Source organism: Brevibacterium casei CIP 102111, assembly GCF_900169275.1.
Lineage (GTDB): Bacteria > Actinomycetota > Actinomycetes > Actinomycetales > Brevibacteriaceae > Brevibacterium > Brevibacterium casei.
On record NZ_FXZC01000007.1, the window covers coordinates 114064 to 171734 of the forward strand.

At 65.7% G+C, this 57671-nt stretch carries 55 protein-coding genes (2 of these 55 only partly in view); 43 read left to right on the forward strand and 12 right to left on the reverse strand.

The features are described from left to right. A protein-coding gene (locus BC102111_RS15175) for a class I SAM-dependent methyltransferase (RefSeq protein WP_101624766.1) crosses the window boundary here: on the reverse strand, positions 1-494 show its 5' portion. Its footprint begins 124 nt before the window's first position; 494 of the gene's 618 nt are visible here — the first part of the coding sequence; it begins with the start codon at positions 492-494; its stop codon lies beyond the left edge, outside the window. A gap of 89 nt (positions 495-583) precedes the next feature. Between BC102111_RS15175 and hflX the strand changes: the two genes are divergently transcribed. Genes hflX through BC102111_RS15190 form a run of 3 tightly spaced genes read left to right on the forward strand, consistent with a single transcriptional unit; the run spans position 584 to position 4315 of the window. Continuing rightward, positions 584-2059, forward strand: coding sequence for a GTPase HflX (hflX, locus tag BC102111_RS15180; protein WP_063250556.1), 1476 nt, complete (start codon positions 584-586; stop codon positions 2057-2059). Beyond that, positions 2056-4041, forward strand: coding sequence for an ATP-dependent DNA helicase (locus BC102111_RS15185; protein WP_101624767.1), 1986 nt, complete (start codon positions 2056-2058; stop codon positions 4039-4041). The genes hflX and BC102111_RS15185 overlap by 4 nt, the downstream gene beginning before the upstream one ends. Before the next feature lie 31 nt (positions 4042-4072). After that, complete coding sequence (locus BC102111_RS15190) at positions 4073-4315, forward strand: hypothetical protein (RefSeq protein ID WP_101624768.1); 243 nt, start codon at positions 4073-4075, stop codon at positions 4313-4315. Positions 4316-4680: 365 nt separating this feature from the next. Here the strand turns inward: BC102111_RS15190 and lexA are convergent, their stop codons facing one another. Then, positions 4681-5436 carry a transcriptional repressor LexA gene (lexA, locus tag BC102111_RS15195; RefSeq protein WP_009378532.1) on the reverse strand — a complete coding sequence of 252 codons (756 nt, stop codon included), beginning with the start codon at positions 5434-5436 and terminating at the stop codon, positions 4681-4683. Between the two features lie 242 nt (positions 5437-5678). Between lexA and BC102111_RS15200 the strand changes: the two genes are divergently transcribed. The 9 genes from BC102111_RS15200 to BC102111_RS15240 all read left to right on the forward strand — a co-directional run bounded on the left by BC102111_RS15200 (position 5679) and on the right by BC102111_RS15240 (position 13765). Beyond that, positions 5679-6002: a LysM peptidoglycan-binding domain-containing protein gene (locus BC102111_RS15200; RefSeq protein WP_063250553.1), complete on the forward strand. Its 324-nt coding sequence runs from the start codon at positions 5679-5681 to the stop codon at positions 6000-6002. Positions 6003-6011: 9 nt separating this feature from the next. Next, positions 6012-7145 carry a histidinol-phosphate transaminase gene (locus tag BC102111_RS15205; protein WP_063250552.1) on the forward strand — a complete coding sequence of 378 codons (1134 nt, stop codon included), beginning with the start codon at positions 6012-6014 and terminating at the stop codon, positions 7143-7145. 107 nt (positions 7146-7252) lie between these two features. After that, positions 7253-7849 (forward strand): imidazoleglycerol-phosphate dehydratase HisB, encoded by a 597-nt coding sequence (hisB, locus tag BC102111_RS15210; RefSeq protein WP_101624769.1) that lies wholly within the window; start codon positions 7253-7255, stop codon positions 7847-7849. Next, positions 7846-8448, forward strand: coding sequence for a hypothetical protein (locus tag BC102111_RS15215; protein WP_063250550.1), 603 nt, complete (start codon positions 7846-7848; stop codon positions 8446-8448). The genes hisB and BC102111_RS15215 overlap by 4 nt, the downstream gene beginning before the upstream one ends. Next, on the forward strand, positions 8445-9098 hold the full coding sequence (hisH, locus tag BC102111_RS15220; protein ID WP_101624770.1) for an imidazole glycerol phosphate synthase subunit HisH: 654 nt from the start codon (positions 8445-8447) through the stop codon (positions 9096-9098). The genes BC102111_RS15215 and hisH overlap by 4 nt, the downstream gene beginning before the upstream one ends. Before the next feature lie 86 nt (positions 9099-9184). Further along, positions 9185-9913: a bifunctional 1-(5-phosphoribosyl)-5-((5-phosphoribosylamino)methylideneamino)imidazole-4-carboxamide isomerase/phosphoribosylanthranilate isomerase PriA gene (gene priA, locus BC102111_RS15225; protein ID WP_063250548.1), complete on the forward strand. Its 729-nt coding sequence runs from the start codon at positions 9185-9187 to the stop codon at positions 9911-9913. Between the two features lie 5 nt (positions 9914-9918). Continuing rightward, positions 9919-10665 carry an SseB family protein gene (locus tag BC102111_RS15230; protein ID WP_101624771.1) on the forward strand — a complete coding sequence of 249 codons (747 nt, stop codon included), beginning with the start codon at positions 9919-9921 and terminating at the stop codon, positions 10663-10665. An 89-nt stretch (positions 10666-10754) separates the two neighbouring features. Continuing rightward, complete coding sequence (locus BC102111_RS15235) at positions 10755-12101, forward strand: amidohydrolase (protein WP_101624772.1); 1347 nt, start codon at positions 10755-10757, stop codon at positions 12099-12101. 20 nt (positions 12102-12121) lie between these two features. Continuing rightward, a complete protein-coding gene (locus tag BC102111_RS15240) occupies positions 12122-13765 on the forward strand; it encodes an AbgT family transporter (RefSeq protein ID WP_095376502.1) in 1644 nt (547 codons plus the stop codon). A gap of 145 nt (positions 13766-13910) precedes the next feature. Here the strand turns inward: BC102111_RS15240 and BC102111_RS15245 are convergent, their stop codons facing one another. Then, positions 13911-14954 carry a Rossmann-fold NAD(P)-binding domain-containing protein gene (locus BC102111_RS15245; protein WP_101624773.1) on the reverse strand — a complete coding sequence of 348 codons (1044 nt, stop codon included), beginning with the start codon at positions 14952-14954 and terminating at the stop codon, positions 13911-13913. Between the two features lie 144 nt (positions 14955-15098). Here BC102111_RS15245 and BC102111_RS17840 point away from each other — a divergent pair, with 144 nt between their 5' ends. Then, positions 15099-15872 carry a TetR/AcrR family transcriptional regulator gene (locus tag BC102111_RS17840; protein ID WP_180960662.1) on the forward strand — a complete coding sequence of 258 codons (774 nt, stop codon included), beginning with the start codon at positions 15099-15101 and terminating at the stop codon, positions 15870-15872. 107 nt (positions 15873-15979) lie between these two features. Here BC102111_RS17840 and BC102111_RS15260 read toward each other — a convergent pair whose 3' ends face one another. Then, the gene (locus tag BC102111_RS15260; RefSeq protein WP_009378551.1) at positions 15980-16351 is read right to left on the reverse strand and encodes a DUF1844 domain-containing protein; all 372 of its coding nucleotides are present in this window, start codon (positions 16349-16351) and stop codon (positions 15980-15982) included. Between the two features lie 245 nt (positions 16352-16596). Here BC102111_RS15260 and infC point away from each other — a divergent pair, with 245 nt between their 5' ends. From infC to BC102111_RS15285, 5 genes are all read left to right on the forward strand, one after another. Continuing rightward, complete coding sequence (infC, locus tag BC102111_RS15265; RefSeq protein ID WP_223289969.1) at positions 16597-17304, forward strand: translation initiation factor IF-3; 708 nt, start codon at positions 16597-16599, stop codon at positions 17302-17304. Positions 17305-17401: 97 nt separating this feature from the next. Next, a complete protein-coding gene (rpmI, locus tag BC102111_RS15270; RefSeq protein ID WP_063250542.1) occupies positions 17402-17608 on the forward strand; it encodes a 50S ribosomal protein L35 in 207 nt (68 codons plus the stop codon). A 125-nt stretch (positions 17609-17733) separates the two neighbouring features. Further along, positions 17734-18123, forward strand: coding sequence for a 50S ribosomal protein L20 (rplT, locus tag BC102111_RS15275; protein ID WP_009378556.1), 390 nt, complete (start codon positions 17734-17736; stop codon positions 18121-18123). Between the two features lie 202 nt (positions 18124-18325). Continuing rightward, positions 18326-19147, forward strand: a complete 822-nt coding sequence (locus BC102111_RS15280) for a TrmH family RNA methyltransferase (RefSeq protein ID WP_095376504.1) — start codon at positions 18326-18328, stop codon at positions 19145-19147. Positions 19148-19433: 286 nt separating this feature from the next. After that, positions 19434-20093, forward strand: coding sequence for a pentapeptide repeat-containing protein (locus tag BC102111_RS15285; protein ID WP_095376505.1), 660 nt, complete (start codon positions 19434-19436; stop codon positions 20091-20093). Positions 20094-20162: 69 nt separating this feature from the next. Here BC102111_RS15285 and BC102111_RS15290 read toward each other — a convergent pair whose 3' ends face one another. Continuing rightward, a complete protein-coding gene (locus BC102111_RS15290) occupies positions 20163-21812 on the reverse strand; it encodes an acetolactate synthase large subunit (RefSeq protein ID WP_101624774.1) in 1650 nt (549 codons plus the stop codon). A gap of 241 nt (positions 21813-22053) precedes the next feature. Between BC102111_RS15290 and pheS the strand changes: the two genes are divergently transcribed. From pheS to pabB, 4 genes are all read left to right on the forward strand, one after another. After that, positions 22054-23097: a phenylalanine--tRNA ligase subunit alpha gene (gene pheS / locus BC102111_RS15295; protein WP_101624775.1), complete on the forward strand. Its 1044-nt coding sequence runs from the start codon at positions 22054-22056 to the stop codon at positions 23095-23097. 3 nt (positions 23098-23100) lie between these two features. Then, positions 23101-25677 (forward strand): phenylalanine--tRNA ligase subunit beta, encoded by a 2577-nt coding sequence (gene pheT, locus BC102111_RS15300; RefSeq protein WP_095376508.1) that lies wholly within the window; start codon positions 23101-23103, stop codon positions 25675-25677. A 79-nt stretch (positions 25678-25756) separates the two neighbouring features. Beyond that, complete coding sequence (locus BC102111_RS15305) at positions 25757-26638, forward strand: SDR family NAD(P)-dependent oxidoreductase (protein WP_095376509.1); 882 nt, start codon at positions 25757-25759, stop codon at positions 26636-26638. A 1-nt stretch (position 26639) separates the two neighbouring features. Then, the gene (gene pabB, locus BC102111_RS15310; RefSeq protein WP_095376510.1) at positions 26640-28895 is read left to right on the forward strand and encodes an aminodeoxychorismate synthase component I; all 2256 of its coding nucleotides are present in this window, start codon (positions 26640-26642) and stop codon (positions 28893-28895) included. A 398-nt stretch (positions 28896-29293) separates the two neighbouring features. On the opposite strand, the gene BC102111_RS15315 is transcribed toward pabB, so the two are convergent. Beyond that, on the reverse strand, positions 29294-30853 hold the full coding sequence (locus tag BC102111_RS15315; protein ID WP_095376511.1) for a sodium:solute symporter family protein: 1560 nt from the start codon (positions 30851-30853) through the stop codon (positions 29294-29296). Between the two features lie 202 nt (positions 30854-31055). Then, positions 31056-31799 (reverse strand): aspartate/glutamate racemase family protein, encoded by a 744-nt coding sequence (locus BC102111_RS15320; protein ID WP_306460275.1) that lies wholly within the window; start codon positions 31797-31799, stop codon positions 31056-31058. A 118-nt stretch (positions 31800-31917) separates the two neighbouring features. Between BC102111_RS15320 and BC102111_RS15325 the strand changes: the two genes are divergently transcribed. Together BC102111_RS15325 and BC102111_RS15330 are read left to right on the forward strand one after the other, a co-directional pair. After that, positions 31918-32877, forward strand: coding sequence for a LysR family transcriptional regulator (locus BC102111_RS15325; protein ID WP_095376512.1), 960 nt, complete (start codon positions 31918-31920; stop codon positions 32875-32877). Between the two features lie 92 nt (positions 32878-32969). After that, positions 32970-34985, forward strand: coding sequence for an ABC1 kinase family protein (locus tag BC102111_RS15330; protein ID WP_095376513.1), 2016 nt, complete (start codon positions 32970-32972; stop codon positions 34983-34985). 50 nt (positions 34986-35035) lie between these two features. Here BC102111_RS15330 and BC102111_RS15335 read toward each other — a convergent pair whose 3' ends face one another. Next, entirely contained in the window at positions 35036-35884 is an 849-nt protein-coding gene (locus BC102111_RS15335) for a MurR/RpiR family transcriptional regulator (protein WP_141236358.1), read from the reverse strand. A 251-nt stretch (positions 35885-36135) separates the two neighbouring features. Between BC102111_RS15335 and BC102111_RS15340 the strand changes: the two genes are divergently transcribed. The 9 genes from BC102111_RS15340 to BC102111_RS15375 all read left to right on the forward strand — a co-directional run bounded on the left by BC102111_RS15340 (position 36136) and on the right by BC102111_RS15375 (position 43737). Beyond that, positions 36136-36270 (forward strand): ABC transporter ATP-binding protein, encoded by a 135-nt coding sequence (locus BC102111_RS15340; RefSeq protein ID WP_095376515.1) that lies wholly within the window; start codon positions 36136-36138, stop codon positions 36268-36270. A gap of 59 nt (positions 36271-36329) precedes the next feature. After that, positions 36330-37847, forward strand: coding sequence for a S10 family peptidase (locus BC102111_RS15345; protein WP_095376516.1), 1518 nt, complete (start codon positions 36330-36332; stop codon positions 37845-37847). A gap of 81 nt (positions 37848-37928) precedes the next feature. Continuing rightward, positions 37929-39641, forward strand: coding sequence for a DUF885 domain-containing protein (locus BC102111_RS15350; protein ID WP_095376517.1), 1713 nt, complete (start codon positions 37929-37931; stop codon positions 39639-39641). A gap of 86 nt (positions 39642-39727) precedes the next feature. Then, the gene (locus BC102111_RS15355; RefSeq protein WP_232252597.1) at positions 39728-40342 is read left to right on the forward strand and encodes a hypothetical protein; all 615 of its coding nucleotides are present in this window, start codon (positions 39728-39730) and stop codon (positions 40340-40342) included. A gap of 142 nt (positions 40343-40484) precedes the next feature. Beyond that, positions 40485-41003, forward strand: coding sequence for an MFS transporter (locus tag BC102111_RS15360; RefSeq protein ID WP_232252596.1), 519 nt, complete (start codon positions 40485-40487; stop codon positions 41001-41003). A gap of 10 nt (positions 41004-41013) precedes the next feature. Then, positions 41014-41202 (forward strand): helix-turn-helix domain-containing protein, encoded by a 189-nt coding sequence (locus BC102111_RS18235; protein ID WP_368731288.1) that lies wholly within the window; start codon positions 41014-41016, stop codon positions 41200-41202. Further along, positions 41199-41366, forward strand: a complete 168-nt coding sequence (locus BC102111_RS17895; RefSeq protein ID WP_217987211.1) for a hypothetical protein — start codon at positions 41199-41201, stop codon at positions 41364-41366. The genes BC102111_RS18235 and BC102111_RS17895 overlap by 4 nt, the downstream gene beginning before the upstream one ends. Positions 41367-41374: 8 nt before the next feature. Then, entirely contained in the window at positions 41375-41851 is a 477-nt protein-coding gene (locus tag BC102111_RS17615) for an MFS transporter (protein WP_232252816.1), read from the forward strand. Between the two features lie 122 nt (positions 41852-41973). Continuing rightward, a complete protein-coding gene (locus tag BC102111_RS15375) occupies positions 41974-43737 on the forward strand; it encodes a GmrSD restriction endonuclease domain-containing protein (protein WP_095376912.1) in 1764 nt (587 codons plus the stop codon). 97 nt (positions 43738-43834) lie between these two features. On the opposite strand, the gene BC102111_RS15380 is transcribed toward BC102111_RS15375, so the two are convergent. The 3 genes from BC102111_RS15380 to BC102111_RS15390 form a co-directional block, all read right to left on the reverse strand. Then, on the reverse strand, positions 43835-45451 hold the full coding sequence (locus BC102111_RS15380) for a DNA/RNA helicase domain-containing protein (protein WP_232252595.1): 1617 nt from the start codon (positions 45449-45451) through the stop codon (positions 43835-43837). Between the two features lie 88 nt (positions 45452-45539). Further along, on the reverse strand, positions 45540-45857 hold the full coding sequence (locus tag BC102111_RS15385; protein ID WP_095376885.1) for a nucleotide pyrophosphohydrolase: 318 nt from the start codon (positions 45855-45857) through the stop codon (positions 45540-45542). 159 nt (positions 45858-46016) lie between these two features. Next, complete coding sequence (locus BC102111_RS15390) at positions 46017-46991, reverse strand: quinone oxidoreductase family protein (protein ID WP_095376886.1); 975 nt, start codon at positions 46989-46991, stop codon at positions 46017-46019. A gap of 44 nt (positions 46992-47035) precedes the next feature. Between BC102111_RS15390 and argC the strand changes: the two genes are divergently transcribed. The 10 genes from argC (at position 47036) to BC102111_RS15440 (ending at position 57264) form a co-directional block, all read left to right on the forward strand. Continuing rightward, on the forward strand, positions 47036-48145 hold the full coding sequence (gene argC, locus BC102111_RS15395; protein ID WP_095376887.1) for an N-acetyl-gamma-glutamyl-phosphate reductase: 1110 nt from the start codon (positions 47036-47038) through the stop codon (positions 48143-48145). Next, positions 48142-49317, forward strand: coding sequence for a bifunctional glutamate N-acetyltransferase/amino-acid acetyltransferase ArgJ (argJ, locus tag BC102111_RS15400; RefSeq protein ID WP_101624777.1), 1176 nt, complete (start codon positions 48142-48144; stop codon positions 49315-49317). Before argC ends, argJ begins: the two co-directional genes overlap by 4 nt. Next, entirely contained in the window at positions 49314-50321 is a 1008-nt protein-coding gene (argB, locus tag BC102111_RS15405; protein ID WP_101624778.1) for an acetylglutamate kinase, read from the forward strand. The genes argJ and argB overlap by 4 nt, the downstream gene beginning before the upstream one ends. Beyond that, positions 50314-51516, forward strand: coding sequence for an acetylornithine transaminase (locus tag BC102111_RS15410; RefSeq protein ID WP_101624779.1), 1203 nt, complete (start codon positions 50314-50316; stop codon positions 51514-51516). The genes argB and BC102111_RS15410 overlap by 8 nt, the downstream gene beginning before the upstream one ends. A gap of 7 nt (positions 51517-51523) precedes the next feature. After that, a complete protein-coding gene (argF, locus tag BC102111_RS15415; protein WP_101624780.1) occupies positions 51524-52447 on the forward strand; it encodes an ornithine carbamoyltransferase in 924 nt (307 codons plus the stop codon). Continuing rightward, positions 52444-52977 (forward strand): arginine repressor, encoded by a 534-nt coding sequence (locus BC102111_RS15420; RefSeq protein ID WP_063250028.1) that lies wholly within the window; start codon positions 52444-52446, stop codon positions 52975-52977. Before argF ends, BC102111_RS15420 begins: the two co-directional genes overlap by 4 nt. A 241-nt stretch (positions 52978-53218) precedes the next feature. Beyond that, entirely contained in the window at positions 53219-54640 is a 1422-nt protein-coding gene (argH, locus tag BC102111_RS15425) for an argininosuccinate lyase (protein WP_101624781.1), read from the forward strand. A gap of 129 nt (positions 54641-54769) precedes the next feature. Further along, positions 54770-56056 (forward strand): tyrosine--tRNA ligase, encoded by a 1287-nt coding sequence (gene tyrS, locus BC102111_RS15430; protein ID WP_101624782.1) that lies wholly within the window; start codon positions 54770-54772, stop codon positions 56054-56056. A 34-nt stretch (positions 56057-56090) separates the two neighbouring features. Continuing rightward, a complete protein-coding gene (locus BC102111_RS15435; protein WP_101624783.1) occupies positions 56091-56720 on the forward strand; it encodes a hypothetical protein in 630 nt (209 codons plus the stop codon). 142 nt (positions 56721-56862) lie between these two features. Continuing rightward, positions 56863-57264, forward strand: coding sequence for a YccF domain-containing protein (locus tag BC102111_RS15440; protein WP_009381140.1), 402 nt, complete (start codon positions 56863-56865; stop codon positions 57262-57264). A 13-nt stretch (positions 57265-57277) separates the two neighbouring features. Here the strand turns inward: BC102111_RS15440 and BC102111_RS15445 are convergent, their stop codons facing one another. Next, positions 57278-57671, reverse strand: the 3' portion of a protein-coding gene (locus tag BC102111_RS15445; RefSeq protein ID WP_101624784.1) for a formate/nitrite transporter family protein. It continues 455 nt past the right edge of the window; the window shows 394 of its 849 coding nt (coding positions 456-849); its start codon lies off the right edge, out of view; its stop codon occupies positions 57278-57280.

Genomic DNA, 57671 nt, shown 5'->3' on the forward strand with positions numbered 1-57671 from the left:
GACACGACGAGGTCGGCGCGCCCGCCCGGGGCCAGGCGCGGCAGCCACGTCTCGAGGAGCTCATGGAGGACGTCCTTGCCGACGCGGATCGGCGGATTCGAGCGGATCGCGGAGAACTGGACGTCCGCGGGAACCTCGTCGGCGGTGACGGTGCGGACCGAATCGAGGCCGAGCCTGGCCGCGTTCGCCGCGGTCGACTCGAGCGATCGGGAGTTGATGTCGAGGGCCCACACCCGGACGTCCACCTCGGCGTCGGAGGCCTGGAACGCGGAATGGAGGGCGATGGGACCCCAGCCGCACCCGAGATCGAGGAGGTCGCCGGGTTCGGGATCGGGAAGATGCTTGAGCAGCACCGCCGTGCCGGGGTCGAGACGGGTGGGGGAGAAGGTCCCGCTCATCGTCTCCAGGGCCACAGTGCGACCGGCGAGATCGAGGGTGATCTCGCGGCGTTTGGCCTGACTCGAGGGGCTCTCGGTGAAATAGTGCTCCGACACCGTCCCAGTCTAAACGGCTGTGGGAGAATAGATGGACGCACATGTGCGTTGTACTTCGTGTACAGCAGTTGCCACGAACAAAGGAATGAATGACGTCCACTGACAAAGAGCGTCGGGAAGCGATGCTCGACCGTGTCCTCGCCAGAGGTGCCCAGGCGCTGAGCCCGAAGGAAGCCGCCGCTGACGAGGAATCGCAGTTCGACCTCGCCGAGCGTGCCGCCCTGCGCCGCGTCGCGGGCCTCTCGACGGAACTCGAAGATGTCACCGAGGTCGAATACCGTCAGATCCGGCTTGAGCGCGTCGTCCTCGCCGGACTGTGGAACACGACCCTCGACGAAGCCGAGAACTCGATCCGCGAACTCGCCGCCCTCGCCGAGACCGCAGGCTCCGAAGTCCTCGACGCGATCGTCCAGCGCCGCGACAAGCCGGACCCGGGAACGTATCTGGGCCGCGGCAAGGCCGCCGAGCTCAAGGAGATCGTCGAAGCCGTCGGCGCCGACACCGTGATCATCGACTCCGAACTCGCGCCCAGCCAGCGGCGCGGACTCGAGGATGTCATCAAGGTCAAGGTCGTCGACCGCGTCGCGCTCATCCTCGACATCTTCGCCCAGCACGCGAAGTCCCGTGAGGGCAAGGCGCAGGTCGAACTCGCCCAGCTCGAATACCTCCTCCCGCGTCTGCGCGGTTGGGGTGAATCGCTGTCCCGGCAGGCCGGTGGCCGTGTCGCCGGCGGTGCCGGCATCGGCTCACGTGGTCCCGGTGAGACGAAGATCGAACTCGACCGGCGCCGCATCCGCACCCGGATGGCGAAGCTGCGCCGCCAGATCGCCGGCATGGCTCCCGCCCGGGACACGAAGCGGAAGAACCGCGCCCGCAACCATGTGCCCTCCGTGGCGATCGTCGGCTATACGAACGCCGGCAAATCGTCCCTGCTCAACCGGCTCACCGACGCCGAGGTGATGGTCCAGAACGCCCTGTTCGCGACCCTCGACCCGACGGTGCGACAGTCCCGGACCTCCGACGGCATCACGTTCACCTACACCGACACCGTCGGATTCGTCCGCAACCTGCCCCACCAGCTCGTCGAGGCGTTCCGATCGACGCTCGAAGAGGCCTCGGACTCCGATCTCCTCCTCCACGTCGTCGACGCCTCCCACCCGGACCCGCAGGGGCAGATCCGCGCGGTCCGCGAGGTCCTCGGGGACGTCGACACCGGTGACATCCCGGAACTCCTCGTCTTCAACAAGGTCGACCTCGCCGACGAGACCGTGGTCACGGCGCTGCGCGCCGAATACCCGGGCGCCCGGTTCGTCTCCGCAACGACGGGGGAGGGCATCGCCGACCTCGTCGAGACGATCGAGGAGAAGCTGCCGTCGCCGAACATCGAAGTCTCCGTGCTCATCCCCTACGAGCGCGGCGACCTCGTCTCGAAGATCTATGCGCTGGGCACCGTCGATCACGAAGAGCACGGTGAGGGCGGCACGGGCATGCACGCGAAGGTCCCGGCCGAGCTCGCCGCCGAACTCGAGGAGTTCCGCCGGCCTGACATGGTCATCGGCGAGTGAGCACGGTCGCCGACCTGCTCTCAGCGGCCGTCGGCGCCATCGGCGGGTCGACCCGTGAGGGTCAGACCGAGATGGCGCAGGCGGTCGCCTCGTCGCTCGACAAGGGCATCCACCTCCTCGTCCAGGCCGGCACCGGAACCGGCAAATCGCTCGCCTACCTCGTGCCCGCCGCAGAGTACGCGAGCCGCACCGGTGGGAAGGTCATCGTCTCCACGGCGACGCTCGCCCTGCAGACGCAGATCATCCACCGTGACCTCCCGCGCCTGTTCAAATCCGTGAAGAAGTCCCTCGACCCGCTGCCGAAGGCGGCCCTGCTCAAGGGGCGGCGGAACTATGTGTGCAAGCACAAACTCGCCGGCGGTTACCCCGACGAGGACGAGGGAATGCTCTTCGACCTCGGCGCCGATGCCGCCGCCGGACGGAAGCCCGCCGACCGGTCAGGCCTCGGCGAGGAGATCCAACGCATCCGCACGTGGGAGAAGACCACGGAGACCGGCGACCGGGACGACCTCATCCCCGGCGTCAGCGACAAAGCGTGGGCGCAGGTCTCCGTCAACGCCTTCGACTGCCTCGGCTCGAACTGTCCGCTCTTCACCGAATGCTTCGCCGAACAGGCCCGCAACGCCGCCGCCGAGGCGGACATCGTCGTCACCAACCACGCCCTGCTCGCGATCGACGCGTTCGGGGAGAACGCCGTCCTGCCCGAACACGACGTCATCATCATCGACGAGGCGCACGAGCTCAAGGACCGGGTGACCAATGCCCTGTCCGGCCAGATCAACACGGGCATGCTCTCGGCGGCCACCTCGGCGGTGCGCAAGCACACCACGGTCGAGGACGGGGTGACAGCGATGCTCGACACCGCCTCGGCGGCCTTCGAACGCGCCACCGCCGGGGTGAGCGAAGGGCTCATGCTCTCTTTGCCCGAACCCCTCGCCCTCGCGCTCACGCAGATCCGCGACTCCGCCCGGCAGATCATCAACGACATCGGCGGACGCAGCGAGGACGCCGACGCCGGCCGGCAGATGGCGAAGGCCCGGTGCCAGGAGATCTTCGAACTCGCCGAACGCTTCTGCGACCCCGGCAAGAACGACGTCGTGTGGCTGAGCCGCAGCACCTTCCGCGAGCGGGAGACGACGAACCTCGTCGTCGCGCCCCTGAGTGTGGCCGGAACGATGCGGCACGGGATCTTCGAAGAGTCAACCGTCGTCGCCACCTCGGCGACCCTGTCGCTCGGCGGGAACTTCGACGCCGTCGCCGCCTCGCTCGGTCTCGTCGGCCCCGACTCGCCGAGGTGGGACGGCCTCGACGTCGGATCGCCGTTCGACTACGGCCGGCAGGGCATCATCTACGTCGCCTCCCACCTGCCCAAACCCGGTCGCAGCGGGCTGAGTGAGGAAGCGCTGGCCGAACTCGAAGCCCTCGTCACGGCCTCGAAGGGCGGGGCGCTCGGACTCTTTTCGTCCCGTGCGGCTGCGAATGCCGCGGCCGAGCACCTGCGGGACCGGCTCGATCTGCCGATCCTCCTCCAGGGCGACGACGGTCTGCCGTCGCTCGTCTCCCGGTTCGCCGCCGACGACGAGGCGTGCCTGTTCGGGACGATGTCCCTCTGGCAGGGCGTCGACGTGCCGGGCCGGACGAACCGGCTCGTCATCATCGACCGGATCCCCTTCCCGCGCCCGGACGACCCTCTCATGCAGGCGCGGGCCCGGGACGCCGACCGGCGCGGGGTCAACGGGTTCATGGCGGTGAGCGCGACGCATGCGGCTCTGCGACTGGCGCAGGGCGCCGGGCGGCTCATCCGCTCGACGGGGGACAAGGGCGTCGTCGCGGTCCTCGACTCGCGTCTGCGCTCGGCCCGCTATGCCGGCTACCTCGTCAGTTCGATGCCGCAGATGTGGCCGACGACGGATCCGGCGGTCGTGCGCACAGCACTCGGGCGCCTGGCCGCGACGAAGGACGAGGACGCAGCGAAGGGGTGACGGCCCGCCGCCGGGTGGTAAAGTTCGCGCCATGGCCCGCAAGCGGAAGAAGAAGCCCTATCGGAAATACTGGCTGCCGTGCTTCCTTTCGGGTGTCGTCCTTCTCGCCGGAGGGGGAATCGGTTTGCTCATGGGTGCCACATATCTCAACGTCTGGCCGATCGTGCTTTTCGTTCTGGGCGGTCTCGCCATGGTGTTCACCCTGGTCGCATTGTTCCATGACGGGGAGTGGACGGAGGGCTATTCGACTGCCGACTCCATGACGGGCATATAGGGGCTGTTCGTGTCATCCCCGAGGCGGCCATTCATCCTTGCAGTGGCACAACCTCCCCTCGGCGGTAAAACCTCCGCGCAATTTCACACCCCGCACCCGGAGCGCCAAAACCTCCCGGTGCACGGGGATGATTAGTCGCTCGAGGTGGCGGTCGGCAGAGTGCGCGGCCTGCGGCGACACGCACGCCAGCCGTCACTCGCCGCTAGCGCCTTCCGAATCGACTTCGGCACACCAGCACCCACCACCGACACGCCCCAGATACGCCGAATGCCCACGACCACCAAGGGTCGTGGGCATTCGCGTTTCCGGTCAGCCGCCTCGGCGAGGGGTGAGCCCACCTGCAGAGGCCCGCGAGGAACCCAGCCTCAGAGTCGGCGGATGACGGCGACGACGAGGCCCATGATCTGGGCGTACGTACCGTCGATGGGGTCGTAGTCCTTGTTCTGCGGCAGCAGCCACTGGCGCCCGGCCTTGCGCTTGAGGGTCTTCACCGTCGCCTCGCCGTCGAGGAGGGCGGCGACGATCTGCCCGTTGTCCGCGGTGTGCTGCTTGCGCACGACGACCCAGTCGTCGTGGCAGATCGCGGCTTCGATCATCGAATCGCCGACGACCTTGAGGAGGAACATCTCACCGGAGCCGACGACCTGCGTGGGCAGGGAGAAGACGTCGTCGACCTCCTGCTCGGCGAGGATCGGACCACCGGCGGCGATGCGGCCGACGACGGGGACCTGGACTGTGTTGTTCGCGAGCTCCTCGTACTTCGCGCGCTCGGCCTCCTCCTCCTCGAAGGGATTGACGACCTCGATCGCCCGCGGGCGCTTGGGGTCGCGGCGGACGTAGCCGAGCCGCTCGAGCTGGGAGAGCTGATGGGCCACACTCGAGAGCGAGGCGAGACCCGCCGCCTCGCCGATCTCGCGCATGCTCGGCGGATAGCCGTTGGTGACGACGGCGCGCTCGATCGTCTCGAGGACGAGCCGCTGTCGGGGAGAGAGACGGAAGTCCCCGGCCCCGGTCGGACCATCAGGGATCTCGACCTCGTCCTCTTCGCTGCGGGCCGCGGCGATCTCGCTGGCAACGTCCTCGTTGCGCGGCCTGCCTCTGCCTCGTTTGCTCTGCACCATTGCTCTTTCCCCTTCGTTCTAATCCCGCCGTTTCCCACCGGTTGAACCGCCTCGAGAGACCTCGTGTCAGTGCCGCCTGGGATGGTTGTTCGAGATCGATCAACAACGCTGGTTCTCTCTCATTGTCTCATAAATGTTCGAGATGGACTGGACATTTGTTCGAATGATGTGTTGAATAGAACAGACGTTCTACCCATTGCGGGTGGAATCGTACGAAGAAAGAGGTAAATGCGATGTCTGTGATGAATCAGGAACTGCATCTGACCAACCGCGGCCGCCGTGCCGTGCGTCTGCTCCGCACCGCCGTGTGCGCCCTCGCGATCGTCGGCGGCACGCTCTTCTTCTCGACCCAGACGTTCACCGCCGAGGCGGTCGGCGGTGACGAGGTCATCGGCGTCGCCGCGGACTCCGTCGTCGTCGGTGAGGGCGAGTCGCTGTGGACGGTGGCCTCGAACCTCGGCCTCGACCGCGACACCCGCGACGTCGTCGCCGACATCGTCGAGCTCAACCACCTGTCCTCGCCCGTCGTCCACCCCGGCCAGAGCCTCGACGTCCCCCAGCGCTAAAATCGCTGTGTGGGAAACATCGAGTCTCTGCCAGTCCGCTCCGACCTCGTCGGGCGTGAGCCCTACGGCGCCCCGCACCTCGACGTGCCGGTCCAGCTCAACGTCAACGAGAACGCCTATCCGATTCCGGACGTCGTCGTCGAGGCGATGCGCACGGCCGTTGACACTCATCTGGCCGGACTCAACCGCTACCCGGACCGTGAGTTCACGGCACTGCGCGAGCACCTCGTCGACTATCTGACCGGTGTCAACGAGCGCGCGGGCACAGCCGTCGAGCTGCATCCTGAGATGATCTGGGCCGCCAACGGCTCGAATGAGGTCCTCTCCCACATCGTCCAGGCCTTCGGCGGTCCCGGACGCACCGCACTCGGCTTCACCCCGAGCTATTCGATGCACCCGCTCATCACGACGGGCACCGGTGCCGAATGGATCCATGCCGAGCGCGACGACGACTACGGACTCACCGCCGAGGCGGTCGCCGCCGAAGTCTCCCGCGTCGACCCGGACATCGTCTTCCTCTGCACCCCGAACAACCCGACGGGCACCTCGCTCGGCCTCGATGTCATCGAGGCCGCGTACGAGAACTGCTCGGGCATCGTCATCGTCGACGAGGCGTACGCCGAGTTCTCCCGCCCGGCGCTGCCTTCGGCGATGACCCTGCTGGCAGGCCGCCCTCGTCTCGTCGTCTCCCGGACGATGAGCAAGGCGTTCGCGTGCGCGGGTCTGCGGCTCGGCTACGCGATCGCCGCCCCCGAACTCATCGACACCCTCCGCCTCGTCCGCCTGCCCTACCACCTCTCCGACGTCACCCAGGTGCTCGCGTGCACCGCGCTCGAGCACGCCGATCTCCTCCTCGGCAACGTCGACCGGCTCATCGACTCCCGGAACGCGATCTCGGCCCGTCTGGCCGAACTCGGTTTCACCGTCCATCCGAGTGATTCGAACTTCGTCCTCTTCGGAGGCATCGCGAAACCGGCCGAACTGTGGCAGAAGCTGCTCGACCGGGGGATCCTCATCCGCGACATCGGCATCCCGCACCATGCCCGAGTCAATGCCGGGACAGAAGCTGAGACGACCGCGTTCCTCGCCGCGATGAACGATATCGTCGCTGACGATCCCTCCACCCTGCTCAGCGCCCACTGAGTCGCCGCTGGTCGCCCCGGTTCTCAGCCGGGCGGTGAGCCTGGGACAATGGGAAGCGCAGCATCCGCGCCGCACATGACGACGCGGCACACGACGAAAGGCTCACTATGAGGCAGGCCCAGCGCGAGCGGTCGACATCGGAATCGACCGTGTCCGTCGCCCTCGATCTCGACGGAACCGGCAAGGCGGACATCGCGACGACCGTGCCGTTCTTCGACCACATGCTCACGGCGCTCGCGAAGCACTCGCTCATCGACCTCGACGTCACTGCCAAGGGCGACACCGACATCGACGTCCACCACACCGTCGAGGACACCGCGATCGTCATCGGCCAGACCCTCGCCGAGGCGCTCGGGGACAAAGCCGGCATCCGCCGCTACGGTTCCGCGTTCGTTCCGCTCGACGAATCGCTGGCCCGCTGCGTCGTCGACATCTCCGGCCGCCCCTACTTCGTCCACGCGGGAGAACCCGAAGGGCAGCAGTACCACCTCATCGGCGGACACTTCACCGGGTCGATGACCTCGCACGCCCTCGAATCGATCGCACTGCACGCGGGGCTGACCGTCCACCTCGACCTCATCCGCGGCCGCGACCCCCACCACATCGTCGAAGCCCAGTTCAAAGCGTTCGCCCGGGCCCTGCGCGAAGCCGTCGAACCCGACGGCCGCACCACCGCGGTTCCGAGCACCAAGGGAGTCCTATGAGCACCACCGTCGTCGTCACTCCGTTCGGGGTTCCCGACCAGCTCGCCGCCGCCTGCGTGCTCTCGAACATCACCGGCACGATCGTGCCCGTCGGCGACTTCACCGGCATCGTCCTCGCCGACACCGGAGTCGCAGCCGGCAACGAGGCGGCCGCGGCGATCTCGAAGCTCGCCGGCAAGCATGAGGTCCTCCTCCTCGTCCGCAGCGACGAGCAGATCGACGCCGGCCACTACCGCAATGGCGCCCGCGAATCCGATGTGCCGGCCGGGCTCGCCCTGCGCAACCTTCCCGACGTCGTCGAACAGCTCCTGCTCGAGACGACGACGGCCGACCAGGTCGAAGGCAACATCCCCACCTCGTCGATGTCGAAGCTCCAGGCGAGTGCCGCGACGATGACACCGGGCCGGGCCGCCCTGGCGCGGACAGCGCTGCTGTGGATCATCGTCGCCGTCCTCGCCGGCATCGTCCTCGCCTTCGGCGTGAGCTTCGGGCTCAGCGGCAACGGTGTGGCGTGGGGCGTCGCCGTTCTCGGAGTCGTCGTCCTCGGATTCGCCCTCTGGCGGATCTCCCGGGTCCTGTCCGGAGGCCGGTCACGATGACGACGATCGCCGTTCTCGACTACGGAGCAGGCAACGTCCGCTCTGCCGTCCGCGCAGCTGAGGCCGCCGGCGCCGAGGTGAGACTGACTGCCGACCACGCTGACATCGAGGCCGCCGACGGGCTCCTCGTTCCCGGCGTCGGCGCGTTCTCCGCCGTCATGGCCGGGCTCGAAGGGGTCGATGCGCTCGACCTCATCAGAGCCCGCCACGAGGAGGGACGGCCGCTGCTCGGCATCTGCGTCGGCCTCCAGGTGTTCTTCTCGCAGGGTCGTGAACACGGTGTCGAGACGGCGGGCATCGGTCTGTGGCCCGGCGAGGTCACCGCGCTCGATGCTCCCGTCGTCCCGCACATGGGATGGTCGGACATCACCGCAGCCGAAGGGTCGCGGATGTTCTCTGGCATCGAGGACGAGAAGTTCTACTTCGTCCACTCGTACGCGGCGACCGATCACCCCGCGGGAACGCTTGTGACGACCGCCCGCCACGGTTCGGAGTTCATCGCCGCCGTCGAGGACGGGACCACGTGGGCAGCGCAGTTCCACCCGGAGAAATCCGCTCAGGCGGGTGCCGCCCTGCTGCGCAACTGGATCGCCTCGTTCCCCGACGAGGACCGCGTCTCTGACGGAGGCCGCTCACCTGACAGCCGCTAGCAGCCGTCAGGCCCCAGCGCCCCTCGAGCCGATCCCCGCACCCGTCGACCCCGTCGCAGCGCATGCGCGACAGAAGAAAGGCCACCATGACTGACAAGCTCGTCCTCCTTCCCGCCGTCGACGTCGCCGACGGCAAGGCCGTCCGCCTCGTCCAGGGCGAAGCCGGCACCGAGACCGACTACGGATCGCCCATCGACGCCGCCCACGACTTCGAGGAGCGCGGAGCCGAGTGGATCCACCTCGTCGACCTCGACGCCGCGTTCGGACGCGGATCGAACTCCGACCTCCTCAACCAGGTCGTCAAGGCCGTCGACATCAAGGTCGAGATCTCCGGGGGAATCCGCGACACCGAAAGCCTCGAACGGGCACTCGACACCGGAGCCGAACGTGTCAACATCGGCACCGCCGCGCTCGAGAACCCGGAGTGGACGGCGGAGATGATCGCCCGCTTCGGCGACCAGATCGCCGTCGGCCTCGACGTCCGCGGCCAGACGCTCTCGGCCAGGGGATGGACGAAGGACGGGGGAGACCTCTTCGAGGTCCTCGCCGGTCTCGAAGCCGCGAACTGCGCCCGCTACGTCGTCACCGACGTCCGCAAGGACGGCACCCTCCAGGGACCCAACCTCGAGCTCCTCGAATCCCTGACGACGCGCACCGACAAGCCCATCACCGCCTCTGGTGGGGTCTCGAGCCTCGACGACCTCCGCAGCCTCCGCGCCCTCGTGCCCGCGGGGGTCGACTCCGCGATCGTCGGCAAGGCGCTCTACGCGGGCAAGTTCACCCTCGAAGAGGCGCTCGACGTCGCGGGACGCTGAACCCGATGCCCACCGATTCCGCCGGCCAGCCCTGGGAGGGCCGGAACCTCGCGCCCAACCCGTTCTCCGGTGACACCGGAGAGGCCGATGCGACCCTTCTGGCCGCGCTCGAAACGGCCGCGGAGTCACCGCTCGACCCGGCAGCCCACCAGGGCGTCGTCGCCGCCCTGGCCGGCGTCCGCCTCTATGCCCCGATCGTCCCGATCGCCGTCGACCACGGCGTCGGGGAGAACGGCCTCATGGTCGACAACTCCTCGGACATGGCGATGGTCCGCCTCCAGGCCGAGGACGGACGCGAATGCACACCCGGATTCTCCGCGATCCCACCGCTGACGGCGTGGCATCCGGAGGCGAGGCCCGTGCCCATCGAGTCCGAACGTCTGGCGCTCGGGGCGATCGAGGCCGACTCCCAGCTCGTCGTCCTCGACCCCGGCACCGACCGGTCGTTCCTCCTCCGCCGCCCCGCCCTCTTCGCCTTCGCCCAGGGTCGACCGTGGACTCCCGCGTGGGCCGATCCCACCGTCGCCGAGGCGGCCGTGGCCCTGGCCGGACGGTTCCCCTGGCTCGCCCGGATCAGCCTCAGCCCCGGCAGCGCGCGCGTCCATGTCGAGGGACCGGAACTCGGCATCCGCCTCGGCGTCACGGGTCAGGTCCCCGCCGAGGAGGTCGAACGGTTCCAGCAGGCGCTGGCCGCCGATCCGATCATCGTCGAACGCGCGGACTCCCTCGCCCTTCAGCTCACCGCGGTCTGAGTCCACCCCTCTGAGGCCGCCCCGGAAGACCACCCTCTGTGACGGGTCATGGGTGTGCGTGTGACCGGCGTCTCCTATGCTTGTGAGCCATGAGCGCACCCAGAGACCTCGGCCGTGCCACGGTCCCCGATGAGAGCTACCTCGACCACATCGCCGCGGAGACCCGGGCACGAGCGGACAACGCCGCCGAGTGGACCTCGGAGTTCACCGGCGCCCCGACCACCAGCACAGATGCCATCGCCACCGCCCTCACCGGTGCCGGGGACGAGATCACCGGGCTCCTCCACCGCATCCACGAGCTCGCCGAGACCGCCTACGAGGAGGTCGAGTCCGTCGCAGCGATCGCCGCGGTGCTCGAATCCCGGGGCATCGCCGTCGAGACCGGGCTCTACGGCGTCGAGACGACGCTCACGGCGACGACCGGCAACGGGAACGGCCGGACGATCGCGATCCTCGCCGAGTACGACGCCCTGCCGGAGATCGGCCACGCGTGCGGGCACAACCTCATCGCCGCGGCCGGAGTCGGGGCCTTCCTCGCCCTCGACGAGCTCTACCGGAAGAACCCGGAGGCGGTGCCGGGCACGGTCGTCCTCCTCGGCACCCCCGCCGAGGAGGGGCACTCGGGCAAGGAGGTCATGGCCCGGGCCGGTGCCTTCGACGGCATCGACGCGGCGATCATGGTCCACGGGTACGGCTACGACTGCGCCGATCAGGTGTGGTTGGGCAGGCGCCTGCTCGAGGTCACCTACTCCGGGGCCGCCGCGCACGCCTCGGCGCAGCCCTTCATGGGACGCAACGCGCTCGACGCCGCGACCCTCTTCTACCAGGGACTCGGGCTCATGCGCCAGCAGATGCCGCCGATCTCCCGCCTCCACGCCGTCATCGCCGACGGCGGCACCCGGCCGTCGATCATCACGGAGACGGCGACCGTCCAGTGCTATGTGCGCTCGAAGTACCCGGAGACGCTCAAGGAGCTTTCGCAGCGGGTCGAGGATGCGGCGAAGGGGGCGGCGCTCATGACCGGCACCGGCGTCGAGATCACCTGGGACGAACACCCGCCGTCGCTGCCGGTGCGGACGAACTCCGCGCTGACAAAGCGGTGGGCGCTCCACGAGATCGCGCAGGGGAGGACCCCGCTGCCCGGGGGCGTCCTCGACGAGTCGATCGCCGCCTCGACGGACTTCGGCAACGTCTCCTACCGGATCCCGGGCATCCACCCGCTCATCAGGACCGCGGACTCCGAGACCGCCCTGCACACCAGGGAATTCGCGGCCGCGGCGATCACCCCCGAAGCTGAGGCCGCGGCCCACGACGCCGCCTACGGGCTCGCGTGCACGGCGCTGGACTACCTCGTCGACGATGACCTCGCCGCCGAGGTCGACACCGAGTTCGCCCGCGCCGGCGGCGCCATCGACGTCGAGAACTACTTCGCCTAGCCACGAGAGAAAGCAGAGCCATGTCAGCGCAGACACCAGCCAAGGTCGGCTTCGGCCAGCGCCTCCTCGACGGGATCGAACGCATCGGCAACAAACTGCCCGAACCGTTCACCCTCTTCCTCGGACTCTTCCTCATCACCGGCGCGATCTCGACGGCGATGGCGATCGCAGGAGTCTCCGTCGCCATTCCCGGCAGCGACGAGATCGTCACCATCAAGGGTCTCTTCACCGGTGAGGGCATGGCCTGGCTGACGACGACGATGGGGGAGAACTACATCGGGTTCCCACCACTGGCCACGGTCCTGCCGATCCTGCTCGCCGTCGGGGTCGCCGAGAAGTCGGGTATGCTCGCCGCGGCCGTGCGGGTCGCGTTCGGATCGAGCCCGCGCTGGCTGCTGCCCTACGCTGTCGGGTTCGTCGGCGTCGTCGGGTCGATCATGGCCGACTCGGCGTTCATCATCATCCCGCCGCTCGCCGCCCTCGTCTTCAAGGCCGCCGGCCGGCACCCGATGGCCGGTCTCATCGGAGGGTTCGCAGCCACCGGTGCCGGTTACTCGACATCGATCGTGCCGACCAGCCTCGACGCGCTCTTCGCCGGCATCACCACCTCGGTGATGGAGACCCTGCCGGGCATCGAGTACCAGGCGGTCAACCCGGTCTCGAACTACTACTTCAACATCGTCGCCTCGATCATGCTCGCGATCATCGCCGGGTTCATCATCGACAAGCTCATCGAACCGAACATGGTCCGCAAGGGCGTGCCGCGTGACTACGTCGACGCGACGACGCAGGGCCTGGACAAGAAGTACCAGGCCACGGACGTCGACTACAGCGAGAACTCCGTGAGCGCCGAGGAGATCGAAGCCGCACAGAAGGAAGTCTCCCCGACGCTCGAACCCGCCGAGAAACGCGGCCTGCTCTGGGCGCTGCTCTCCGCGCTCGCCCTGACTGCGGTCATCCTCGTCTCCGTGCTCATCCCGGACTCGCCGTGGCGCAACGAGGAGGGCGGATTCCTCCCGAAGTCGCCGCTGCTGTCCTCGATCGTCTTCATCGTCTTCGCATACTTCATGCTCATGGGCGTCGTCTACGGCATCGTCGTCGGCACGATCCGGTCGATGAACGACGTCGTGCGGATGATGGCCCAGTCGATCATCGACATGATGTCCTTCCTCATCCTCGCGTTCATCCTCGGCCAGTTCATCGCCCTGTTCAACTGGACGGGAATCGGGTCGTGGATCGCCGTCGCCGGTGCCTCCGGACTCGAGGCGATCGGACTGACCGGGTTCGCCGCGATCATCGGCTTCATGCTGCTCGCGAGCGTGCTCAACCTCTTCATCGTCTCCGGCTCATCGATGTGGACGCTCATGGCCGCGGTCTTCGTCCCGCTCTTCGCACTCCTCGGCTACGAACCGGCGTTCATCCAGGCCGCGTTCCGCGTCGGCGACTCCGCGACGCAGGTGATCACCCCGCTCAACCCGTACATGATCGTCCTCCTCGGTCTCGTCCGCCGCTACGAGCCGAACGCGGGCCTCGGCACCGTGATCTCCCGGATGTTCCCGTTCGTCATCCCGTTCTGGCTCGCGTGGGCGGCGCTGCTCGCGCTCTGGTACTTCCTCGACCTGCCGCTCGGTCCCGGCAACGGGATCTTCCTCAACCAGAGCTGAGGACGATCAGGTTCCCTCGCCGAGGTGGGGGGACGGTTCCGTGTGTGCGCCCGCCGAGGTGGGGACGCGGTTCCGTGGGTACATCCGCCGAGGTGGTGGCCCATAACCGGGGCATGCCCGCCGAGGTGGGGCTGCGGTTCCGCGATCACCGGAGCATCGCGTCGATGCCGGCTCGCCAGTCGGCATCAGCGTCTCCTGAATCGATGAGGCACGGGCGGCGCCAGATCGGGGCGAGCTCGGCGAGTTCGAACATCGACCGGTCGAACCAACCGGCTGCCCGAACGACGGCGTGGGGGAGAGCGATCGGCTTCCGGTAGGTCGAGCCGAGCACGTCATGGGCGTAGGCGGTGACCTCGGCGAGCGTCGGATTCGCGCTCGGGGCGATGACGAGCCGGTGGCTCCCCGCATGGCGCTGTTCGGCCGCGCTGAGATCGGTTGCTGCGTCGATCATCGTCGCCGCCATGTCGTCGATGACCGTGATCCCGTGGGGCACATCGGTGCGTGCCGGAACGACTGCCCAGCGGCCTGCGGTGATGCGACCGGTGATGCAGAGGCGGACCACCGAGCTCGTCGGTGAGGCCGTTGCGCCGATGAGGTCCCCGGCGAGCACACTCACCACCTGCGCGGGATGGGCAGAGCGAGCCACGAGCAGTTGCTGACGAATCCGCCCCTTCTCCTCGACGGGCGCGAACTCCGCATCTGCCGTGATCGGCGTGGTCAGACCGGCGAAGGCATAGACGGACTCGGGGAAGACGACAGCGATGCCGAGCTGGGCGGCAGCGTCGAGGATCGAGGCTTCGAGTCCTGGCAGGATTCTCGCCCAGACTCGCGAGTCATAGGCGGTGTGGACACACGCGAATATCGCCTCCGCGCCGACCTCCTCCGCGGCCTGGCGGACAGCTTCGGCTGATGACGCGTCACCTTGAGACCACGTGATCCCACCGCGGGCGGTCGCCACGGGGTCGGTGCCGGGCACCGTCTCGGAGCCAGCGGCTGGACGGGCGTGCTCGGTGCCATGCTGAGGCGCAAGTGAGTCGATTCCGGCGCGGTGAGCGATCGCTGTGTCGGTGACTGCTAATCCGTCGGGTCGCGACCGAGTCATGACGTGAACGTCGGTGCCGACGGCCGCGAGGTCAAGGGCGATCTGAGTGCCGATCTGACCGAAGCCGAGGACGAGTGCTGAGCGCATGAGTAAACCCCTTCGAGAATGAGCAGAGGAAAAGTGTGAGCACTGCTCTCTGTGTTGGCGCTTCGAGCGTAGCGCGGCCAGACCGCCGAAACAAGAGCAGTGCTCACTTTTACCTCGTATGCTCTCTCGATCTACGATGAGGGCATGAGCGACGAGGCGACGAAGACACCGCGACAGCGGGCGCGCGAGGAGACGGAGGCGCGGATCGTTGAGATCGGCAACCGGATGCTCGACGAATCCGGTGTCGAGGCGTTGTCGCTGCGAGCGGTCGCTCGTGAGCTCGGGATCGTCTCGAGTGCGGTCTACCGGTATGTCAAGACCCGCGACGAACTGCTCACCATCCTCATCGCCGACGCGTTCACATCGCTGGCCGATGCCGTCGATGCGGCGCTCGAGCAGGACCGTTCAGTCGCATCGCTGGGGCTGGCGATGCTCGCATGGTCTCGTGAGCACCCGCAGCGCTGGGCGCTCATCTACGGCACCCCGATAGCTGCCTACTCTGCTCCGCGTGAGGTCACCGTTGAACCGGGCACCCGCGTTATGGTCACGCTCATCCGCCTCGTCGCCGATCTGCGGGCGAGGGCGCTGGCTTTCGAAGATCGCGCGGCACGGGAAGCGGCCGACGGTGATGGCCGCAGGTCACCATGGGACGGGGTCGTTCCGCCGACGGCAGGCGATGGTGCGACCGCGCAGCCGGCGCCGCCTGAGGCGCAGGCGAATCAGGGCCTCGCCCGTCTTGCCGAGGAGATCCGCACGCTCGGCATCGACGTCCACCCGGAGGCCACCTCGGCGGCGATCACCGTCTGGGTCGCGATCATCGGTCTCATCAGCTCACTGCGCTTCGGGCAGTTCGGGCCCGGATTCGACGATGTCGAGGACGCGCTCATGACCTCGGTCGTCCGCCAGCTCGGGTGGTGAGGGAACCGTCGCCCTGAATTCTCACCATGAATGCCGAACGGCCCCTGCCGAACTGGCAGGGGCCGCACTCACGCTGAGGACGTCAGTCCTCGAACGACGCTGAGCGATCAGCGGACGGGGCCGGTGAACTTCTCTCCGGGGCCCTGACCGGGCTCGTCGGGGATCGTCGAGGCCTCGCGGAAGGCGAGCTGCAGGCTGCGCAGGCCGTCGCGCAGGGGGCGGGCATGGTGGTCGCCGATGACGGTGGCGGCACCGGTGACGAGGCCGGCAAGGGCGGTGATGAGTTTGCGCGCCTCGTCGAGGTCGATGAGGTCGGCGGCCGACTGCTCGGGTGTGTCCTCGGCGAGGCCGAGGTTGACGGCGGCGGCGGACATGAGATGGACGGCCGTGGAGGTGATGATCTCGACGGCGGGCACCTCGGCGATGTCGCGCGTGACGTCGGCGACCGCCTCGGCGGTGTTGGGGTCTTCAGAGGTCATGGGACTAGCTTCCCACAACTGCGGAGCCGGGACCGCGGGAAGGGGGCGCGATGTGCGAAGAGTCATGAACCGTAGTACACTGGGTACGGTGCGAAGCGGAGTCTGACTCCCACCTGGATCGCGACGAGCGATCGGGTCCGAAGATCTACTGTACGTCTGACCTCGGCGGAAGCTGGGATCGATGGCAGAGGATCGAGGTGTATTCACGGAAGATCTCACGGTCTCGATGACCGCAGTGATCGTGTGTGCAGGCTCCCTTGGCATTCGTGTCGATGGGAGCCTTTTTCATTGCCACGACACCATTTGAGCTAAAAAGGAGTGAACACATCAGCGAGACGCGCATCAATGACCGGATTCGGGTTCCCGAGGTCCGGTTGGTCGGACCCAATGGTGAACAGGTTGGTATCGTTGCCATTCGCAAGGCACTCGATCTCGCCCGAGAGGCAGATCTCGACCTCGTCGAGGTTGCCCCGCAGGCGAAACCCCCCGTGGCCAAGCTCATGGACTACGGGAAGTACAAGTACGAATCTGCCCAGAAGGCCAGGGAAGCCCGGAAGAACCAGGCGAACACTGCGCTCAAGGAGATCCGCTTCCGTCTCAAGATCGACGAACACGATTACGAGACGAAGAAGGGCCACGTGACGCGGTTCCTGTCCGGCGGTGACAAGGTCAAGGTCATGATCATGTTCCGCGGACGCGAACAGTCGCGCCCCGAGATGGGCATCAAACTGCTCAACCGTCTGGCCGAAGATGTGTCGGACCTCGGCACCGTCGAGTCCGCACCCAGGGTCGACGGACGCAACATGGTGATGGTCATCGCTCCTCACAAGTCCAAATCCGACGCCAAGGCGGAGGCTCGCAAGGCATCGTCCGATGCCAAGGGCCGCGGCGCCGAGGTGAAGTCCCGACGTGATCGAGTCGCTGCGGAGAAGAACGCAGCGCCCGAGGCGTGAGAAACAGGTAACGAATCGCCGGATCCGAGTGGTCCGGCGGGTGAAGTAGTTGTGGGCGCTCCGGTGCTCGCAACGAAATGCAAAGGAGAACGGCACGATGCCGAAGCAGAAGACGAACAGCGGCGCCAAGAAGCGCATGCGCGTGACTGGCAGTGGCAAGATCATGCGTGAAGGCGTGAACAACCAGCACAAGTTCGAGGGCAAGTCCTCGAGCCGCAAGCGTCGAGTTGGTACGGACCAGGTCCTCACCGGCGGCGATCGCGCCAAGGCCCGCAAGCTTCTGGGCAAGCTCAAGGGCAAGTGACCCGCAGGGGCCGCGCGACCGACCAGGTCGCAGCGACCCGCCGGTCCACGGCTCCCACGAGCCGATCCCCACAGCTTGAACCAGACTCCGGCTCAGCCGGACGAAACGAATCAAAGGAGTAACACGTGGCACGTGTGAAGAGGGCAGTCAACGCCCACAAGAAGCGCCGGGTCATCCTCGACCGGGCAAGCGGCTACCGCGGACAGCGCTCGCGCCTGTACCGCAAGGCCAAGGAACAGGTCATCCACTCGCTGGTCTACAGCTACCGTGACCGCCGCGCTCGCAAGGGTGACTTCCGTCGCCTCTGGATCCAGCGCATCAACGCCGGCGCCCGCGCCAACGGCATGACGTACAACCGCTTCATCCAGGGCCTCAAGGCCGCTGGCATCGAGGTCGACCGTCGCATGCTCGCCGAGCTCGCCGTCAACGACGCAGCGACCTTCGCCCACCTCGTCAAGGTGGCCAAGGACGCCCTCCCGACCGACGTCAACGCCGCGAAGACCCCGGCCGCCTGACGTCTGCCTCGGACTGACGCTTTGAAAGCGCCCCGTCGCTTTCACCACGGCCCCGACCGCGATCGTTCATTCGATCCGTCGGGGCCGTTGGTCTGTCCGCGCGGTCCTGTCGCCGCCTCCCTGACCGTCTGCCTCACTTCCTCTACCCCCGTCAGTGTCACCGTCTCTCCGACCGTCCGCCTCACCGACCCGAAAGCGAGCCATGAAGCTTCCCGACGTCATCTCCTCCCCGCAGTCGAAGCGGATCAAGAACGCTGCGAAGCTGCTCAACCGCCGAGGTCGTCGTGCTGCCGGCAGGTTCCTCGCCGAAGGTCCCCAGGCCGTCCGTGAGGCGCTGGCTTCCCCTGACGCCGTCGATGAGCTCTTCCTCACCGAGGCGGCCGCCGAGTCCCATCCCGAATTCGTCGCAGCCGCCCAGGACAGCAGGGTCTTCCTCTCGATCGTCACCGAGGAGGTGCTCACCGAGCTCGCCTCGACCGTGAACTCCCAGGGAGTCGTCGCCGTGTGCCGGACCCTCGATGTCGACCTCACCTCGGTCGTGACGAAGGACGCCCAGCTCATCGTCGTCCTCTCCCAGGTCCGTGACCCGGGCAATGCCGGGACGATCATCCGCCTCGCGGATGCAGCCGGTGCCGATGCCGTAGTGCTCACCTCGTCATCGGTCGACGTCTACAACGACAAGACCGTCCGCTCGACCGCCGGCTCCCTCTTCCACATCCCTGTCGTCATCGGAGTCGGCCTGCCCGAGGTGACCGAACTCGCCCGGGCCCGGGGCCTCCAGGTCCTCGCCGCCGACGGCAACGGCGCCGCCCACGACCTCCACCACCCGTGGGAGTCGGGTCTCGACCTCTCCGCCCGCACCGCGTGGGTCTTCGGCAACGAGGCCTGGGGCATGCGGCCCGAGGACCTCGAGGTCACTGACGCGTCCGTTGCCGTACCGATCTACGGTCAGGCGGAGAGCCTCAACCTCGCCACCGCCGCCGGTATCTGCATCTTCGAATCCGCGCGCAACCAGCGGATGTAGCAGGGGAGGGGCGGCGCGATGGGCTGGTCGCGGTGCTCGATCCACGCGGCGACGGTCCTCCGGGACTGCGTGCGCGCAGTCGACCCGCTAGCCCTCGTTCCACGCGGCGACGGTCCTCCGACGCTCGATCCACGCGCAGCACGAATTCCGCGTCGCGAGCGACGCGGAATTCGAGCCCGGCGTTGATCGAGGAGTGGCAGTGATCGGCGGAGCGTCGATTCTTCACCGAACCGTTGATCGAGAGGCGCTCACACGCCGCGTCATCGCTCGGCGATAGTGTGCAGACATGACGACCGCCGCACCGAAGCTGCCGACCATCGACCATGCGAACCTCGCGGAGGGCCTCCTCGGCGACATCGGTCCCGACGAGTTCCTCGAAGGGCGCGACTTCACCGACCTCGACCTCGCCGAGGTGGATGCGAAGGGCACGACGTTCCTTGACTCGGCCTTCACCAGGGTGACCTTTGGCGACGCCGAGGCGCACGCCGACTTCACCGGGGCGCGGCTCTCCGGGGTCCGCCTCGTCGACTCCCGCGCGGACACCCTGACGATGCCGCGAGCGAACCTGCTCAACACCGAGATCAGCGGGGGCCGGATCGGAGCCGGGGTCTTCGTCGACAGCGTGTGGGAGAAGGTCGTCGTCGAGAACTGCCGGATCTCCTACCTCAACCTGCGGTCGGCGAAGCTCACCGACGTCGAGTTCCGCGGGTGCGCGATCGACGAACTCGACCTCGGCATGGGCACCGCGAAGCTCGTCGCCTTCCCGGACACGACGATCGCCGACCTCCAGCTCGACGGATCGAGCCTCGGCGGCGTTGACCTGCGCGGACTCGCCCCGCGCAGGCTTTCGGGCATCCACTCGCTGCGTGGCACGACGATCGACGAGCAGCAGCTCATGGTCTTCGCCGACCTCTTCGCCCGCGAACTCGGCGTCACCGTCGAGTAGGAGGGCTGGGCGATAACGGTGGGCCGCCTCGGCGGGGGTCGGTCTGATTCCGGGCAACGCCCGAACGACTTACCGGTCCCGCAGCTCCTCGATGAGGACGCGGACGTTCTCCGTGTAGTCGATAGGGGCGACGATGAGCTGGACTCCACCCTCGGTGAACGCCGACTCGAGGGCATCGTGGAAGTCGGCGATGTCCTCGACCCGACGTCCCTTGGCACCGTAGGACTCGGCGTAGGTGACGAAGTCAGGGTTGCCGAACGTCATCCCGTAGTCCGTCAGCCCGTCGACGGCCTGCTTCCACCGGATCATCCCGTACGCGTTGTCCTCGAGGATGAGGATGACGAGGTCGAGGCCGAGCCGCACCGCGGTCTCCATCTCCTGGCTGTTCATCATGAACCCGCCGTCACCGCAGATCGCCATGACTCGGCACTCGGGGTGGGTGAGCTTCGCCCCGATCGCCGAGGGCAGGCCCGCCCCCATCGTCGCCAGCGCATTGTCGAGGAGGACGGTGTTTGCCCTGGTGGTGCGGTAGTTGCGGGCGAACCAGATCTTGTACATCCCGTTGTCGAGGGCGAGGATCCCGTCGACCGGCATGACGCGGCGCACCTCGTGGACGATCCGCTGCGGACTGAACCGGTCGTCGTTCGACCCCTGTTCGATCTTCGTGAGGATCTCCTCGCGCATCGGCAGCAGCGCGCCTGCGTTGGGGACCTGCCCTTCGAGCATGTCGCCGAGGCGCATGAGCGTGGGTCCGAGATCGCCGACCGCCTCGTACTGGGGGAAGTAGACCTGCTCGACGACTGCGGCACGGAATCCGAGGTGAACGACGGTGGGGCCGTGCTCGTCCATCGTGAACGGCGGCTTCTCCGTCGTGTCGTGGCCGATCGTGACGATGACGTCGGCCTGCTCGATCGCGTCGTGGACGTAGTCACGGTCGGTCAGCGCCGCAGTGCCCATGTAGAGGCCGGTCGAGCCGGAGACCGTGCCCTTGCCCATCTGCGTCGTGAAGTAGGGGATGCCGACGCGGGGGACGAACTCGGCGAGCGGCCAGCTGCAGTCGGCTCGCGAGGCATCGGCCCCGAGCATGAGCAGGGGGCGCTTCGCATTGCGGATGACCTCGGCCGCGGCAATGAGCGCCTCGTTCGACGGGGTAGGCCGTTGGATCGGGTGCGGGGGAATGAGATCGTAGTGCTCGACGGGGGTGCCGGCGACATCCTCGGGGAGTTCGAGATGAACGGGACCGGGGCGTTCGTCGACGGCGACGCGGAACGCCTCTCTCACCATCGTGGGGATCATCCTCGGCGAGATGATCTGGTGGGTCGACTTCGTCAGCGGTCCCATCGCGGCGACGGTGTTGACGATCTGGAAGCGGGCCTGCTCGGCGGTGAGGATGCCCTTCTGTCCGGTGATCATCACCATCGGCATCCCGCCGAGCTGTGCGTACGCGGCACCGGTGGCAAGGTTGAGCGCGCCGGGGCCCAGAGTCGTCAGGCACACACCGGGCTTGCCGGTGAGACGACCGTAGGTGGCCGCCATGAACGCGGCGGCCTGTTCGTGGCGGGTGATGACGAGTTCGATGTTCGAGCGTCTGAGCGAATCGAGGAAGTCGAGGTTCTCCTCGCCGGGGATCCCGAAGATTCGTTCGACACCCTCGTTCTCGAGGGCACGGACCATGACATCGGACGCCGTGACTGGGACATCGCTTTCATTCGTCGTCATGTTCCGACAGTAGCGCGTGAAACCGTCAAGGGCACTGACTTCTCGATCACAGGGACTGAGCGGACGAACGCTCCGTACGGTCACCTCGGCGAGGTGGACCCGGAACTCCGCCATCGTCCCCGACCGCCACCCGGACGACCGCCCGACCACGAGTCCCCGAGGCGATAGACTGATCTGCGGCAGAGAGGCATTCGAATGACCAGTCGAATGCCGAGATCACAGCAGTCGACAAAGGACTTCGATGACAGACCAGCTGGACCCCTTGGACGAGTCAGCCGTGCAGGCTGCCGTGGATACGGCGCTGCAGGCGTTCGCGGACGCCCGCACACTTGATGACCTCAAGGCGGCGAAGAGCGACTTCATGGGCGACAAGGCCCCGCTGGCACTGGCGAACCGGGCGATCGGCGGACTCGACAAGGCCGACAAGTCCGCCGCCGGCAAGATCGTCGGCAAGTCCCGCGGACTCGTCAAGAAGGCCCACGACGAACGCCTGGCCGAACTCGAAGCCGAACGCGACGCCGCCGTGCTCATCGAGGAGTCCATCGACGTCACCCTCCCGTCGAACCGTCGCGGCCTCGGCGCTCGCCACCCGCTCTCTCTCATCCAGGAGCAGGCGGCGGACTACTTCATCGGCCTCGGCTGGGAGGTCGCCGAAGGACCTGAGATCGAAGCCGAATGGCTCAACTTCGATGCGCTCAACTTCGGCCCCGACCACCCGGCCCGGCAGATGCAGGACACGTTCTTCGTCGACCCGCCCGAGGCCGGCCTCGTCCTGCGCACCCACACCTCGCCGGTGCAGTCGCGGTCCCTGCTCGAACGCGGCGTGCCGCTCTACGTCGTGTGCCCCGGCAAGACCTTCCGCACCGATGAGCTCGACGCCACGCACACCCCCGTCTTCCACCAGATCGAGGGCATCGCCATCGACAAGGGCCTGACGATGGCGAACCTCAAGGGCACCCTCGACGGCTTCGCCCGGGAGATGTTCGGCCCCGAGTCGACGACCCGTCTGCGCCCCAGCTTCTTCCCGTTCACCGAACCGAGCGCGGAGATGGACTTCTGGTTCCCGAACAAGGTCGGCGGCCCCGGCTGGATCGAGTGGGGCGGCTGCGGCATGGTCCACCCCAATGTTCTCCGCTCCGCCGGCATCGACCCCGACGTCTACCAGGGCTTCGCCTTCGGCATGGGCATCGAGCGCACGCTCATGCTCCGCGAGGGCATCAATGACATGCACGACATGGTCGAAGGCGATGTGCGCTTCTCGGCCCGTTTCGGAATGAAGGCTTGATATATGCGCGTCCCACTCTCCTGGCTGGCTGACTACGTCGACTACCCGGCCGACACAGACCCCCATGCCCTCGCCGCCGAGTTCGCTGCGATCGGGCTCGAGGAGGAGGACTACTTCGGCGCCGAGGTGACCGGACCCCTCGTCGTCGGTCGTGTCCTCGACCTCGTCAAGGAGGAGCACTCCAACGGCAAGACCGTCAACTGGTGCCGCGTCGACGTCGGCCCCGAGCACAACGAGGCCGCCGACGACCCGAAGGATCCGCAGCCGGGCGAGGAGCGTCAGAGCCGCGGCATCATCTGCGGTGCCCACAACTTCGAGCCTGGCGACCTCGTCGTCGTCTCCCTGCCCGGGGTCGTCCTCCCCGGCGACTTCCGCATCGCCGCCCGCAAGACCTACGGTCACACCTCGGACGGGATGATCTGCTCGACCGCTGAGCTCGGCCTCGGCGACGATCACGGCGGCATCATCGTCCTCTCCGACTTCGGTCTCACGGGCGAGCCCGGCGATGACGCGATCGCCCTCCTCGGCCTCGACGACGTCACCCTTGACGTCAACGTCACCCCCGACCGCGGCTATCAGCTCTCGATGCGCGGCATCGCGCGCGAGTATGCGCAGATGAAGGGGCAGTCCTTCACCGACTTCGGAAGCGAATCCGTCGCCGAGGTGAACGCCCCCACCGCTGACGGGTTCCCTGTCGTGATCGACGACGTCCGTCCCATCGACGGTGTGCCCGGCGCCGATGTGTTCACGGCCCTCCAGGTCACCGGCATCGACCCGACAAAGGCGACGCCGTACTGGATGCGCCACCGCCTCCTCGAGGCCGGGATGCGCCCGATCAGCCTCACCGTCGACATCACGAACTACGTCATGCTCGAACTTGGCCAGCCGCTGCACGCGTACGACACTGCGCTCCTCGGTGAGGAGATCGTCGTCCGCCGCGCCGAGGCGGGGGAGAAGTTCACGACCCTCGACGACATCACACGCACCCTCGACGCCGAGGACCTCCTCATCACCGACCGCAGCGCGGACGGGTCGTCGAAGATCATCGGCCTCGCCGGTGTCATGGGCGGTGCCGCCGTCGAGGTCAACGACCAGACGACCGACGTCGTCATCGAGGCCGCGCACTTCGACCCGATCTCGATCGCCCGCACCTCGCGTCGCCACAAGCTCTCCTCGGAGGCCTCGCGCCGGTTCGAACGCGGAGTCGACCCGAGGCTCGGACCGGTCGCGGCCAGGCGCTGCGCCGACCTCCTCGTCGAGCTCGCCGGCGGCACACTCAGTGCCGCGACGACGCAGATCGGTGAGGCTCCGGCCCCGGTCGTCATCGACCTCGCCGTCGACCGTGTGTCCTCGGTCGTCGGTGTCGATTATTCCCTCGCCGAGGTGGTCAGCCTCCTCGAGGGCATCGGGGCGGGCGTCGACGACCTCGGTGACGGCATCCTGCGGGTGACCGTCCCGAGCTGGCGCCCCGACCTCACCGCGGACATCGACCTCGTCGAGGAGGTCGCCCGCACCGGAGGCTACGACCGGATCCCCTCGATCCAGCCCGCCGCCCGGACCGGGACCGGACTGACCGAGGCGCAGCGCGCGCGTCGGCGGATCTCGAACCTTCTCACCGCGGACGGGTACACGGAGGTGCTGAGCTATCCATTCACCTCGGCGAAGCGGGACGACGAACTCAGGCTCGAGGCCGACGATCCGCGGCGGAAGCACATCCGGTTGGCCAACCCGATGTCCGAGGACCTGCCGCTCATGCGCACGACCCTGCTCTCGACGCTGCTCGACGTCGCGGTCCGCAACTTCGGTCGCGGGGCCAAAGACGCCGCGCTCTTCGAGGCCGGGCTCGTCTCGACGTCGGAGGGTCTGCCGACCAAGCCGGGACCGCGGTACCTGCCGGGCTACCACCCGACGGAGGCCGAGCTCGAGGAGATCTACGCCTCGGTGCCGGCCCAGCCGTACCACTTCGCCGGTGTCGTCGCCGGTCACGCCGAGTTCCCCGGCATCTGGGGCAAGGGCCGCCGCGCCGAGGCGACCGACGTCATCGACACGGTCCGCCGGATCGCCGAGGTCAGCGGCGTCGACGTGAGCGTCGAAGCCGAACGGGGTGCCCCGTGGCACCCGGGACGGGCAGCGAAGTTCACGCTCGCCGACGGTCAGGTGCTCGGGTACGCCGGTGAGCTGCACCCGAAGGTTATCGAGAACCTCGGTCTGCCGGCGCGCACGGTGGCCTTCGAGATCGACCTCGACGCTCTGCTCGCGCAGGATGACCTGCGGACCTGGGACGGTGCGCTCTCGACCTACCCGGTGTCCCGGCAGGACGTCGCGCTCGTCGTCGATGAGGATCTGCCCGCGCAGACGCTCGAGGCGACGCTCGTCGAGGGGGCAGGGGCCGACCTCGAGGGGATCGAGATCTTCGACCTCTACACCGGCGACCAGCTGCCCGAAGGAAAGAAGTCCCTCGCGTTCCGTCTGACCTTCCGGGCCCCGGACCGCACGCTCAAGGCCGATGAGGCCTCGGCGATGCGTGAGGCGGCGACGGCGCTCGCGACCGAACGCCACGGTGCGGTCGTCCGGAGCTGAACTGTCCGAACGCTTGCCAAAACTGTCCGATTGCTCGCTGACCCATCCGTCTGCTCGCTGTTACTGAGGAGTCCCGACCATGAGTGAGAAGCTGCCCTACGGCACCCGGATGCCCGCCGATTCCGCGAACACTGAGGCGACCGCGGTGCCGGAGGAGACGATCGCGCTCATCACCGGTGGTGCGCGCGGCATCGGCCGCCACCTCGCCGAGGCGTTCGCCCGGGCCGGCTACCGCGTCGTCGTCACGGCGACCTCGGCGGTCAAGGCCCGTGAGGCGGCTGCCGAGATCGCGGGGGAGACCGGTGGGAAGGCGACCGGCTTCGGACTCACCGTCGACGACGCCGCGTCGGTCGCTGAGCTCAAGGCCGCGGTGACCGGGCTGGAGGCGGAGACCGGGCAGCGGCTGCAGGTGCTCGTCAACAATGCCGGCCGCATCGAGTCGACCGAGGGCCCGCTCTGGGACGCCGATCCGGAGAGCCTCGCGGGGGTCGTCGGGGCGAACGTCCTCGGGGTTGCGCTCATGGTCAACGCGTTCGCGGCCGTCCTCATCGCCGCAGCCGAGGCGACCGGTCGTCCCAGCCGCATCATCGACCTCAACTCGGGGTCGGGGGCGAAGGGCACGCCCGCGTACGCGGTGTATTCGGCGTCGAAGGCGTCGCTGTTCCGGATCGCCGATTCCGTCGTCCACTTCGGGCACGACCAGGGTCTGCGGATCTTCGAGATGGCGCCCGGCGTCGTCGAGACGGCGATGACGAAGTCGATGCCCGTCCACGACTTCCGCACCGAGGGCGACTGGACGACCCCGGAGCAGGTCACCGATCTGGCGCTGGCGCTCGCATCGGGGTCACTCGACGCGTTCACCGGCCGGTACGTTCGTGCCGGTGCCGACACCGAGGAGTCCCTGCGCGCCGAGGCGGCTGCTGGGTTCTCGGATTCGACGCGTCGGCTCGTCCTCGGGTGAGATGATCCGCACCCTGCTCATCGACAACGCGGACTCGTTCACGTTCAATCTCTTCCATCTCCTCGCCGAGGTGAACGGCTGCGAACCGGTCGTCGTGCCCAACGATTGGGCTGAGTTTTCGTCGGCGGCGCTTGAAGATTTCGACAATGTCGTCATCTCGCCGGGGCCGGGAACGCCGCTTGAGCCTGCTGACTTCGGGATCTGCGCCGATGTCATCGAGCATGCGGCGATTCCTGTGCTCGGGGTGTGCCTCGGGCATCAGGGGATCGCGCACGTGCACGGCGGCACGATCGCTCATGCACCGGAGCCGCGGCACGGGCGGGTGTCGGAGATTCGGCATTCGGGCACGGGCTTGTTCGAAGGTTTGCCACCGTCGTTCGTGGCGGCGCGATATCACTCGTTGGCGGTGTCCGAGTTGCCCGACAGCATTGAGGCGGCGGCGTGGTCGGATGATGGTGTGCTCATGGGGCTCGCGCATAAGATGCGGCCGCAGTGGGGTGTGCAGTTCCATCCGGAGTCGATCGTGACGGAACATGCGGCGGCGTTGTTGCGGAACTTCCGCCGGCTGACCGAGGAATGGTGGGCAGAGCAGGGAGTGTCGCGGGCGACCAGCGGCGGTCGCGCGCGTCCTGCCGACGCGGCGGGTTCGGGGGAGCGTTTCGTTCGCAATGAAGCGGTCGAGGCCGTTGTCGGCAATACCCCCGAGCCGGAGCAACGGACGTATACATTGCTCGTGCGTGAGATGTCGTTGTCAGCGTCGACATCCGGCATTTTCAGCGCACTGTTCGCCGACGAACCTGATGCCGTGTGGCTTGACGGCAATATGCCGGGTCATGCGGATTCGCGGTTCTCGATCATGGGAGCACCCACCGGTCCGCTGAGCCGACGGCTCACTGCAGACGTCCCCGCGGGGACGCTTGAGGTCAGGTCAGCGAACGCAACCGAGACTCTTCACTCCGGCTTCTTCGACTGGCTGAACGATGATCTGAAGTCGACAGAGCTCGTGCAGACGCCTGAGGTCGCCGAACTGCCATTCTCTTTCCGTCTCGGGTGGGTCGGGTATCTCGGCTACGAGCTCAAAGCCGAAGTCGGTTCGCCGGGAAGGCATGCCTCTGAACACCCGGACGCGCTGATGTTGTTCCTCGACCGGGCTCTCGTCATCGATCACGAACAGGGACGCGCCTACCTCCTCGCCCTTAGCGGTGACGGCGTGACTGAGGATGACTGTGGAGCGTGGTTCGACGAGACGGCTCGCCGGATCGATGCGATCGGGCCAGATCTGGACAGAGTCGAGCCGGGACCCGCGGCGGCAGTACATTCTCAATTCAGTCATGGATCGGACACGCTGTCGGATTTTCCTCCAAAGCTGCGGGCCCGCCATTCGCGATCTGAATACCTTGATCTCATCAGTGAGGCACAGCGGCTCATCAATGACGGTGAGACGTACGAGGTCTGTCTGACGAATATGTTGGAGATGCCGTGGACGCGGGATGCGCTCGAAACGTACGGGGACCTGAGGCGGGACAACCCGACGCCGTTCGGAGCCTTCCTCAAGTCGTCTGAGGTGATTGTTCTGAGCACGTCGCCGGAGCGGTTCGTGAGGATCTCGGCGAGTGGAGTCGCGGAGTCGAAGCCGATCAAGGGGACGCGTCCGCGGGGGAGCACCCCCGAGGAGGACGAAGCGTTGAAGGCTGATCTGCGGACGTCGGTGAAGGATCGGTCGGAGAATCTCATGATCGTCGATCTCGTTCGACATGATCTCGGAGTCACAGCCGCACTCGGGTCGGTCGAGGTCACGAAGCTCTTCGACGTGGAGACCTACGCGACGGTTCACCAGCTCGTCTCTACAGTCCGATCTCAGTTGCGGGACACTGCGGGTCCGGTCGAGTGCATCCGAGCAGCGTTCCCCCCGGGATCCATGACGGGCGCCCCCAAGCATCGCACGATGTCGATCATCGACGACCTGGAGGACGGCCCGCGCGGAGTCTACAGCGGAGCAATCGGCTTCTTCTCCCTCGACGGTACTGTAGACCTCAGCGTCCTCATCCGTACAACGGTACTGGCCGACGAACACCTCAGCTATGGCGTGGGAGGTGCGATCGTCGCTCTCTCTGATTCGGTTGGAGAACTTGAGGAGATAATCGTCAAAGCCCGTCCAGTTCTGAGAACAATTAATATCGTAGAACGACGACCGTTTGGTCATGTGAGCGTTGAAAATCGGTCAGGTAGTTCGTCTACGCCGGCTATGATTACATAGTGAATTATTACATGCGTCCCGTTTATGACCCTCGGCAAGTACCTCCGCGACCCAAGAATGGTTTGAGTACCGCTTCCTTGGTCATCGGAGTCGCTGCGTGTACCGCCGCAATTTGTTCGCCTGCCGGAGCGGGCGGCACTGGAGCGGCGATGGTGCTCGGAGTCCTCGGCCTGGTCTTTGGCTGTATTGGAATCGGTCGAGCGAACTCAGGCGAGTCTACTAACAAAGGGTCAGCGATAGCGGGGGTAGTCACCTCGCCTGCCGCAGTTGTTATTGCGATCATAAGCATTGGCATTGCAACCTGAACTTGCTAAAGGCACCTGGACCACGATTTCGTCTGGACCTAGAACTTAGCGCGTCACTTCAGCTCAGTTTCCTTAAAGCTGGTGCGCCAGGACCTAGTCGCGCAGCATTTCATCGACACGACCCGAGTTGGTTTGCGGCACATAAGCCTCCCGCTTCCCGTAGATCGTCAACGGCAGCACGTCGCGATCCGTGCGCAGGGTGAACGACTTCGTCAGCATCGAGAACACGTACCCGAACACCACCGACGCGACGAACGCGACGATCGAGATCGCGAACGGGTTGAGGCCGACGACGTTCTGGACATACCAGGCGAGCCCTGCGCCGAAGAGCAGACCGCACAGCACTCCGAAGGTGTTGGCTCGCTTCGTGAAGATCCCCAAAGCGAAGACACCAGCGAGCGGAACGCCGAAGAGGCCTGTGATGCTGAGGAACAGATCCCACGTCTCCGCCTGATCGGTTGCGACCAGGTAGAGCGCCACGGCGACCGACGCGGCTCCGACAGCGATGATGACGAACCGCGAGAAGCCCACTCCTGACCGCGCCTGCCCATCGCGCGGCGGGAAGAACCGGTCGCGGATGTCGACAGTGACGCACGCCGAGATCGAATTGAGGCTCGATGAGATCGTCGACTGCGCTGCGGCGAAGATCGCCGCGATGAGCAGACCCGAGATCCCAGCCGGCAGCACATTCACCGCGAAGTAGGGGACGATCGCCGAGGTGTTGAAGTCCGCCGGCAACGCGTCTGCGTGCCGGTAGTAGCTGTAGAGCACTGTCCCGATCCCGTAGAAGAGGGGAATCGTCAGCAGCGCGAGGAACCCGTTGACCATGAGCGACCGGGCGGCCCCGCCCGGCGCATCGGTGGTCTGATACCGCTGCACGACGTCCTGGCTGGCCGTGTACTGGTGGAGATTGTTGAAGACCGACCCGAGGAAGATGATCGGGATGGCCGCTGCCGCTCCGCCGATCGTCCAATTCTCGGCGGAGATGAGCTTGTCGTCCGCCGCAGCATCGGCGGCCACGGTGGCAAATCCACCGTCGATGGCCGCGATGCCGAAGATGAGGATGACTGCCGCCCCGACGAGGAGGATGATCGCCTGTGCGACGTCCGACCAGATGACGCCTTCCATGCCGCCGAGGAACGTGTAGATCACCGAGAGCACACCAACGGCGCCGGCGATGAGCACCGGACTGAGGTCGGTGACGGAACTGATCGCCAGCGTCGGCAGATAGACGACGATGGCCACACGGCCGATGTGGAAGAGGACGAAGAGCACTGACCCGAGCACGCGGATGCTCGGCCCGAACCGCGCCTCGAGGTATTCGTACGCGGTCGTGACATCGAGCTTCCGGAAGAACGGGATGTAGAACCAGACGAGGATGGGCACGAGCAGGAAGATCGCAATGTTGCCCGCCGCATACGACCAGTCGTTGAGGAACGACTGCTCCGGCGTCGACATGAACGTGATCGCCGACAGCGTCGTCGCATAGATGCTGAAACCCGCCGCCCACGACGGAATCCGGCCGCTGGCCCTGAAGAACTCCTCGGTGCTCTGTCCCGCTTTGCGGGTGAACCAGACACCGATGGCCAGTGTCGCAAGCAGATAGATGATGATCACGGCCCAGTTGAGCCCGCCAAGTCCTGGAGCGTCCATGCCCCTCCTCGAAAACCGGACGGGATCTCAGCAGACCTCGACCCCGAAACGAACAGACGATCGTGTTTCCCTAATCCGAGAAGTTACCGGAAGGTCGCATCGGAGACAACTGTGATTGTCGAATTGATCGATTCCGCGACCCTATCCGCCCCAGGTCACAAGGGTGGCCCAACCACGCACGAGAGCGCGGTCGGCTCCACGATCAGACCGCAGCCAGCTCGTCTGCCATCATCCACTCGACGATCGCCGCCACGTGAGCATCGACCGAATCGATCGCCGGCAGGGGAGCGACCTCCGGAGGAACGAGCAGCCCGATTTCGGTGCACGACAGAGCCACAGCGTCGGCGCCTCGGTTGGCCAGTGACTGCATGATCTCGATGTAGCGAGCGCGCGAGGCATCGGTGAACCTGCCCTGGGTGAGCTCGTCCCAGATGATCCGGTCGACCTCGAGACACGTCGCCTCATCGGGGACGAGCGTCGTGATGCCCTGCGCTTCGAGACGCTCAGTGTAGAAGCCGTCGAGCATCGTCCACTTCGTCCCCAGCACGGCCAGCGTCGAATACCCGCGGTCCTTCGCCATCGCAGCGATCGAATCGACGATGTGGATGAGCGGAACGTCAACGGTCGCCTCGACCGTCGGTGCCGTCTTGTGCATGAGGTTCGTCGCGATCGCGACCGCCTCGGCGCCGCCGGCAGCGAGACGCTGACCCGTCGCCGCCAACGCCGCCGAGGCCCCGTCCCAGTCCTCGGCGATCTGGTAGTCACGGATTCCGGAGAAGTCGCACGAGTCGAGGAGGATCTGCGCGGAGTGATGCCCGCCGAGGCGCTCGGCGATCGCCGCATTGATCTTCGTGTAGTACTCGATGCTCGAGTGCCAGCTCATTCCACCCAGCAGTCCGATTCTCCGCACCGTCGTTCTCCTCATCGTTCCCACTGCGACTGCCATCCCGAACCGCAACAGTTCAGCCAGCGACAGTCGCCAATTTCTTATGCCCTTCTAGTCTGAACCACGCAGAACCCCGGCAGTAGACCCAGTTACGACTGACATGACATAAGCTGAACTTATGTCCGAGCACTTCGACCAGGCCCTCGCCACGGGCGACCCGAAACGCCTCCTCCTCTTCGGCGCCGTCGCCGCAGCCGGCAGCCTCGGCGCCGCCGCCCGGGAGATCGGCTGGTCCCAACCCGCGCTCTCTCAGCACATGTCAGCGCTCGAGAAGGATCTCGGCGTCACCCTCTTCGACCGCACCCCACGCGGCATCGTCCTCACGACCGCCGGCCAGCTCGCCCTCATCCGCGCATCCGAGGTCGCCGCCTCGGTGACGGGACTCCGCCGCGACCTTGCGACCGCGTTCGGCCTCGGCGGACGCAATGTCCGCCTCGCCGGCTTCCCCAGCTTTGTCATCGGTCCCCTCGCCGCCGCCCTCGGCACGCTCGAGACGAGCGCCGCTGACCACCCGGACACGGTCACCCGGCACTCCTACGAAGTCGTCGAGGCCGAACCGCCCGAAGCGCTCACCCTGCTTGAGAGCGGCGCGATCGACGTCGCCTTCGTCTTCCACCACGAGGACGAGGACCCACCGCGCCTGGAGGGCGCGACGACGATCGACCTCGGCGAGGATCGGCTCGACCTCCTCGTTCCCGAACGCTGGAACCGGGCCGGGCAGATCCATACGCTCACCGACGTCGCCGAGCTGCCGTGGATCATGGGCTGCGAACGGTGCCGGTCGACCGCGGAACGACTGTGCCGGCGGGCAGGGTTCGAACCGCGGACGCGGCACATCACCGACAATCCCGGTGCGATCCAGGCATTGGTGTCGAACAGCCTCGGCGTGGCCCTGCTCCCGCAGAGCGCCCGACGCACGACCGCGGTCGACGGGATCGCGGCGATCTCGATCGCCGAAGTCGGCACCCGGCGCATCAGCGCCCTTGTCCCCGCCGAACTCGACACGGCACTGGAGATCACCGACCTCCTCGACGCACTGCGAACTCTGAGTCTTGGTCGCGGAGATCGTCAGGAGTGATCAATTAGGGTGGTGAGAGCGCGCAGCTGAGCCCGACGACCTCCGCAGGCGTCGGCCGGCCACGGACACGGACGACGAAAGGGGGAGTGCGGATGACGATCCTCTACTCCATCGGATTGGGTCTCATCAACGCTGTCATCGTCGGCTTCCTCGTCCGGCGGATGATGATCATCGGCACCGGCGCCGCCCGCAACACCGTCGTCTCCCTCATCATGGGCCTTTCGATCTGGCCCATCACCCTTCAGGCGTACAAGCTCCTCGGCATCTCCGAGGACAACACGTACCCGAGCCTCGACATGAGCTTCCCCGCGATCATGGTCTTCCTCCTCCTCTTCGCGTGGGCCATCGTCCTCCAGATGTTCGTCCTCCTCGCCATCGAACTCGTCCTGCCCACGGGCACCCTGTCCTCCGTGCTGCGCTCGGCGCCGAAGATCCCCACCTGGTACCGCCGCGTCAACCGGTTGGCCCAAGTCCAGAAGATCCTCATCCAGTTCGGTCTCGCCCGCTACCTCAAACCCCGCATCCCGACCCTGCGCGTGTCCCTGCGGGAGATCGCAGCGACGACCCGTGATGCGCTGGCCGCGGCCGGGGTGACGTTCGTCAAGCTCGGGCAGTTCATCGCGACCCGCGGGGATATGATCCCGCACGAGTTCGTCGAGGAGTTCTCCAAACTCCAGGCCGGCGTTCCGCCGGTTCCCTTCGCCGAGGTGAAGGAACAGTTGGAGACCCAATGGGGTCGTCCCGTCGCCGAGGTGTTCGAGAGTTTCGACGAAGTGCCCTTCGCGGCCGCATCGGTGGCACAGGTCCATCGTGCGGTGACGTGGGAAGGGCAGGCCGTCGCCGTCAAGGTGCAGCGGCCGAAGATCCGCAAGCAGGTGCGCGCGGATTCCGACATTGTCCTCACGCTCGCCGAGCGGCTCGAGCGGTCGACGGATTGGGCGAGGAAGGTCGGGGTCGTCAAGCTTGCGCAGAGCTTCGTCGAATCCCTCCAGGGCGAACTCGACTACCGTGGGGAGCTCGCGCACATCGAGGCGCTGCGCGATGCAGACGAACAGGGCAAGGCGCGGACGGAGACGACGTCGGTCGTCGAGATCCCCAACGTCTACCCGGAGCTGTCGGGGGAGTACGTCATCGTCATGGACCTCGTCGAGGGTGTGCCGCTCTCGCGGGCCGATGATGTGGTCAATGGGCTTTCGCAGATCGCGCGGGGTGAGATCGCGCAGGATCTCTTCCTCATGGTCGTCCGGCAGGTGCTGGGCAAGGGGATCTTCCATGCCGATCTCCACCCGGGCAATATCATCGTCTCCTCGTCGGGGCGTGCGGGGTTGGTCGACTTCGGGGCGATCGGGCTCATCGACAAGCGCGACCGGCGGGCGATCGCCCTGCTGCTCATGGCCTTCGATTCGCAGAATTCCCATGCGGCGACCGCGGCGATCCTCGAGCTGCTCGGGACACCGAGCGATGTCGACCTCCGGGAGCTGCAGCGCGAGATCGGGCAGATCATGCTCAAGTACGGGGATGGTCGGCCGGGGTCGACGTCAGCGGCGCTCTTCGGTGAGCTCATCGACTTCGTCGTCGATTTCGGGTTCCCGATGCCGACCTCGGTGGCGACAGCGTTCCGGGCGATCAGCACGCTCGAGGGCTCGATCATGAAGCTTGATCCCAGGCTCAATCTGCTCACGTTGGTGACGCGGAATGGGAAGGATCTGCTGCGTGAGGTCGGGGGACTCGGTGTCGATCGCAGTGAGATGACGCTCTACTTCGCGGCGACGGTGCCGCAGATGGCGGAGCTGCCGGCGCAGGTGTCACGGATCGCGGGGCATCTGCAGGACGGGACGTTGGATGTCGGGACGAGTGGGTTGAACATCTCGATGATCAAGAACCTGCTCAAGTCGACGGTCGAGCAGTTCATCCAGGTGATCGTCTCGACGGCGTTGATCCTTGGGGGAGTGATCCTCATGGCCGCGAACTTCGGGCCGCAGTTGGCGCCGGAGCTCAAGCTGTTCACGTATTTCGGGGCGTGGGTGCTGCTGGCGGGCAGTGTGCTGGCGGCGCTGGTGCTGGCGCCCGCGCTGCGGCAGCGGATGGCGTGGGACAGCCTGGGGTAGAGGCGCTCAGTCGACGCCGCGTGTGCGGATGAGACCGTGATTCGCTCCCCTCAGTCGCTGACCACTGCACCGGTCAGCGTCCAGAGGCGTTGCAGTTCTTCGAGCTTCGCTTCCGAGCGTTCCGGGTCGAGGTTCGCCAGCGCACTCACGACGCACTGGACCACGCTGACAGCACACGTCACCGAAGCCATCGGTCCTGCTCCCTCGGACGGTACGAGAATCAGCCGATCAGCAAGCTCGGCGAGCTTCGACCGCTGATCGGCGATGACGACGATCCGAACCCCACGAGCCTTCGCATATTCGCACAGTGGGACGAGGTTCGCGTCGGTTCTCCAGATCGAGAAGGTGAGGAGGCAGTCGCCGGGTCCGAGCCTGCGAACGTCGTTGATCATGCTGGTCGCCGAGCCGTCGCTGAGGACAATCCGGTATCCGAGCGCGAGTCCGTTGTGCGCCAGCACTGCTCCCGGAGCGACGTAGGCGCCGGTGGCCAAGACGACTGTCGACTGCGCATCCGAAATCACGGTGGCGACGTCGTCGATCGCCTCCTCGGTCAGTGTTTCCGCGAGGAGATGGATGAGTTCGACGTCCCTGGCCAGTGGTTCAAGTGAGGGCTTCTTCGTTGTTGTCGCGTTTCTGGCGAAGTGTTTGTCCGGATCCAGGGATGACAGGAACCGATTGCGTACCTCTGTCGACAGCTCGGGCCACCCGGAGAAGCCGATGGCTTGGGCCGCTCGGACAACGGTCGCGATATTGACCCCAGCCGCCTCAGCCAGCGCCGCGCCGCTGCAGTACGAGGCCCGTTCGGGATCCGCACCGATCGCGCGGAGCACAGCAACCGAGCCAGGAGACAGCTTTCGGCGGGATATCAGGCCTTCGAGCCACGTCGCGATGATATTCACGCTGTCCCCCCTTGCAACAGATACTGCAGTGATCTATATTCGACGTGTGACCGAGACAACACAGCGTACCGGATTCTGGCCACGGAAGTCGACCAAACTCCAGGACTACGGTCTCTCTGATTCTCAACTCTGTGCAGTGGGATCTGCAACAGTGTTTGCGGTCGCATGGAACCACGTGTCGTGACAGCACGGTCGAGGGAGCCTGCTTGGGAATCATCGCGTCGCCTGGGCGGCCGTATCACGTGGCGGTGATGACGACTGGCCGCAACGTCGAACAGGGCGCCAGTGATGAGGTGGTCGATCACCCTCAGCATGAATACACGCGGTCTCTGCTCGCAGCGGTGCCCACACTCGAACCTCGGCGGGAGAACGCGGAACCGTCGTGATCAGCTGTTCCCTCCGACGCCGAGGAGGGGACGACATCGAAAGGAGCGGCAAGACAGACATGCCGGACACACGTACACAGGACCCGGAGACGACTCGTGGGGCGGAGAAGCCCGTGCCGGTCGACGACTTCGTCGTCACCGACCATGAGCTCGATCTTCCTACGGGAACGCTGAAGTATCGCGCGCAGGCGGGCCGAATGGTCATCGGCTCCGAAGTGGTCGACGACGGCGTCTTCGAGGGACTGACCCCGAAAGCGCAGATCTTCACGACCTCGTACACGGCCGTCCCCGACGAGGGAGACCAGGACCCGAGCCGACCGGTGATCTTCGTGTTCAACGGCGGACCGGGCTCCTCCTCGGCGTGGCTGCACATCGGACTGTTCGGCCCCCGCCGCGTGGTGACCAACGACATCGGGCACCGCACGCCGCCTCCCTACGGTCTCGTCGACAACCTCGAAACCTCCCTGGCATACGCCGACCTCGTCTTCATCGATCCCGTGACGACGGGGTTCTCCCGCACCGCCGAAGGGGAGAAGCCGGCGGACTTCCACAGCTTCAGCGGTGACCGCGACGTCGTCGGCGAGGTGATCAGACTCTGGCTGAGCCGGAACAACCGATGGACCTCTCCGAAGTTCCTCGCCGGGGAGTCCTACGGCACGACCCGTGCGGCCGCGCTGGCCGGTCACCTGGCGACACGTCATGGCATCGCGTTCAACGGCATCATCCTCATCTCCGCGGTGCTCGACTTCGGCACGGTCGTCTTCACCGAGGGCAACGAAGCCCCCTACCTCCACTACCTGCCGACATTCGCCGCCGTCGCGCACTTCCACGGCAGGCATCCGGACCGCACTGTCGAAGACGTTGTCGCCGAAGCCACCGAGTTCGCCTACGGGGACTACGCTCGCGCGCTGGAACGCGGCCACCGCCTCGGCGAGACGGAGAGGAAGCAGGTCGGAAAGAGGCTGGCCCACCTCATCGGTCTCGACGAGGACTTCGTGCAGCTCGCCGATCTGCGCATCGACGAATTCACCTTCTTCAGCGAACTTCTGCGCGATGAACGTCTGCGCATCGGACGGCTCGATGCACGGTTCACCGCGCATCCGGGCAAAGTCGCGGCGGAGACCCTCGGGGACGATCCGTCCTACCCGATCATCCAGTACCCGTACACGGTGGGCATCAACGAGCTGCTGCGGGCGGAGCTGAAGTACGAAACGGATCTCACCTACGAGGTGCTCACCTCCCGCGTGCATCCGTGGTCGTACAAGGAGTTCGAGAACGCGCTCGTCAACACAGCTGAGGACCTCGCGTTCGCGATGCGGGCGAATCCCGACCTCAAGGTCTATGTGGGCTTCGGGTACCACGACTGTGCGACACCGTTCGCGGCGTCGGAGCATGTGCTCGCGCACCTGCGGATCTCCGATGAGGCGCACGAGCAGATCGTGCGCCGCTACTATCCCGCCGGACACATGATGTACGTCAACCAGGAGGTGCGCGTCGACCAACTGCGCGACATCGCCGACTTCGTCGCGTGGTCGACGCGGACAGGTGACAAACCGGAGTCGAACCAGCCCGTGTGAGGGAGGCGACCGAACGTCCGGCGCGGGTCGAAGCCTCGGCTGTGCTGCCGTTCGGTCGAGGCGAGGAGGAGAAAAGAGCCGATGAAGAAGGGACGAGCACAGGTGGGCGCACCAGATGTCGGCGGGGACACCTCGGCGACCGCGGCAGGAACGGCACTGGCGGAGATCATCGACGCCGAATGGGCGTGGCGGGAGGCGGAGTTCGGTTCGCTCTCGCACAAGGCGGCCATCGTCGATTTCCTCCCGGACGTCGGACTCGAGGCGCAGGAGCGCCGGCAGGCGACGTGGGAGGCGACTCTGGCTCGTCTCGACGGAATCGATGCTGCGACGCTGTCGGCGAGCGAGCGGATCGACTTCCAGGTCTACCGTGAGCAGCTGGTCACGCTCATCGCGGCGCAGCGGCATCGGATGTGGGAGCGCCCGGTCACCGCTGATTCCGCGTTCTGGCGGGGTCTGGCCTTCGATGCGTACCGGCTCGTGCTCGAGGACGAGGCGGCCGCGGAGGCGTATCTGCGGATGCTCCGTGACATTCCGCGGTACTTCTCACAGCAGATCGAGAACATGCGTGCCGGAGTCACGCGCGGTTTCGGTCCCGCGCGCATCTGCATGAGCGGTCGTGAGGAGCCGGTGCGGGCGATCGCCGAGGCGAACGAGGTCACAGAGGTTGCGTTCTTCGGTCCGTTTCGTCGGCTGCCGACGGTGATGCCCGCCGAGGTGCGTGATCGTCTGAGGGCCGAGGCCCTCACCGTCCTCACCGAGGAGGTCATCCCGGCGTATCGGAGGCTTCTGACCTTCCTCACCGGGGAGTATCTGCCGCAGCTGCCCGACTCGATCGCGGCCGTCGACCAACCCGGGGGGATGGACTTCTATCGTTCGCAGATCAGGGAGTACGCGACCATCGACCTCTCCCCGCGGGAGATCTTCGACCTCGGCCAATCAGAGGTCAGGAAGATCCGTGCGGAGATGGAGGAGATCGCCGCGGAGGTCGGATTCGCCGGTGATCTGCCGGGGCTGTTCGCGTACATGCGCTCCGATCCGCAGTTCTATGCCACGACGCCGCGTCAGCTCCTCGCCGAGGCGACCTACACGTGCAAGGCCTTCGACAGAGTCGTCCACGAGTACTTCGGACGGCTGCCGCAGCAGCGTTTCGCCGTCATGGAGACGCCAAAGGAACTCGCGGCCTTCGACACCTTCGGGCGCGGAGCACCGGATCGGTACCTGGTCAATACCTACAACCTGCCGGCTCGTCCCCTGTACTCCCTGCCGGCGCTCACACTCCACGAGTCCGCTCCTGGGCATTCCTTCCAGCTCTCGCTCGCGGAGGAACTCGAGGTCAAAGACTTCCGCAAGCGCTACATCTCCGCGTTCGGGGAGGGCTGGGGGCTCTACTGTGAGCGCCTCGGCGACGAGATGGGGATGTACGAGACGCCGTTCGAACGGCTCGGGATGCTCTCCTTCCAGATGTGGCGGGCTGTCCGCCTCGTCGTCGATCCGGGGATGCACGCGCTGGGGTGGAGTCGGGAGAAGGCGCAGGACTTCCTGCGGGAGAACACTGCGATCGCCGAGCATGAGATCGGCACGGAGATCGACCGGTACATCTCCTGGCCGGGGCAGGCGACGGCGTACTACCTCGGGCAGCTGACGATCGAGAAGCTGCGAGCAGAGGTCGAGGAGGCGTTGGGGGAGTCCTTCTCGATCCGGGACTTCCACGACTGTGTGCTGGGGATGGGCAGCGTGCCACTCTCCGTGCTGGAGACCGAAGTGCGGGAGTGGATCGCCGGCCAGGGCCGGTGAGCGTCGGTTGGGTCCGGGGGTCCGGCTGGGTCTGGTGATCCGGCTGGTTTCGCACAAGACTGCGCCGTCGACGCCGCCTAGCTGCGGTGGCGACGCGGTCGAGCTGGAGCTGGCCGCGGCCGGGGCCGACGTCAGCGGCGCTCTTCGGTGAGCTCATCGACTTCGTCGTCGATTTCGGGTTCCCGATGCCGACGTCGGTGGCGACAACCTTCCGGGCCATCAGCACGCTCGAGGGGTCGATCATGAAGCTCGACCCCAGACTCAATCTGCTCACGTTGGTGACGCGGAACGGGAAGGATCTGCTCCGCGAGGTTGGGGGACTCGGTGTCGATCGCAGTGAGATGACTCTCTACTTCGCGGCGACGGTGCCGCAGATGGCCGAGCTCCCGGCGCAGGTGTCGCGCATCGCCGGGCATCTGCAGGACGGGACCTTGGATGTCGGGACGAGTGGGTTGAATATCTCGATGATCAAGAACCTGCTCAAGTCGACGGTTGAGCAGTTCATTCAGGTGATCGTCTCGACGGCGTTGATCCTTGGGGGAGTGATCCTCATGGCGGCGAACTTCGGTCCGCAGTTGGCGCCGGAGCTCAAGCTGTTCACGTATTTCGGGGCGTGGGTTCTGTTGGCGGGGAGTGTGCTGGCGGCGTTGGTGTTGGCGCCGGCGCTGCGGCAATGGATGGCGTGGGACTCGTTGGGGTAGGCGGACCACCGGTCACACTGCACGGTTTGTGAGGGAGAGCCATGACGAAGAACCTCGTGACCTTACTAAAGGACTTTTGCAAGTCCGTGGAACCGTAAGCACTCACACCCGCCCCAAGCGGATCCGCTACATCGTCGCGGTTGTGCTTTTCATCACCGTCGTCATCAACTACATGGACCGGGCGAACCTGTCCATCGCGATGCCGGCACTGTCTCCGAAATTCGACCTCACCACTGACCAGCAAGGGTTGCTGTTGTCTGCCTTCGGATGGACCTACGCCGCGATGCAGCTGCCCGGAGGGTGGCTCGTCGACCGCGTGCGACCGCGCGTGCTCTATGCTTCGTGTCTCGTGCTGTGGTCCCTGGCAACGCTGTTCATGGGAATGTCCGGCGGGCTCGTCGCCCTCATCATCCTCAGGCTTATGGTCGGTGGTTTCGAGGCGCCTGCCTACCCAATCAACGACAAGGTTGCCACCGCGTGGTTCCCGGAACGTGAAAGAGGACGGGTCATCGCCTTCTATACCTCGAGCCAGTTCATCGGTTTGGCGCTGCTCACACCTGTTCTGCCCTGGCTGCAGATGGTACTCACCTGGCACTGGGTCCATACTGGAGTAATGGGCGAGGATTCCGGAACCATTTCCAGCCATACCATCCCCCTATAGCACCCAGACTCTGGCCAGGGGGCTGCGAATTGTCAGTGCCGTGGCACATGGCTCGACCACGCTGAAGTGGCTCGTCGATTCGACGGGAATCGATCGGTCGAGTGCACACAGGATGATCAATTCATCCTCACCGGTGTCGTCGAAATCATCTGGGCCGCGATCTGATGGCTTATCTACCGCGAGCCGCGCGACAAGATGAAAGTCAACCAGGCCGAGATCGATCTCATCGCCTTGGGCGGGGGATCGGTCGACGTTGAGAGTGACGCGAAGAAGGAGTTAAAGCCGAGCCTCAAGTGGTCCGACGTCAAGGTCTTACTAACTAGGCGGAAGCTCTGGGGCATCTGCCTAGTCAGTTCTGCCTGACCTCGACTCTGTGGTCTTTCCACACCTGGTTCCCGACCTACCTCGTCGACTGCCGGGGGATGGACTACATCGAAACCGGTTTAATGGCTTCGCTGCTGCTCATTGCCGCGCTCGTCGGTGAGCTGTTCTCCGGTTGGGTCTCTGACCTTATGGTGAAGAAATGTCTGTCCCTGGGTACAGCACGGAAGCTGCCGATCATCATTGGACTGGCGATGACCGTGTTCATGCTCGGCGCTAACTACACAGACTCGACTGCGTTGGTCATCGTGTTCATGTCGATCGCGTTCTTCGGCAACGTCTTCGCTGCGATCACTTGGTCGCTGGTTTCAGCATTGGCACCGAAACGACTGCTCGGTCTGACCGGAGGCATGTTCAACTTCATCGGAAACCACTCGTTGACCGCCTTGCCCGATCGTCATCGGCTTCCTCGCCACCGGTATCGACTTCGCCCCCGACGTTCGTCTGCACGGCTGCGGTCACCATAGTCGGCGTGCTTTCGTACGTGTTCCTCGTGGGAAAGGTTGAGCAGCTGAGGGACGGTAAAGAGCTGTCAGACTACTCCCATGATACATTGTGCGTAGCGCAAAGCGGAAAAATGAGGAGTGTCATGGCAGATGTAGATTCGCAGCCGAAAACCATTCAGTCGCTCTATACATGGTTCAGCGAAGGTAAGCTTACGGTGAACCGGCGTTACCAGAGGAAACTGGTCTGGACCCTAACTGAAAAACAAAAGTTAGTCGAATCAATTCTGAATCGATATCCAATACCAGCGGTACTGCTAGCCGAGAAAGGCGAAGGCAAGTACGAAATTATCGATGGACTTCAAAGACTTTTCACAATGATGTCCTTTATAGAAGGAAGCTTTCCCACTCTTCAAGGAGCAATTTTCGACATTGCCCAGTTTCCCACAGCGCAGACGCGTGCGAACGAAAATAAGTTCACGGTTCCAAACTCCAGCAATCTTCTTGAGCCTCGAGAAGTTAACGTTTTTCTCGACTACTCTATGGCGGTATCAGTAATGCGGGGTGCGAGCGAAAATGAGATTGATGACGTGTTTGCGCGCATCAATACCTACGGGCATCAATTGAGCAATCAGGAACGTCGGCAGGCTGGGATAAAGGACGAATTCAGCGATATGATTCGCCTGTCGGCCTGTTTTCATCGAGGCGACGTATCGTCGGATCATCTGGATTTGAGTGACATGCCATCCATAAGCGTCGACCTCCCCATGACTAAGCATGGGTATTTAGTTCAAGCCGACGAGATTTTTTGGGTTAAGTCTGGAATCTTACGGTCTACCGACCTTCGGGATAGCTTAGATGAAGAGTGCCTGGCTGATATCGCAGCGTCGATCGTAGGAGGGCAGATTTTGGAACGATCGAAAGGCGCGCTTGATGAGGTTTATGCCCGCGATAGTGAAGAGAATGAAAGAATAACTCGCGCTCTCGACACGTATGGTTCCGACAAACTATCTGATGAAATAAAATTCTCAATCAGCGAAGTAATGAAAGTTGCACAATCCGGGTCGCCGATAAAGCTTCGAGACCTCATCTTTTCATCTCGGACCACGACGAACGCGTTTCCCGCCACGTTTACGCTGTTAGTAATAGCTTTCCATGAAAAGCTCGTTAAGGAATCTAACTCGATTCGCGACTATGAAGCTCTTAAGGGGTCACTGACGGACTTGGCTTCCCGAATCCAAGGTCGAAAGACTAAGAAGGAGGACCGTCGGAAAAATGTCGACATGATCAAGGGTTTGCTGACCCCTTATGTTGTTCCAGCTACTTCGATGGACGCAGTCTATGGCGACCACACGATTATTGACGTCGATGCGGTGTTGCATAGGTCGGAGATTGAGTTGCCAAACTATGAGCTTAAGCAAGGACTTCTTCGACTTGACGGGTCGAGGGGCGTCGACGCGAATATGATCGACAAGGTCGTCAAAACTGTTGCTGCTATCGCGAATAATGGCCCAAATAGTAGCGGGAAAGTTCTCATTGGTGTGACTGACAAGACGTCAGATGCCGATCGCATTAGAGAGCTCGATGGCTTTCAGCCGATTCGGGTGGGACGCCGCCATGTGGTCGGCGTGCGGAGAGAGGCCGATGTCCTTGGCGAAACTGCGGAGGAGTATTTTGGCCGATGGAAGACGGGCATACGAAATTCTAATCTTAGTGATCCTTTAAAGAGTTCTGTACTCTCCAGCATGGATTATAATAACTATTATGGATTAGGAGTAATTATCATCAGCGTTCCAGGGCAAAACTCTCTTTCGACTGTGGGAGAAAAGATCTATTGGCGCGATGGCGATGAAACGCGTGAAGCGACAACTGTGGATCAAGGTATCAATCTTGGATCCAGGTTTTCCTAGTTCTGGTTAGACCTAAATGTGCCGTATCGCGATTTAATTGCCTTCAGGTGTGAACTCATGGCTTTTCTAAATGATTCCAAGAAAATTCTAGATGCATTTATAATAGTGCACGAACACTCTTTCTTAGATTGGAATCACAAATATACACGTAAGTGCCTCTGATTCCGCGAGTTAGTAATACTCTGTAAATGTTCTTCACATACTCGAGCAAGTCCTCGTCGGAGTAGGTGATTCCCAACTTCGGGTTGTTCTCGCGACCCTTCTTGTCGTAGTAGTGAGTTCGGTTGAACACCAGTTTCTTGGCTACTGGATCGAACTGGAGGTCGTTGCCGATGATGACCCCGGAGTAGTTGAGGTCGTATCCCTGAACCGTATGGATTGAACCGACTTCGTCGACGGACTTCGGTGAATTGATCCAGTCGGTCGTGGTCGAGTTCCAGCGCATCCGCTGACCATCGATCTCGATGTCGTACGCCTCGGGGTCGTTCTTGCTGCGCCAGGGCCAAGCGTATCCCGCGACCAATCTCGACAGTCCGTATTCCTCCTCGCGCTTACGGAGCTCTTCCCTCATCTCCCCGAGATCGGTGAATAGCCTGAGGTCGTAGTCGCCGAAATCCTCGGGTTCTAACGGCGGGTTGTCGCTGAGGAGGGCACGGATGTATCCGACGTAGTCCTTGTCTGCCGCGATTCGCATCTGCGTCTGAAGCGGGTAGTGTCGGCCGGCATTCTTGGCCTTACCAGCGAGGTTCCTCGTCAACGAGACCGGAAGATCGGCTGGTCGGACCGTTTGGCCGACGTCGAGCATGAGAATCGAGTGCCTGCTCTGCTTTTGGATCCAGTCGAGTTGCGTGAGCTGAGGATCGTCCCACGCGAACAGGCGTTCGTTGATCTCGCGGAACTTCTTGTTCAGTGGGCCCGCTGCCTGATTTGCGCGCTGGTTGAGTCGGTGGGCCTCGTCGACAATGAGCAGATCGAACGGTTCGAGGCTCTCGCCAACCTGGAACGGCGTGAGCACCTGATTCCTCTGCAAGCCCGGCGTCAACTTGAAGACCTTCGCGATCGAGTCACGCAGCGACTGCTGAGGGACGACGATTGCGAACCGCAGTTTCTTGAGCAGTTCGGCATGTTCCGGCGTGAAGTAGTCGCTGAAAATCGAGTCGATGTCCAGAGGCTCTTCGGGATCGTGATGCCGGATGTCCTCAAGCAGCTTGAGCATATAGATCGCGACCACTGTCTTGCCGGTGCCCGGATTGCCCTCCACCACGACGGTGTTGCTGACACCGCTCGCGAGATCCTCAAAGAAGCCCTCGAGGATGTCGTCGACCGCGATGGCCTGGTCGTGGTTGAGTGCCTTGAACGGTGACAGTTTGAACAGGTCGCTGTTGACGATCTGCGGAACAGTCCGCTGGAACAACTCTTCATGCGTTCGGAGTTCGTCGAAGATCTGGCGGAAAGTCTTGTTATACGCTTCACGGTCGTAGTACTCGGCGTCGGTGATGCCGGCATTGAGATTGAGCACCTCGAGACGTCCGTCGCCGTGGAACATGCGGATGAGGAATGACTCCAGGTCCAAGCACGCCGACTTGTTGAATGTGTCATCGAGAACGACCCGCACTGACTTGAGGCGTTGCTTGTGCTTCGACTCCAAATGTTGGCGCATCCGCCCCTCGACATTGAGGGATTCGCCGACGTAGACCTGCTTGTCGTTGTTCATGACGTAGACGACCGGCCAGTTCCGGTGACGAGGGTCGACTGCTCCCCACGCTCGGACTGCGTCAGGACCGAAAGGGAATCGTTCGAGCTTAAAGCTGGTCATATTTCTCGCTCCGGCCGCGCGATTTCTCGACGGGGTACTTCTCGCGAGTCTTCGCGAGTTTCTCAAGAACGATAGTGTCGGGATCCACGCCCAGACGCTCGGCGAGCAACAGGCAATAGGTCAGCACATCCGCCAGTTCGTCTTTCGCCGACAAGAGGTCGGCGTCACCCCATTGAAAGCACTCGAGCAATTCGCCGGCCTCGATGCTGATGCTCTTCGCCAGATTCTCCGGCGTATGGAACTGCTGCCACTCACGCTCAGCAACGAACTCGCGCAACTCCTCGCGAACCGACTCGTCATACATAGGCCCAAGATACCAACCACTCGGCCGGAATCTTTGGTTCTACCTGCACAGATGTTATCGACGTGACGGCTGGGGGCAACGTTCGTCCAGGAGGGTATGCCGGCCGCTGGGTGGATCTGCGTGTCACACGCAAGCCAACCCAGCGGCCGGCATCTCACCTCACACCGTCAGCACAACCTTCCCGGTCGTCTTCCGCCCCTCCAGAGCCCGGTGCGCCTCGGCGGCCTCTGCCAACGGGAATGTCTCGCCAATCCTGAAGTCGAGCCAGCCCTTCTCAACGCCGCTCGAGACCATCGCCCACCGCTTCGCTAGTGCCTCGGGCGTCGCAACCATCCACACGAGCGACGGGCGCGAGAGGAAGATTCCGCCCGAGGAGTTCAGCCGCTGGATGTCGAACGGCGGCACCTGACCCGACGCCCCACCGAAGAGCACCATCGACCCGAGCGGCTTGAGCGAGGCGAGCGAGGCATCGAACGTGTCCTTCCCAACCCCGTCATAGGCGACTTCGACGCCCTGACCGTCCGTGAGTTCCCGCACGGTCGCTGCGACATCGACGCCCGGTCCGTAGAGGAACACCTCATCGGCGCCAGCCTTCCGGGAGAGCTCTGCCTTCTCCTCGGTGCTCACCGTCGTGATGACATTGCCGCCCAGATGCTTGATGATCTGGGTGAGCACGAGGCCTACGCCGCCAGCCCCAGCGTGGACAAGCGCCGTGTCGCCCGGCTTGATCGCATGCGACGTCGTCGCCAGATATTGGGCCGTCAGCCCCTGCAGCGGCATCGCCGCAGCCACCTCGGCGCTCACCCCCTCGGGAACGGTGAGGAGATTGTCCGCCGACACGACGACCTGCGTCGCATACGACCCCGGACCCTCGTGCCACGCCACCCGATCACCGACCCGGTAGCTCTCGACACCCTCACCGACGGCGGCGATATGACCCGTGCCCTCGACCCCGACGACATGCGGATAATCCATCGGATAGACCCCTGAACGCCGATACGTATCGATGAAGTTCACGCCCGCCGCCTCGACGTCGACGAGCACCTCACCCGGCCCCGGCCTCGGCGTCTCGATCTCCGCGAACTCCAGCACCTCGGGTCCGCCGGCCTGCATTGCTCGAACCGCCTGGGTCATCACGCCTCCTGCATATAATTTAATGATGCTGTATGGTTATTCATATGAACGATCTGACGGTCGCCGTCTCCGGCGCCACCGGCTATGCCGGGGGAGAGGTCCTCCGACTGCTGAGCACCCACCCCCACTTGAACGTCACCACCGTGTGCGGTCATTCCAGCGTGGGCGAGAAGCTCGGCCGACACCAGCCCCACCTTCCCCGGTTCGCGGACTTCGTCATCGAAGACTCCACCGCCGAGGTGCTCGCCGGCCACGATGTCGTCGTCCTCGCCCTGCCCCACGGCAAGTCCGGAGCGATCGCCCGGGAACTGGCCGAAACCAGCCCCGATACCCTGATCGTAGACCTCGCCGCCGACCACCGGCTCATCAGTCCCGAAGCGTGGGAGACCTTCTACGGCTCACCCCACCAGGGCACATGGACCTACGGCCTGCCCGAACTCCTGCTCGCCGACGGGACGAAGCAGCGCAGCCAGCTCACCGACACCACCCGCATCGCCGTGCCCGGGTGCAACGTCACTGCCGTCACCCTCGGCCTCGCACCGCTGCTCGCCGCCGGGCTCATCATTCCCAAGGGCCTCAACGCGGTCCTCGCCAACGGCGTCTCCGGCGCGGGCAAAGCCCTCAAACCCCACCTCACCGCCGCCGAGATCCTCGGCGACGCGTCCCCCTACGGCACCGGCGGCACCCACCGGCACGTCCCCGAGATCGAACAGAACCTCAACGGCGTCCTCGGCGCCGACCCCGCGAACGGTCCCGTCCGGATCTCCTTCACCCCGACACTCGTCCCCATGACCCGCGGCATCCTCGCCACGATCACCGCCGACCCGGGGGAGAACGTCCCGCGCAGCGCCGACGGCACCCTCGACGCCGACGCGCTCACCGAGGCCTTGACCACCGCGCTCACCGAGGCCTACGCCGACGAACCCTTTGTCCGCGTCCTGCCCGAGGGCCAATGGCCGCGCACCTCGGCGACGACCGGATCGAACGTCGCCCAGATCCAAGCCACCTATGACGCCCGGGCTGAGAAGGTCCTCGTCGTCGTGGCGCTGGACAACCTCGTCCGCGGCACCGCCGGCCAAGCCCTCCAATCCATCCACCTCGCCCTCGGTCTCGACGAGACCACGGCGCTGCCGCAGACAGGAGTCGCCCCATGAGCGTGACCTCACCCCTCGGCTTCACCGCCGCCGGAGTCACCGCCGGCCTCAAACCCAGCGGCACAAAGGACCTCGCCCTTGTTATCAACCAGGGCCCTGCCACCGCCGTCGCCGCCGTCTACACGTCGAACCGCTGTAAGGCCAACCCCGTCATCTGGTCCGAACAGGTTTCGGCCACCGGCCACGCTCGCGCCGTCGTCCTCAACTCCGGAGGCGCGAACTGCTACACCGGCGACTATGGGTTCGCGACCACCCAGCTCACCGCCGAGGAGACCGCGACCCTCCTCACCGATGCGGGCACCCCCACCTCGGCGGATGAGATCCTCATCTGCTCGACCGGGCTCATCGGCGTCGGCGGGGAGGAGTTCCGTACCGGGATCCTCGACCACCTCCCCGAACTCGTCGCCGACGCCTCCGACTCCGTCGAGAGTGGGGAGAACGCCGCCGAGGCGATCATGACCACCGACACCGTCGCGAAGACCGCGACCCGGGAGGGCGAGGGGTACACGATCGGCGGCATGGCCAAGGGCGCAGGCATGCTCGCCCCGGGGCTGGCGACGATGCTCGTCGTCATCACCACCGACGCCCCCCTCGACCAGCCTGTCCTCGACGCCGCACTGCGCACAGCCACCCACAGCACCTTCGACCGGCTCGACACCGACGGGTGCATGTCGACGAACGACACCGTCATCCTCATGAGCTCGGGTGCTGCGGACACGAGCGTCGACTCCACGGAGTTCGAGCACCTCCTCGGCGAGCTCTGCCACGACCTCATGCGCCAACTCCACGTCGACGCCGAAGGCGCCCACCACGACATCGCCATCACCACCCAAGGGGCGGCCACCGAATCCGATGCGGTTACCGTCTCCCGGTCGGTGGCCCGGTCGAACCTCTTCAAGGCCGCGATCTTCGGCGAGGACCCCAACTGGGGTCGCGTCGTCGCCCAGGTCGGGACCACCTCGGCGGACTTCGACCCCACGACGATCGACGTCACGATCAACGGCACCGAGGTCTGCCGATCCTCGGGACCGTACGCCGACCCCGCCGAGGTGGTCTTCGGCCGCAAGGTCGACGTCGTCATCGACCTCCACGCAGGGGATGCGACCGCGACCGTCTGGACCTCGGACCTCACCCACGACTACGTCGAAGAGAACAGCGCCTACTCCACATGAGCACCCAGCCCGACTTCTCCACTAAGTCCACCGCTGCCCGCCTCGCCGCCGCCCAGGTCAAGGCCGAAGCGCTCACCGAGGCGCTGCCGTGGATCAAGACCTTCGCCGGGGCCACGATCGTCATCAAGTACGGCGGCAACGCGATGATCTCCCCGGAACTCCAGCAGTCGTTCGCCGACGACATCGCCTTCCTCCGCTTCGCCGGCATCCGCCCCGTCGTCGTCCACGGCGGGGGACCGCAGATCTCCGCGATGCTCGCCAAGCTCGGCATCGAATCCGAGTTCAAGGCCGGACAGCGGGTGACGAGTGAGGAAGCCGCCGAGGTCATCCGCATGGTGCTCGCCGGCCAGGTCAACCGCGACATCGTCTCCCGCATCAACATGAACGGCAACGCCGCGATCGGGCTCTCCGGTGAGGACGCCGACCTCCTCCTCGCGAACAAGGCCCTCGCCGAGGTGGACGGACAGTCCGTCGACCTCGGCCGGGTGGGCGAGATCGCCGAGGTCAACACCATCGTCCTCACCGAACTCCTCGACGCCGGACGGGTGCCCGTCATCTGCTCGATCGCCGCCGAGATCGGGGGTCAGGCCGGCAAACCGCTCAACATCAACGCCGACCTCGCCGCCTCCGCCGTCGCGAAGGCCCTCAAGGCGCAGAAGCTCATCATGCTCACCGACGTCCCCGGCCTCTACGCGAACTGGCCCGACACGTCCTCGCTCATCTCCCGCATCGGACCCGAGCGGCTGCGCGAACTCCTGCCGAGCCTCGATTCGGGGATGATCCCGAAGATGACCGCGGCGCTTGAGGCGATCGAGCACGGGGTGCAGCAGGCCCACATCATCGACGGCCGGATGGCGCACTCGCTCCTCCTCGAGGTCTTCACCTCCGAGGGCATCGGGACGATGGTCGAGGACACCGTCGTCGAACCCGCATCGCTCGGCGACGGACACCGCGGGCACGCCGAGGACACCGACGACGACTACGCGGAGGCGAGCGATGAGTGAGGCGACCTGGCGCGAGGACTTCTCCCGCGTCCTCTCACCGGTCTTCGGCGCACCGCAGCTCGAGCTCGTCCGCGGACAGGGCTCCTACGTGTGGGATGCCGAGGGCAAACAGTACCTCGACCTCCTCGCCGGGATCGCCGTCAACGCGCTCGGCCACTGCCATCCCGCGTGGGTGAAGGCGGTCACCGAGCAGGCCTCGACCCTCGGCCACATCTCGAACTTCTTCACCTCGCCCCCGCAGATCGCGCTCGCCGAGAAGATCCACGAGATCCTCGACCTGCCTGAAGGCTCTGCCGTGTTCCTCTCGAATTCCGGCGCCGAGGCGAACGAAGCCGCCCTGAAGATGGCCCGCCGCGCCGGTGGTGGGGGACGCCCGATCATCATCGCCGTCGACGGTGCCTTCCACGGCCGGACCATGGGCGCGCTCGCACTCACCGCGAAGGCCGCCTACCGCGAACCCTTCGCCCCCGGCGTGCCCGGTGTCGTCCACGTGCCCTACGGTGACGTCGACGCGCTCGCCGCCGCGATCAACGACACGACCGCCGCCGTGTTCATCGAACCCATCCAGGGTGAGGTCGGCGTCCGTCGGCACCCACCCGGATACCTCCGCGCCGCCCGGGAACTCACCTCGGCGGCCGGTGCCCTCCTCGTCCTCGACGAAGTCCAGACCGGCATCGGGCGGACCGGAACCTGGTACGCCCACCAGGACCCCGCGATCGGCGAGGGCGTCGTCCCCGACATCATCACCTCGGCGAAGGGACTGGGTGGGGGCATGCCGATCGGGGCGACGATCACCGTCGGCGCGGAGAACACCGGCCTGCTCTCCGCCGGTCAGCACGGGACGACCTTCGGCGGCAACCCGATCGCCTGCGCCGCGGCACTCGCCGTCCTCACGACGATCGAGACCGAGGGCCTCATCGACCATGCCCGCCGCCTCGGCGAGCAGCTGAAGTCCGAACTCGCCGCCATTCCGGGGATCGCCGAGGTCACCGGGCAGGGACTCCTCCTCGGGCTCGGACTGGCAGGCGAGAACCCCGATGCCAAGGCCGTGGCGAAACGCGCGCTCGAGGCCGGGTTCATCGTCAACCCCGTCACCCCCGAGCGCCTGCGACTCGCGCCGCCGCTGTGCATCACACACGAGGAGATCGCCCCGTTCCTCGCCGCGCTGCCCGACCTCCTCACCACGACTGACTAGGACCACGATGACCCGCCATTTCCTCAAGGACGCCGACCTCAGCCCCGCCGAGCTCACCGAGGTCCTCGACCTCGCCGCCGAGCTCAAGGCCGCGCCCTACTCGCGGACCCCGCTCGCCGGGCCGCAGACGGCCGCGATCATCTTCGACAAGACCTCGACCCGCACCCGGGTCTCCTTCGCCGCGGGGATCGCTGCCCTCGGCGGGCAGCCGCTCATCATCAACCCCGGTGAGGCGCAGCTCGGGCACAAGGAGTCGATCGCCGACACCGCACAGGTGATGGCGCGGATGGTCTCGGCGATCATCTGGCGCACCTACGCCCAGTCCGGGCTCGAGGAGATGGCCGCGCACTCCTCGGTGCCCGTCGTCAACGCGCTCTCCGATGACTTCCACCCGTGCCAGATCCTCGCCGACCTCCTCACGATCCGCGAACGCCGCGGGACGCTCGCGGGTCTGACGATGAGCTATTACGGGGACGGGGCGAACAATATGGCGAACTCGTACGCCCTCGGCGGGGTCAATGCCGGCATGCACGTGCGCATCGCCGCTCCCGCGGGGTACCAGCCCGATGAGGCGATCATCGCCGAGGCGAACGCGCTCGCTTCGGCGACGGGCGGGTCGCTCACGGTCACCGACGATCCGGTCGCCGCCGCGCACGGTGCCGACGTCCTCGTCACCGACACGTGGGTGTCGATGGGGCAGGACTCGGTCGGCCGTGACGACGAAGACTCGCCGTTCGTCAAGTACCAGGTCACGCAGGAGCTCATGAATCTGGGCAACGACGCGATGTTCCTCCACTGCCTCCCGGCCTACCGGGGCAAGGAGGTCACGGCCGAGGTCATCGACGGACCCGCCTCGGCGGTCTTCGACGAAGCGGAGAACCGCCTGCACGCGCAGAAGGCCCTGCTCACGTTCCTCCTGGAGTCGCGATGAGCGAGAACAGCGTTCCTCAGGCCGGCGCTGCGCCGCTGACGAAGACGGCCCGGCAGCAGAAGATCATCGATCTCATCACCCGCCGGTCCGTGCACTCGCAGATCGAGCTCGCCGATGAGCTCGCGACGATGGGGATCTCCGTGACCCAGGCGACCCTGTCGCGCGACCTCGCCGAGGTGGGGGCCGTGAAGATCCGGTCGACCTCGGGATCCGTGTACGCCGTTCCCGGTGAGGGCGGTGACCGCAGCCTGCAGCAGTCGACGGGGGACAGTCTCGACGCGAAGCTGCCGCGCCTGCTCGAGGAGCTGCTCGTCTCGGCAGCGGCGCAGGACAGCATGGTCGTGCTCCGAACCCCGCCCGGAGCCGCGCAGTATCTCGCCTCGGCGATCGACCGGTCGTCGATGACGGGGATCTTCGGCACGATCGCCGGCGACGACACTGTCCTCGTCATCGCCGATGCCGCGGTCGGCGGGCAGGCGCTCGCGGAGACGTTCCTCGAGTTGGCGGCAGGTGGGGCCGCGGACGGGTGAGGGGGTGCGGGCGTTGGCGCGGGGCGGGATCGGCCCGCGGCCTCGATCCACGCGTACTCTGCGCCGATCCACGCGGCGACGGAAATCCGCGCCGCCCGCGACGCGGAATTCGGGCCTCGCGTGGAACGAGCTGACGAACGCGCCCAGCACCGCCTCGGCGGCGGTGAGACAATGACTGACGATGACCGGTCCTGGATGGGACGGGGACGAACGGCCGTGACACGGCACGAAAGGACGACGAGTGAGTGAACGACTGAGCCTGTGGGGCGGACGCTTCTCCGACGGACCGGCCGATGCGCTGGCCGCGCTGAGCAAGTCGACGGACTTCGACTGGCGCCTCGCGCAGTACGACATCGCCGGGTCGAAGGCGCACGCCGCCGTCCTCCATCGGGCGGGTCTGCTCACCGACGATGAGCTCGCGGGGATGCTCTCCGCTCTTGACGAGCTCGCTCGCCGGGTCGAGTCGGGGGAGTACGTCGCCGCCGAATCCGATGAGGACGTCCACTCCTCGCTCGAGCGCGGACTCATCGAGATCGCGGGTCCCGAGCTCGGCGGGAAGCTGCGGGCAGGTCGGTCGCGCAATGACCAGATCGCGACGATGGGGCGGATGTACCTGCGCGATCACGCCCGCGAGATCGCAGGCCTCGTCCTCGACACCGTCGACGTCCTCATCGCCCAGGCCGAGGAGCACCCTGAGGCGCCGATGCCCGGACGCACCCACCTCCAGCACGCGCAGCCCGTGCTGCTCGCTCACCATCTGCTCGCGCATGCGTGGCCGCTGCTGCGCGATGTCGAGCGGCTCGTCGACTTCGACGACCGTGCCGGGGTCTCCGCGTACGGGTCGGGGGCGCTCGCCGGATCGTCGCTCGGACTCGATCCGCAGGCCGTGGCGGCCGATCTCGGGTTCGCCGATTCGGTCGAGAACTCGATCGACGGCACCGCCTCGCGTGACGTGTTCGCCGAGTACCTCTTCATCACCGCGATGATCGGCATCGACCTCTCGCGGCTGAGCGAGGAGGTCATCGCATGGGCGACGAAGGAGTTCTCGTTCGTCACGCTCCACGACGCGTACTCGACGGGGTCGTCGATCATGCCGCAGAAGAAGAACCCCGACGTCGCCGAGCTCACCCGGGGCAAGGCCGGACGCCTCATCGGCGATCTCACCGGACTGCTCGCCACGCTCAAGGCGCTGCCGCTGGCCTACAACCGCGATCTGCAGGAGGACAAAGAGCCGGTCTTCGACGCGACCGACACGCTCGAGCTCCTGCTGCCGGCGTTCACCGGGATGATCGCGACCCTGAAGTTCGACACTGAGCGGATGGCATTCCTCGCCCCGCGCGGCTTCGCGCTCGCCACCGACATCGCCGAATGGCTCGTCCGCCGCGGCGTGCCGTTCCGCGTCGCCCACGAGCTCTCGGGTGCGGCCGTCCAGCTCGCCGAGTCTCGCGACGTCGAGCTGTGGGACCTCACCGATGAGGACTACGCCGGGATCTCCGAACACCTCACCCCCGAGGTCCGCGAGGTGCTCACGACGCTCGGCTCGATCGACTCCCGCGATGCGAAGGGCGGGACCGCGCGCTCGGCTGTGGCCGTCCAGCTCGAGAACGCCCGCGCCGAGGTGGCCAGGCTGCGGACCTTCGCGGAGTCGCCGCGGAGCGTGTGAGGGGAACCCCCGGCCGCCTCGGCGGGGGAGGACTCACCCCGGACGGCAACGATGACGGTCCCACGTACGCCGTAGAATTGGGAGGGCCGGTTCGAAGCCGGCAGTCCACACAGTTTCGAAAGGACCGAAGTGACCGACGTATTCAGTGACCTCAAAGCCCGCGGGCTCGTGGCGGTGTCGACCGACGAGACCGCGCTCCAGACAGCTCTGGACGAGGAGTCGCTGACCTATTACGTCGGTTTCGATCCGACCGCGCCGAGCCTGCACATGGGCAACCTCGTCCAGCTCATCACGGCCTCGCGCCTTCAGCAGGCCGGGCACAGTCCGCTCGCGCTCGTCGGCGGGGCCACCGGACTCATCGGCGATCCGCGGATGTCGGGGGAGCGGACGCTCAACCCGCGCGAGATCGTCGAGGAATGGGTCGGCAAGATCCGTGCCCAGGTCGAACGCTTCCTCGACTTCACCGGACCGAACGCCGCCCAGGTCGTCAACAACTACGACTGGACGTCGGAGATCTCGGCGATCGACTTCCTCCGCGACATCGGCAAGCATTTCCCGGTCAACCGGATGCTCGCGAAGGAGTCCGTGTCCGCGCGCCTGAAGAACGAGTCCGGCCTGTCCTTCACCGAGTTCTCCTACCAGGTGCTCCAGGGCAACGACTACCTCGAGCTCTACCGCCGCTACGGCTGCACCCTGCAGACCGGCGGGTCCGACCAGTGGGGCAACCTCACCTCGGGCGTCGACCTCGTCCGCCGCGTCGAGGCGACCAGCGTCCACGCGATGGCGACCCCGCTCATCACGAAGGCCGACGGCACGAAGTTCGGCAAGACCGAGTCGGGCACCGTCTGGCTCGACGCCTCGCTGACCAGCCCGTACGCGTTCAGCCAGTTCTGGCTCAACGCCGACGACCGCGACGTCATGAAGTACCTCAAGGTCTTCTCATTCCGTCCGCTCGAGGAGCTCGAGGCCATCGGCGCCGAGTTCGAGGCCGCCCCGCACACCCGACTGGCGCAGAAGGCCCTCGCCGAGGATGTCACCACCCTAGTCCACGGACGTGAGCAGTACGATCAGGCGATCGCCGCGGCTGCCGCCCTCTTCGGCGGCGGCGAGCTGACCTCCCTCGACCCGGCGACCCTCGGTGCCGCGACCGCCGAGCTGCCGCGCGGCGAGGTGCCTGCGGCGTCGCTCGGTGCAGGTGTGCCCGTCGCCGACGCCTTCGTCACCGCGGGCATCGTCAAGTCCAAGGGCGAAGCGCGCCGAGCGATCAAGGACGGCGGCGCCTACGTCAACAACGTCAAGGTGTCCGGTGAGGAGCAGACGCTCACCGCCGACGACGTCCTCGACACCGCAGGTGGGGGAGTCGTCCTCCTGCGTCGCGGCAAGAAGACCCTCGGCGCGGTCGACATCGTCAGCTGAGACCGGAATCGATGAGCCTGGATCGGATGAGCCGATGAGCAGCGACGACGCCGCGCAGCGGGATGCCTCGCCGCACGGCGTCGGTTGTCCTCCGGGTGCGGATGGGCGGGATCTGACCGCCGAGGTCTACCGCCTTCACTACCGGGTGCTCCGCCTCGAACGGGCCCTGGTCCCCCTGTGCTGCCTCGGTGCGGCCGCTCTGCTCGTGCTCGGGACCTTCCTTCCGATGTTCACGGACACCGGCGCCGAGGATGCTGACGAGCCGGTTTCGGTGGCCGCGATCGCGGGCGCCGGGCTGTCGAACTCCGGAGCGGAGGTCCTGCTCGGAGAGGACTCGGGCTCGTCGGACTCCCAGGCGCTTCTCATCGCCTTCCTGGTGGGCTTCGTCGGACTGGCGATCATCGTGGCGATGCTCGTCCTCGTCGTGCTGCCGATCGTCGCCGCGGGGCTGATGACCGGCGGCCGGCGCAGATTCTCGCGGATCGTCGCTGTTCTCGGGCTGGTGGGCTCACTCGTCCCGGTGCTCCTCTCGCTCATCGCCGTCGGGCCCGACGAGTCCGATGCCGGGTGGGGCGGAGCAGTGCTGTTGGCAGGTATGATCGCCTCGCTGGTACTCGTATTCGCCCCGGGGCGTGAGGAAGCTGAGCGTCTCAGCTCGTGGTGAAAGGGCTGCGGCAGGCAGAGCTGCGAGGCGGAACCAGACCTCCGCGTAGGGATCTCCCCAGGCAGAAATGCAGACAACCGCAGTTGCCGACCCGGGTCATGGTGGACGACGATGGAACTCCACGACGAAAGAGGAGCGCACCGTGAAGACCCTGCTCAACCTCATCTGGCTGATCTTCTCCGGCCTGTGGCTGGCCATCGGCTACTACATCGCCGGCATCATCTGCTGCATCCTCATCGTCACCATCCCGTGGGGAATCGCCTCGTTCCGCATCGGCAACTACGCGCTCTGGCCCTTCGGCCGTGAGGTCGTCGACACCGGGACCGCCGGGATCGGTGCGACGATCGGCAACATCATCTGGCTCGTCGTCGCCGGCATCTGGCTCGCGATCGGACACGTCATCACGTCGATCCCGCTGTTCGTCTCGATCATCGGCATCCCGCTCGGATGGGCGAACATCAAACTCATCCCCGTCTCGCTCATGCCTCTGGGCAAGCAGATCGTCGACAGCGACGCCGTGCTGCCCAGGTACCACCAGCGGTGACGAGAACCGGACCTCAGTCCTGAGATGCCTGCTCCTGCAGCTCCTCGAGCGAGATCTCCCCCCGACGCACCGCTTTGAGCACCCGATAGGTCCGAATGACCCGCGGGAGTGCGATGACGAGCAGTCCGCCGAGCATGTTGAAGACGATGACGATGACGAACCACTGGAGGAACTGCAGGATTGAGATGTCGGCGCCGGCGAACATGGCCGCGAAGATCATGATCGCGTTGATCGCCCCGTGGAGCATGCTGAACCCGATGACGAGCAGTCCGGTGACCATGCAGACGATCGCGGTGACCACCTGATTCGTCGCCCCCTGTTGCATGCGCGTGGCCAGGGTGATCGTCGCTCCCGCGAGAAGGGAGAGCCCGATCATCACCGCGAGTGAGGGCTGATCGACGTAGCCG

What these genes read in the sequence shown, in the direction of transcription:
- hflX (WP_063250556.1), top strand. Translation starts at nt 584, where the DNA reads ATGACGTCCACTGACAAAGAGCGTCGGGAAGCGATGCTCGACCGTGTC.
- BC102111_RS15190 (WP_101624768.1), top strand. Translation starts at nt 4,073, where the DNA reads ATGGCCCGCAAGCGGAAGAAGAAGCCCTATCGGAAATACTGGCTGCCG.
- lexA (WP_009378532.1), bottom strand. Translation starts at nt 5,436, where the DNA reads ATGGTGCAGAGCAAACGAGGCAGAGGCAGGCCGCGCAACGAGGACGTT.
- BC102111_RS15200 (WP_063250553.1), top strand. Translation starts at nt 5,679, where the DNA reads ATGAATCAGGAACTGCATCTGACCAACCGCGGCCGCCGTGCCGTGCGT.
- hisB (WP_101624769.1), top strand. Translation starts at nt 7,253, where the DNA reads ATGAGGCAGGCCCAGCGCGAGCGGTCGACATCGGAATCGACCGTGTCC.
- BC102111_RS15215 (WP_063250550.1), top strand. Translation starts at nt 7,846, where the DNA reads ATGAGCACCACCGTCGTCGTCACTCCGTTCGGGGTTCCCGACCAGCTC.
- hisH (WP_101624770.1), top strand. Translation starts at nt 8,445, where the DNA reads ATGACGACGATCGCCGTTCTCGACTACGGAGCAGGCAACGTCCGCTCT.
- priA (WP_063250548.1), top strand. Translation starts at nt 9,185, where the DNA reads ATGACTGACAAGCTCGTCCTCCTTCCCGCCGTCGACGTCGCCGACGGC.
- BC102111_RS15230 (WP_101624771.1), top strand. Translation starts at nt 9,919, where the DNA reads ATGCCCACCGATTCCGCCGGCCAGCCCTGGGAGGGCCGGAACCTCGCG.
- BC102111_RS15235 (WP_101624772.1), top strand. Translation starts at nt 10,755, where the DNA reads ATGAGCGCACCCAGAGACCTCGGCCGTGCCACGGTCCCCGATGAGAGC.
- BC102111_RS15240 (WP_095376502.1), top strand. Translation starts at nt 12,122, where the DNA reads ATGTCAGCGCAGACACCAGCCAAGGTCGGCTTCGGCCAGCGCCTCCTC.
- BC102111_RS15245 (WP_101624773.1), bottom strand. Translation starts at nt 14,954, where the DNA reads ATGCGCTCAGCACTCGTCCTCGGCTTCGGTCAGATCGGCACTCAGATC.
- BC102111_RS17840 (WP_180960662.1), top strand. Translation starts at nt 15,099, where the DNA reads ATGAGCGACGAGGCGACGAAGACACCGCGACAGCGGGCGCGCGAGGAG.
- BC102111_RS15260 (WP_009378551.1), bottom strand. Translation starts at nt 16,351, where the DNA reads ATGACCTCTGAAGACCCCAACACCGCCGAGGCGGTCGCCGACGTCACG.
- rpmI (WP_063250542.1), top strand. Translation starts at nt 17,402, where the DNA reads ATGCCGAAGCAGAAGACGAACAGCGGCGCCAAGAAGCGCATGCGCGTG.
- BC102111_RS15280 (WP_095376504.1), top strand. Translation starts at nt 18,326, where the DNA reads ATGAAGCTTCCCGACGTCATCTCCTCCCCGCAGTCGAAGCGGATCAAG.
- BC102111_RS15285 (WP_095376505.1), top strand. Translation starts at nt 19,434, where the DNA reads ATGACGACCGCCGCACCGAAGCTGCCGACCATCGACCATGCGAACCTC.
- BC102111_RS15290 (WP_101624774.1), bottom strand. Translation starts at nt 21,812, where the DNA reads ATGACGACGAATGAAAGCGATGTCCCAGTCACGGCGTCCGATGTCATG.
- pheS (WP_101624775.1), top strand. Translation starts at nt 22,054, where the DNA reads ATGACAGACCAGCTGGACCCCTTGGACGAGTCAGCCGTGCAGGCTGCC.
- pheT (WP_095376508.1), top strand. Translation starts at nt 23,101, where the DNA reads ATGCGCGTCCCACTCTCCTGGCTGGCTGACTACGTCGACTACCCGGCC.
- BC102111_RS15305 (WP_095376509.1), top strand. Translation starts at nt 25,757, where the DNA reads ATGAGTGAGAAGCTGCCCTACGGCACCCGGATGCCCGCCGATTCCGCG.
- pabB (WP_095376510.1), top strand. Translation starts at nt 26,640, where the DNA reads ATGATCCGCACCCTGCTCATCGACAACGCGGACTCGTTCACGTTCAAT.
- BC102111_RS15315 (WP_095376511.1), bottom strand. Translation starts at nt 30,853, where the DNA reads ATGGACGCTCCAGGACTTGGCGGGCTCAACTGGGCCGTGATCATCATC.
- BC102111_RS15320 (WP_306460275.1), bottom strand. Translation starts at nt 31,799, where the DNA reads ATGGCAGTCGCAGTGGGAACGATGAGGAGAACGACGGTGCGGAGAATC.
- BC102111_RS15325 (WP_095376512.1), top strand. Translation starts at nt 31,918, where the DNA reads ATGTCCGAGCACTTCGACCAGGCCCTCGCCACGGGCGACCCGAAACGC.
- BC102111_RS15330 (WP_095376513.1), top strand. Translation starts at nt 32,970, where the DNA reads ATGACGATCCTCTACTCCATCGGATTGGGTCTCATCAACGCTGTCATC.
- BC102111_RS15340 (WP_095376515.1), top strand. Translation starts at nt 36,136, where the DNA reads ATGACGACTGGCCGCAACGTCGAACAGGGCGCCAGTGATGAGGTGGTC.
- BC102111_RS15345 (WP_095376516.1), top strand. Translation starts at nt 36,330, where the DNA reads ATGCCGGACACACGTACACAGGACCCGGAGACGACTCGTGGGGCGGAG.
- BC102111_RS15350 (WP_095376517.1), top strand. Translation starts at nt 37,929, where the DNA reads ATGAAGAAGGGACGAGCACAGGTGGGCGCACCAGATGTCGGCGGGGAC.
- BC102111_RS17895 (WP_217987211.1), top strand. Translation starts at nt 41,199, where the DNA reads ATGAAAGTCAACCAGGCCGAGATCGATCTCATCGCCTTGGGCGGGGGA.
- BC102111_RS15375 (WP_095376912.1), top strand. Translation starts at nt 41,974, where the DNA reads ATGGCAGATGTAGATTCGCAGCCGAAAACCATTCAGTCGCTCTATACA.
- BC102111_RS15380 (WP_232252595.1), bottom strand. Translation starts at nt 45,451, where the DNA reads ATGAACAACGACAAGCAGGTCTACGTCGGCGAATCCCTCAATGTCGAG.
- BC102111_RS15385 (WP_095376885.1), bottom strand. Translation starts at nt 45,857, where the DNA reads ATGTATGACGAGTCGGTTCGCGAGGAGTTGCGCGAGTTCGTTGCTGAG.
- BC102111_RS15390 (WP_095376886.1), bottom strand. Translation starts at nt 46,991, where the DNA reads ATGACCCAGGCGGTTCGAGCAATGCAGGCCGGCGGACCCGAGGTGCTG.
- argC (WP_095376887.1), top strand. Translation starts at nt 47,036, where the DNA reads ATGAACGATCTGACGGTCGCCGTCTCCGGCGCCACCGGCTATGCCGGG.
- argJ (WP_101624777.1), top strand. Translation starts at nt 48,142, where the DNA reads ATGAGCGTGACCTCACCCCTCGGCTTCACCGCCGCCGGAGTCACCGCC.
- argB (WP_101624778.1), top strand. Translation starts at nt 49,314, where the DNA reads ATGAGCACCCAGCCCGACTTCTCCACTAAGTCCACCGCTGCCCGCCTC.
- BC102111_RS15410 (WP_101624779.1), top strand. Translation starts at nt 50,314, where the DNA reads ATGAGTGAGGCGACCTGGCGCGAGGACTTCTCCCGCGTCCTCTCACCG.
- argF (WP_101624780.1), top strand. Translation starts at nt 51,524, where the DNA reads ATGACCCGCCATTTCCTCAAGGACGCCGACCTCAGCCCCGCCGAGCTC.
- BC102111_RS15420 (WP_063250028.1), top strand. Translation starts at nt 52,444, where the DNA reads ATGAGCGAGAACAGCGTTCCTCAGGCCGGCGCTGCGCCGCTGACGAAG.
- BC102111_RS15435 (WP_101624783.1), top strand. Translation starts at nt 56,091, where the DNA reads ATGAGCAGCGACGACGCCGCGCAGCGGGATGCCTCGCCGCACGGCGTC.